We start from the raw sequence: 56,581 nt of genomic DNA, 5'->3' as shown, positions 1-56,581 counted from the left end.
CGGGCGTAGAACTCGTGGTTGGTCGCTTTGTAGGGGTCTGCGAACGGTGATCCCTGCGCAGACTGCAGCTCTGTCGTGGGCTCGGGTCCCGTGGAGAACAAGAAGACGGTGTGAGACAGCCACTGCCGCAGAGGCTTAGGTAACGGGAGCTGGTCGATCGGCGGCGCGGCCTCACCGACGAAACCTCCGTCGGCGAGGCGGTGGACGCTTTGAAACATCGCGTGATGGCCGTGATGCTCAGCCGATCTGGTGCCGCTGACCATCGCAAGATAGTCACCGTTGCCGGAGAAGTTCCTACCCAGAGCCGGGGGCAGCCGCCGCATGCTCCGATGCCTGTCCCGCGCACCGAACAGAAGCCGCAGCGTTCCGATGGTTCCGGCGGCCAGAATGAGTCGCGGCACGACGACGACGTGGTCGGTCCCTGCCGAATGGTCGTGCCACAGCACCTCATAGCGGTGCTCGTCGCCTGCGATGCCGATCACTTCACACAATGCCCGGATCTCTGCGCCGTGCCGCTGCGCCAACGACAGGTAGGTGATGTCCAGTGTCGTCTTGGCCCCGTACTCGCATCCGATCGCACACCCGCCACAAGCACGACAGGTGGGCTGAAGATCGCCCAGCGCGTTCTCTCGTGGCTGCGGATTCCTCGGATCGCCGAACTGGATCGCCATCGTCGCGGCCTCCGCGGGTCCGAGGCCAGCCCGGGCGAGACCTTCGTCGAAGACCTGTCGAGATGGCACCACGTGCGGCACCTGCTGTGGTCGTTGCATCGACTCGACCAGTCCGAAGTACGGGGCCATCTCGTCATCGGACATGTCAGCCGGGAAATACTCGTCGAAGAAGCCTGCCGCGGGTCGGGACTGGTAACCCGCATAGACCAGCGATCCACCCCCGACGCCACTGCCGACGACACTGGTCACACCGGGCCAAAGGTGAACGTCGAACAACCCCCGCGGGGACGACCACAGGACGCGCTCGCCGCGTTGGTCGGTGCGAGTCAACGTGCGCAGGTATCCAGGGGCGCCGACCAGACCACGCGGATACGGTCGCGTGACGTCGTCGCGATCCGGGTCGCCCGCCGGACCCCACCACGGCCCGCGTTCCAGAACCAGCACCTTCATCCCGACCTCGCTCAACCGCGCCGCGGTGACAGCGCCGCCGAAACCCGAGCCCACGACCACGGCATCGAAGCGCCGTTCTGTACGAATTGAACTGGAATTCAAGGGCTTAACACTCCATCGGGGCTGGATCGATTGCCCGTACACGGCCCATGGCCAAGCAGTGATGGTGGACGTTCTCGGTCCTGCCGCGGTTCCTGGAGTATCCGCAACGCTTCTGTTGGCCGAGTCGTTCACCGCCGAGGCGGGTCGGGGTTTCGGGCTGATCGCGATTTGGTTGACTGACCAAACCGTAGACATGTCCGAAGCCAATTGCAACACTAGATCTCGTACGAATTCCGCTCTAAGGCTGCACTACCTTTCGGATATCGAATACGAAGAGCCGCCAGGAGAACCGGGGCCTCTGCATCGCCGCTCCGGTGATGCCTCCATGGTCAGGCGACTATAGCTTCACGCGCGGACGTTCGAATGAACAGCCGAATGCAGTCAGGCCCGGGGGCAGACACACTCGGCGCGGTCAACGGCGGAGTAGCCCATCGCGCGCATGACGGACCGGGTATGAGCGGCGTAGAGGGCATCGGTGTCAGCCCAGAGCAGAGGAAGATTCCCGAACGACTCCGACACGAGAAATCCGAGAATGGAGGCCCAGGCATTGAGGACGACCGCAATCGTCTCGGCAGAGTGGCTGTTTGCTTGGCTCGCGTTGAGAAAGTCACCGAGCGGACCGGTTTGGGGGCGGTCCGGAACGTCGCGTTGATCCAGATCGATGACACCAGCTGCGAGGGCCTCGGCATAGGTGTCGAGCACCATGGCGGCGGCTCGACTCGCGGCCGGACCAGTCACCTCGGCGGGGGCATGGTAGCCGGCGATGGGTGTGCCGAAGATCAGTGCGAACTCGGCCTGGTTGTCCGATGCCCACCTGCGAATCGCCCAGGATGTCACCCACCATTTTCGAGCGGGCGGCTCGGAACTACAGCCACGGCGCGCAGCAGCGATCGCATCGCCCAGCGACGTATAGGCGTCGACACACAGCGCGCCGATGAGACATGACTGGTTGTCGAAGTACCGGTATATCGCCGCGGAGGTCATGCGCATGTCGCGCGCAATAGCACGAAGGGACAGACCGCCGGCGCCGTGATCGGCGAGTTGCCTGCGTGCCAGCGTCTTGATCTCGTCGATCGTCTCCTGGCGCCGCGCCTCTCGCCGCGATGGCTTCCGCGCGTTCTCAGCACCCGCCATCTGAGCTTGCCCTCCACTGTCGCGCCGGCGGCCACGTCTCGGTCCCCGTCTCCCTTGACAGTCTACGGTGCGCACTCATACTTTGTGATCGGCAGATACGTTGTAATCGGTGATAACTTTATGGAGGCTTGCGCCTGATGCCCGAGTCCGTTCATGGGTTCGATTCCAGCTCCTCAGCAATGAAACAAGTGCCGGCGGCGAACCTGCCGAGGCGCGGGTTTCGCAAGCGTATCTACAGCGTGCCCCAGCTGATGGACGACGCACTCGTGCTGGTCGGCCGAGGTCCGAACGTCGCCCGCCCCTGGCGGGAGCACACGATCGACCCAGCGCTGCGGGAACGGGTCATGTTCGCGGTGGCAACCGTCAACGAATGCCGCTTCTGTGCCTACGTCCACAACGAGCTCGCCCTGAAGAACGGGGCGGACCGAGATGAGTTGGCACGGCTGGTGGCTCTGGACTCCGCGGCGGTCACCGACGCCGATCTCGTGGCGGTGGCATGGGCACAGAGCCGCGCCGAGGCCGACCTCGGTCCTGCCGGCAGCCATCTGCAGGACGCCCTGCGCGAGCACTACTCCGCACTGCAACGCGCCGACCTCGACACGGTTGTTCGCGTCATGACTCTGTCCAACCGCGCCGGCAATACGTTGGAGGCGCTGCTTGAGCGGCTCCACGGCCGACCCGCGGCCAACAGCCGACTCGTGGACGAAATGCTGGTGGGCTGCGGCTATTTCGTAGGGGCGCTCCTGGTGGGCATCTCGCTGGCCCTGCAACGACGGACCTCGCCGCTGGGAATCATCAAGGAGTTCCTCAATTTTCGTCGTGAGAAGGGCTTATCACATGCCATCCGCTGAGCACACCTGGGACGCTGTGGTCGTCGGGTCCGGGTTCGGCGGTTCGATCACCGCTGCCCGGCTTGCCCAGAGCGGGCTGCGCGTCCTGATCCTCGAGCGAGGCGGCTGGTGGCACAACATGCCGGGGACCTTGCCCCCGCCAGGCTCGCCTGGCCGCCGTTCCAAGAATGCACTGCGAATGCTGCGCGGAGTGCACTGGGCGACACCACATGTGGCGCGCACGGTCACCGTCGCCCATGGAGGTCTCTACGAGCTGCATCAGTTCGACAAGATCTCCTGCCTGGTCGCCAGCGGGGTCGGCGGTGGCTCACTCGTGTACACCGACATGCAGGTCAGGCCGCCGGACGCCTACTTCGCCGCCTATCCACCGGAGATCACCGCAGCCGAGATGAGCCCGCATTTCGACTCGGTGAAGCGGATGCTGGGCGCAGCACCCATCGCCGACCGGTCACCGCGCCGCGAAGCGTTCGAGAAGGCGCTCGCCATGGCTGATCTCGGCCCGCCCCACCATCCGGATCTGGCGCTGCACTCCGACGCGCCCACCGCCACCGACCCGAAGGCGTTCACGCGGTCCACGCTCGACCGCAACTACCTGCCGCTGGCCACCGGATGTGGCGCGGAACTCCGCGCGCTGAGCGAGGTGACAGCGATCGGCCCCCACGAAGGCGGCTGGCAGATCCGCTACCGCGACCACGCCGCCCGCCGTACCTATGTCGAGTCAACCACGCGGCTGGTGCTCGCGGCCGGCACCCTCGGAACCTTGCGCCTCCTGTTCGCCGGTCGCGACAGGCACCGCACCCTGCCCCGACTGGGTCGCGCGCTGGGATCGCGGTTCAATCCGAACGGCGATATGGCAACGCTGCTGGCCGGCACGCCCAAGGACCGCGGCACCCGGACCGAACCCACAGTGACGGCACTCCTGCATCGAACCCTTGCCGAGCACACGGCGATCACCGGGGCGTTCGGACTCCCGCTCAATCAGTTCGAGCTTCCGAAAGCTGCGGCACGCGCGATCGATCGCGGCACCATCCTTTTCAGCATGGGTTCGGGAACCATGTCCGCACAGGTCGCCTTCGACGGACACCGACTGCACATCCCCGAAGGGCGCGCCGACGACGCACACATCTACCACGAACTCGAGAACGACGTCGTGCGCCTGGCACGCGGATACGGCGCCAAACGCATCTTCGTCAACGCCCCGTTCGGCGCGCGCAGCGACCGGGCGTTCACGGTGCACCCACTCGGCGGAGCATCGATCGGCACCTCGCCGGCCGACGGTGTGGTCGACCACACCGGGGCCGTCTTCGGACATCCGGGCCTCTTCATCGCCGACGGGTCGATTCTGCCCTGTGCACCCGGCACGCCGCCGTCCATGACCATCGCCGCCCTGGCCGAACGCCAAAGCAGCTTCATCGCCGGATACCAACCGACCTCACGCAAGGAGCAATGATCCACATGCATTCCGACACTGCCGCCTACTCCGTGCCCATCGCCTCCGATGGCCTTGACTTTCAAGCTTTGGCAACAGCTTTCGCCTCTGCCGGCGAGCCCGCGGCAGCACTGGGCGATCACACCGGACGCATCGTCGCTGTGATCGGGCTGCAGCGTCTGCCCCTTCGCCCGCGACGACTGTTTACCCGGCTGATGTCGGCCGCTGCGGCCGGGCTGTGGAAAGGAAAGCGTCTTGCCGCCGACAGCGGCACGAACCTCTGGCTCAGTGCCAGGCGGCCCGCAGCTTTCGGCGCCTACTCCCGCCGCAGTACGGCCGCCGGCCACGATCACCTCGACTACGACGTGGCCGTCAACCCCCGCATCTTGCGGCCCATCACCGGCGACCTCCGACGGCTGGGCCCCGGCACTCTCCTCGGGCGCATGCAGATACGCCTCCGCAAACGGACTGTCACGTTGATGTACTTCACGTTGGAGCGTTGATCCGCTGGACCGCCGTGACGTGCATGACGTGGATGCCGTCGCCGGTGTAGGTGGACCCTGGAGTAATCCGCCGCCTGCCGCGGTTGCACCGGCCGGAGGGTCCACCACCGATGGGAGCAGCAGATGTCACGCACCGTGCAGTTCGCAGAATACGGCGACCCCGATGTTTTGAAACTGGTCGAGACGCCGCCTCCGGTGCCCGGGCCGGGTCAGGTCCGCATCGCGGTGCGAGCCGCCGGCGTCAACCCCATCGACTGGAAGATCGTCGCGGGTTTCATGCGTGAGCAGATCCCGCTGGCGCTGCCCGCCGGAGCGGGGTCCGACGTGGCCGGTGTCATCGACGAAATCGGCTCGGGCGTAACGGATTGGGCGGTCGGAGACGAGGTGCTGGGAGCGTCGACGGCGCCGGCGTTCGCCGAGTACACCCTGGCCGGTGCGGCCGACCTGGTCCGCAAACCCGCCGGCATGAGCTGGGAGGTGGCGGGGTCGCTCGCCGGTGCGGGCGGCACGGCCTACGCCGTGTTGCAGGCGCTCGGTGTCGGCTCGGGCGACACGCTGCTCATCCACGCCGCCGCGGGCGGTGTCGGTAGCTTCGCAGTCCAACTGGCCGATGCCCGGGGCGCCCGCGTCGTCGGCACGGCGAGCGAACGCAACCACGGGTATCTGCGGTCGATCGGCGCGACACCGGTCACCTACGGAGACGGGCTCGTCGAACGGGTGCGTGCGGCGGCCCCGCAGGGAGTCGACGCCGTGCTCGACGCCTCCGGCCGCGGCGAGATCTTGATGTCGATCGAACTCACCGGGGACCCCGCTCGCGTTCTCTCACTGGTGGCGTTCGACGCGGCCGACACCGGGATCCGGCTTCACGTCGGCGGTGCGGGAAACCTTCTCTCCGAGGCACTCCGCGAACTGGTGTCGCTGTACGAGCAGGACCGCCTCACCGTCTCGGTCAGCCGCACGTTCCCGCTGGAGGAAGTCGTCGCCGCCCTGGACGAGAGCCGTGCCGGGCATCTCGCCGGAAAGATCGTCATCGTGCTGTAGCCGGCAGTGCTGTTGTGCGGCAATGCCGTTCCCACTCTCACTATAAGGCGCGGGTGGGGGGTTGCGGCAAGACCCCGGTCGTCGGGCACAATCGCCCGGCCAGCGAGACAGCATGGGAACGGATGGGGGTCGTATGTCGGACATGACGGAGCGCTTCGTGGTACACGAGTCGGGGGCCTACCTGCACGGCACGAAAGCGGATCTCCGCGAGGGCGATCTGCTGGTGCCGGGTTGCCCGTCGAACTATGAGGCGGGGCGCGTCTCCAACCACGTCTACGTAACAAGGGCATTGGACGCCGCGGTGCTGGCCGCCGAGCTGGCACTCGGCGAGGGGCCCGGCCGGGTCTACATGGTGGAACCGCTCGGGGCCGTCGAGGACGACCCCAATGTGACGGACAAGAAGTTTCCGGGGAACCCCACCCACTCGTACCGCAGCCGGGAACCGGTCAAGGTCGTCGGGGAGATCACCGACTGGATCGGGCATCCGCCCGAGTACCTTCAGGCGTTCCGGGAGGGGTTGGCGGAGCTGAGGCGCAAAGGGCTGGCCGTCATGTACGACTGATCAGGTGCCCAGCGACGGAATGCGTATGACCGCCGTGCCTTGGCCACCGCCGGACGTCGTCACATACCCGGTCCCGTCGGCGCTGAAGGACGGGGTGGTGACGTTGCCCAGCTGTTGATAGTCGAGGTCGAGAACCTTCTCCGCACCGGAGGGGGTCACCGCATAGACGCCGGCACCGACGGGACCGTAAGTGGTCACGTACGCGGTGCCGTCGGGTGCGAACACCAGGACCCGGGAGTCAGAGGCGCTGGTGTCGTATTCGAGCACCGGGTGGGGTAGACCGCTTGCGCGGGATACGGTTTCGCCCGCCGCATTGAATCCAAGCACCTCGAGGCTCGGGTACGAGCCACCGGGGGCGGAGTTGGTGATGAGGTAGCCGGTGCCGTCCGGCCCGAACCGGACATTGGGCCGGCTCGTGGGTGTGGTGAAGAACGAACGTCCGGGTACCAACGGGGTGTACGTGTCGTTGGACAGCGCGAGGATCTGCTGGGAACTGTACTGGCCCTGCGCATCGCGATACTGAAGCACCACGTACGCCGCGCCGTCGGGGCCGAAGAACACCTCGCTCTGGGTCGCGCCCAGTGGCAGGCCGACAGTGCGCGCGACGGTGCCGTCGGGGTTCAACACTGCCACGTGCTCGGCGCCGTCCGCGGTGTAGATGAAGTAGCCGAAGTTCTCGGCGGCGCTCGCGCCGCCGACGACGACGCCGCTCTCACCCGGCAACACCAGCGTGCCCGGCAGGATCGCGGTGCTCACATCGCCGTCACTGTCGACCACCGCGACGGTCGCGGCGTCCGAGGAAGCCGCGTTGAGCGGCGCGTAGACGGTGCCGCCCGGGGTCACCTGGAATCCCGCGATGCGGCCGTCGATCACATCAGAGGTGGCGATGGCGGTCACGGTGATCCTGGAGATGTACGTCGTCCCGGTCAGGTTGTCGGTGGATCCGTCGTAGGTGAAGGTCTCCAGATAGAGACCGTCGGCTGTCACCACCGTCTCGCCGGGCAGACCGCGGACGGCGCGCACCGTGTGTGAGTCGTCGGTGACCGTGTACACCCGGGTCGACTTGGTGCCGAAGAAGCTTCGGACGCCCGCGGTGACATAGATGTTTCCGTCCTGCGCCAGGATCGGTGCGCTCGGATCGGCGCCGTAGGGCAGCGGGATCGCCCGCGTCACCCCATTGGGGTCGATCGCGCGCAAGGTCGAGAAGCCGAACCAGGACGACACCAGGTAGGCGCTTCCGTCCGGCTCCAGCTGCACATCCGTGTCCGCTGCGAACGACCGCACGGTGTTGGCCGGGGAGATTCGGACATAGCGGTAGTCGATGGTCTCCCCGAACGGACCGAACGGGCGGGGGATCTCGGTGCGGAAGTACAGGGCGCCGTCGGAGCCGACCAGCGGCGTCGATTTCGGCGCACCGGTCACCGCGGCAATCCTGGTCACGTTGCCCTGGTTGTCCACGGCTGAGACGACCGAGCGGTTGCCACGCTCGTCCGTGGTCACCACGATCAGCGTGCCGTCGGGTCGCGCCACGGCTTCAGTGAATGTGGTGCTCGACCCGGGGATCTCGTCGGTGGTGAGGATGATCTGGCCGTCCTCGTCGAGGATGCTGACCCGGGTGACCACCCCGTTGGAGGTGACTTGGTAGCGGGTGCCGTCGACGCCGAACACCACGGGTCCGTCGGGGTTTCCCGGGATCGAACTCGACGGCGCGGCGGCCGCGACATCGTCGGCCGACCCCGCCTGACCGGTGGGCGCGGACACGGCGGGGGTGGCTGTCTCCGTGATCTGCTCGCCGAAATATCGTCGGGCAGAGGACAGTATCGTCCACAGCAGCGGAGCGGCGGCGGGAGTCTCGGGTTCTTCACTGTCGTCGGTGATCTCCTGGGGCGCGGACAACGGCGTCACCACCGTCGCAGGCGGTTCCTCCGCGGCGGCGTCGGCGGCGTCACTCGCGTTCTCGGGGACCGGCGCCGTCTGCGTCTCGACCGGCGGGGCCGGTGCGGCTGTAGCAGGTTCGTCGGTTGTCGGCGGGGTCGCCACCGTGGTGGACTCGGCGTCGTCGCCATCTCCGGATATGCGTCGAGATTCCGAATCAAGATCCTGCTCAGCAGTGTCGACTTGCGCCTCGCCGAGCGTGTCCGGCGCCGCGGCACTCGTGCCGCCGTTGGAGCGCCGCTTGCTCGTCGGCGGCTCCTCGGCATCTGTGGCCGAGGGGCTCTCGCCAGATTCGGCGACAGCATCGTTCGATGCTGCGGAGGCGGACGGTTCGTCGTCGTCCTTGGCCGCTCCGGGCGAACCGCCGGCGGGACTGTCCGACGTACCGGCCGAGCTCGCACCGTCGGGTTGTGCCCACGCCACGCCCGGCACGGCCGCCACCGCGGAGCCGATACCCAGCGCTACGGCCAATGCACCCACGCGGCCGATGTGCTTTTCCCACCCCATCGCGAACCTCCCGCTCGAGTTTCAGCAAACATAATCCTCAGCTGCGATGGGCGTGGGCAATCGGGGAAGACCCTTGCGTTTCGATCCGCAATGTCGGATTCTCCGCAGACCGACGCGAAATTGACGCAGCTGCAACAGAATAATTGCCCGCTATTGCGGTGCGACGTTTCCTCCACCCGACGCTCGGCGTCGCCGGCCACGCTGCGGAGGGCACCGTGGGCAAATGATCGGCCCACGCATCTCCGCGTCGTGACCGCGTTGACGGTCGGCACGACACCCTCCACCGGCGGTGGCGTCCCGGCTCCCTCACCGCCGCGCCGATCGCGACGGCATCACGGGCGCAGGCGACCTCCCTCTACACCGGCGCGGTGGAGAGAAGGCACGATGAGACGCATGGACGTTCTGGTCGTCGGCGGTGGGCCTGCCGGGTTGGCGTTGGCAGGGGCGTGCGGGCGGCTCGGACTGGTCACCGGGCTGCTCGACCGGGCCCCGGAGCGGCCGTGGTTGGCGACCTACGGCATGTGGAGCCGGGAACTTCCGGCCGATCTGCCGGCTTCGGTGATCGCGGCCCGAGCCGCCGGCCGGGCGATCGCGCTGACTGAACACCGGCTGGGATGGGAGTACGCCGTCCTCGACGTGCGCGCGCTTCGTGCCCACCTGGTCCACCAGTTGACCGGGGTGCAAGTCCACACCGGGCGCGCCGTCGGGTCACCGGAGCGGGGCGTGGTCGCCTTGGCCGACGGGGGCGAGCTGCGCGCGGCGGTCGTCGTCGACGCAGCAGGCCTGTGGCGCCCCCTGGACCGCACCTCGCCCGAGGGCACACCTGCGGAACAGACCGCATACGGTCTGATCGTCGACGAAGCCGTGGCCGCGCCGTTGGTCTCCCCCGACGAGGCGCTGTTCATGGACTGGCGCGCCGATCACGGCGAGCCCGGCTGGCCGACGTTCCTCTACGCGGTCCCGCTGGGCGAAGGTCAGGTGCTCCTGGAGGAGACCTCGCTGGCGCGTCGGCCCGGCCTGCCGTTGTCGACGCTGCGGCGAAGGCTTCACGCCCGGCTGACGCGCCACGGCATCGCGGTGCCGAAAGACGCACGCAGCGAAAAGGTCTCGTTTCGGGTCGACCATCCACGGCATCGCGGGCGGGGTGTGCTCGGGTTCGGTGCCGCCGCACCACTGATCCACCCTGCGACGGGTTTCAGTGTGGCGGCCTCGTTGACGCTCGCCCCGCGGGTGGCCGACGCTCTTGCGGCCCGCCTGCCGGACGGTCCGGACAAAGCGCTGGCTGCGGCCCAGGACACGGTCTGGCCGCTCGGCGCGCGTGTGGTCCACCGGCTTCGGCGGATCGGTTTGGAGGCGCTGCTGCGGATGCCTCCGGACGAGGTGCCCGGCTTCTTCGAACAGTTCTTCGCCCTGCCCGATTCCGACCGCTGGACCTACCTGACCGCGCGCGACGATCTGCGCGGCAATGTCGCCACGCATGGTCACCTCTTTCAGGTGTCGAGCGGCCGGTTGCGTCGTCGCCTCGTGCTGCCGGCCGTACTGCCCCCGCTGCGCACCAATGACGAGGAAGCTTCGCAAGGACCGCACCGCTAGTCGCAATGCCGCGCAGTTAAGCGTGTGACTGGTGTGGCAATTGTGACACGCCGTGTGGGATGCCGGTAGGACAGCGGAACTCCCGGTATCGATGGATTGTCCGTCCAAAGACACCATCTCACCAGGGAGTTCCGCTGTCTGTTCAGTCTGTCATCTGTCCTGGGCCACCGGGTCGTCAGGGCCGGTTCGCGCCGGGCCATCTGGGCGAGTTGACCCGGATCGTGTCCGCCGATCTTGTAGATGCCGCCTTGAGAACACCGGCCGCGTACAGCGCCGTGTTCGGGTGCTGCCCTCGCGGGTCGTGGTCTACCTGCTGCTGGCCGGGGCGTTGTTCGCCGAGATCGGATACCAGCAGGTCTGGGCGCGGCTGGTCGCCGGCCTGGATCCGGTCACCGTGGCCGCACCGGGTTCTTCGGCACTGTCACAAGCATTGCGACGTGTCGGAGTTGCCCCGCTGCGCGAATTGTTCACCCTGGTACGCGGCCCGGCTGTCGGCGCGACGCGCTGGCATGGGCTGTTGGTCTGCGCGATCGACGGCACCTCGATGTTCGTGCCCAACAGTGCAGCCAACGCCGCAGCGTTCGGCCGCCAAACCGGCCGCCCCGACGCCGAGTCCGGGTATCCGATGCTGCGCATGCTGACGGTCGTGGCGTGTGGCACCCGCACCGTCGTCGATGCCGTGTTCGGCGCCTACGGAGTAGGCGAAACCACCTATGCACCAACGCTGCTGCGGTGCCTGAAACCAGACATGCTGCTGTTGGCTGACCGCAACTTCGCCGTCACAGCTCTCGTGGAAAAGATCGCCTCGACCCATGCCGAGTTGCTGATCCGCTGCAAAGACGCCCGTGTGCTGCCCCGATCAAGACGCTGGCGGACCGGACGTGGCTGGCACGGATGGGCGCGGTGACCGTGCGGGTGATCGACGCCCGCATCAGCGTGCGGCTCGACGGCGGGGCGACCCGCTACGGTCACTACCGCCTGGTCACCACCCTGCTAGACGAAAAGCAATATCCCGCAGACGAACTGGTCGAGCTCTACCATCAACGGTGGGAGATTGAAACCAGCTACCTGGAATTGAAATCGACCATTCTGGCGGACGAGTGCTGCGCGCGGGTACCCCGCCGGCATCACCCAAGAGGTCTACGCACTGCTGATCACCTACCAGGCCCTGCGCACCGCCCTGGCCGATACCGCACTGGCCCGTCCCGACATCGGCCCCGACCGGCTGAGCCTCACCGTCGCCCTGAACACCGCCCGCGACCAAGTCATTCACGCCGCCGCAACGATCGCCGACGCCACCATCGACCTGATCGGCTGCATCGGAGCCGCCGCCCTCAACCAGCCGCTACCAGCGCGGCGATCACGCTCGAGTCCCCGAGTGGTCAAACGCGCCATTTCCAAGCACCGGGCTAAAGGCGCCATCGACCGCACCAACTACACAACCGCCATCACCATCGAAATCCTCGACGGTTGACAACAGGGCGCGGACCTTAACTGCGCGGCATTGGCGCTAGGGGGTGACGGGTTCGGCGAAGACGGTGGCCGTCGAACGGCCACGCAGGACCGTCGACCCGCGCACCGCCCAGTGCTCGGTCTCGTCCGCGTCGGCACGGGCCAGCGCGCTTCCCGAACACAGCACGGTCGACTCCCGATCCTTGGCGTGGTCGGCCAGCCTCGCGGCTTCGTTGACGGCATCACCGATCACGGTGTACTCGTAGCGGTTCTCGGCACCGAGGTTGCCCGCGAACACCGAGCCGCACGAGATGCCCACGCCGAATTCCACATCCGGCAGTTCGTGCAACCGTGGCACCAGCGCCCGCGCAGTGGCCAGCGCCGAGGAGGCCGGATTGTCCAACCGCAACGGTGCACCGAACACCGCCAACACGGCGTCACCCTGGAACTTGTTGATCAGACCGTGATGGCGTTCGACGGTGTCCACCACGATCTTGAAGAACCCGTTCAGCAGCTGCGCCACCTCTTGCGGCGGCCGCGAGGCGGCCAGTGCGGTCGAACCGACCAGGTCGACATAGAGGACGGCGGCCTCACGGACGTCGCCGGTGACCGCGCCACCCTGCTGTAAGGCAAGGCGGGCCACGTCGACCCCGACGTACCGGCCGAACAGGTCCCGCAACCGGTTCCGCTCGGTCAGGCCGGCCAGCATCCGGTTGAATCCGTATTGCAGCCGGCCGATCTCGGAGGACTCGTACACCTTGACCGACACACCGGACCAACCGCGTTCGACGGCTTTCATGGCCAGCACGACCTCCCCGATCGGATCGGAGACCGAACGGGCGACGAGAACCATGGACCGCAGACCGAAGACCAGCGAGATGACGGCGACCACCAATACGGCGGCCTCGACCGGCGCCGTCTTCTGCACGAACCAGCCGTTGGAGCGGGCCAACACGATCAACGCGATCCCCAGCATGGGCAACCCGCTGAACAGGGTCCAGATCGTGATGAGCCGGGCCAGTACACCGGGCATGCGGCCGATAGTGGCCGAGGAAGCGGTCAGCGACGCCGCGACGATCGGCCGCAACATCCGTTGGGTCACCAGGAATCCCATGCAGGCGGCCGCGATGCCACCGAAGAGGATCGCACCGCCCATGACGTAGGCGACGCCCCCTCCCGCATCGAGGTTCAGCAGCGTGTACACGAGCGCGCTCACCGCCCACGTCGTGAACTGGATGATGGTCTGCCGCGGTGCGATCCGGATGGCAGCGCGCTGCTGTTGTGGTGTCGGACTCTCCCCCGCGGCAAACCATTTGAACGTCGGATGGACGTTGACCCAACCGACGACGGTATCGACGATCGCGGCCGCGACCATCAGCGCGATCAGCGCAACCAGATTCGCCTGGGTGAGCAGCTGACGTGCATCGCCGACGGTATTGCGGCTCAACGCCAGCACCACGAGTGTCACCGCGGCTGCCGCGGTGGTCTGCGCGTAGATCTGTCGGGCCGCGTAGCTGATGCTGAGCCGGATCGCCCCCACGTCGAGAGCCCCAGGCCTACTTGATGTTCTGCTTCATCCCGTCGATGTCCATCAACACCGGCCAGCCGCTGACGCTGAGGGCGTTTCCGTGCCCGGTCTGGTGGATGTCGAACACCGATTGGATGGCCGCGTAGAACCCTTGTACGTCGAGGGTCTGATTCACCGCCCGCTTGGCCTGGCGGAGCGCGAACGCCGGCATCTGTGCGATCTGCGCAGCCAACTCGGCGGTCTGGGCATCGAGTTCGTCACGCGGAACCACCCGGTTGACCATGCCCGTGCGTTCGGCTTCCTCGGCGGTCAGGGCGCGGCCGGTGAACAGGATCTCCTTGGCCTTGCGGGCACCGAGTTCCCAGGTATGGCCGTGGTACTCGACACCGCCGATGCCCATCAGGGCCACCGGATCGGAGAACAGCGCGTCGTCGGCGGCCAGGATCAGATCGCACGGCCAGCAGAGCAGCAGGCCGCCGGAGATGCAGCGTCCCTGGACCGCCGCAATCGACGGCTTGGGCACGTTCCGCCACCGCAGCGTGTACTCCAGATAGCGGCGCGACTCATGCTCGATGAGAAATTCGAGCGTGATCTTGTCGGGCACCGGGCCGCCGCCGCGGAGATCATGGCCCGCGGAGAAATGCTTACCGTTGGCCCGCAGCACGATCACCTTCACCTCGCGATCGTCGGCGGCCCTGGTCCAGGCGGCATCGAGTTCGTCGAGTAGTTCAGGATTCTGCGCGTTGGCGGCTTCCGGCCGGTTCAGAGTGATCGTGGCGATCGAATCGGCGACGTCGTAGTCGATATACACGTGTTTCCTTCTGCTCACCGCTGCCACCCGACAGCCGTCTTCACGACGCGCCACCTACCGGCAAACAGCGCCCCGGCGGCGCCGAATATTTGTACGAAACCCTTCTTCCCAAAGGACTTCTATAATTCCCGCAATGAGAATACTATTCTCACAGTACGAAAGTTACAATCTCCGACACACTGGCCGCGAGGGGGTCTGACAGCACAATGGCAAGGCGTTCTCCGGTACAGTCAGTTCATGTTCTCCCCACTCGACAAGCGTCGGAACCGCCAGTGACTACCGCTGGCGAAGAACCCGCGTGGAAGCAGAGAGCTGTCGAGCGGTCGATCAAAACGGCCAAATTGCGCGCCGCCCAGCGCGTGCAACGGTTCCTTGATGCCGCCCAGGCGATCATCATCGAGAAGGGCAGCACCGACTTCACGGTCCAAGAGGTCGTGGACCGGTCCCGCCAGTCCTTGCGGAGCTTCTACCTGCAGTTCGACGGTAAACACGAACTCCTGCTCGCGCTGTTCGAAGACGCGTTGAGCCGGTCGGCCGACCAGATCCGGGCGGCCACCTCGACACAGGGTGAACCGATCGAGCGACTGAAGATCGCCATTCAGCTGCTGTTCGAATCCTCGCGGCCCGATCCGGCCGCCAAGCGGCCGCTGTTCACCGACTTCGCGCCGCGTTTGCTGGTCTCACATCCGTCGGAGGTCAAGGTCGCGCACGCGCCGCTGCTGGCCCTGCTCACCGAGCTCATGGAGGAAGCCTCCGAGGCCGGTCAACTGCGCTCGGGCATCAACCCGCGGCGGATGGCGGCGATGACCATGCAGACCGTGATGTTCGTCGCGCAATCGAGCGGCGGCAACGACGATGCGTCGATCAACCCGATCTCGGCCGACGAAGTCTGGGACTTCTGCGCCAGCGGATTCGCCGCCAGCTAGTTGAGAATTTCGTTCTCTTAGAGGTAGAACGCTCCTGACACTCAGGCGCGTGCCCGATCTCCGGACTTCCCACTCTCGCGTCGCGCCATGAGCAACCGGCACCGTCGGGATCCCCGCGATGCGCTCGATCGTCGAGCATCCGCACCTGGAACTGACCCCTGTTCATGTCTTCGGTGCCGAAAAGATCGGCGTCGAGGCCGGCGAACTGTGCGGCCTGGGAGCCACCGCGACGTCGATATCCGGATTCCGATTGCGCTCGGCCATGGACCCGTCGCAGATCACGGCCACCATGACGGACCGAGAATTCTGTTCTTCCAAACCGAGAGTGCAAACTGCCCGAAACGTATCTGTCGTTGACACGATAAGCGCCCGGTGAAAGAGTGCTGAGCAGCTGCACAGATTTTCACCGAGTATGTAGCACGTCATCAAACAGAACTGGGGCAATCAATGACTGGACGGATGGAAGGCAAGGTCGCGTTCGTCACCGGCGCGGCCCGTGGCCAGGGACGTAGCCACGCGGTACGGCTGGCGCAGGAGGGCGCCGACATCATCGCAATCGACATCTGTGGACCGATCCGGCCCGGCGTGGAGACCGCCATCCCGGCGTCGACCTCCGATGATCTGGCCGAGACCGCGAATCTCATCAAGGGGCTCAACCGTCGCGTCGTCACCGCCGAGGTAGATGTCCGCGATGCCGATGCGATCAAGGCGGCCGTGGACAGCGGTGTCGAACAGCTCGGCCGCCTCGACGTCATCGTGGCGAACGCCGGTATCGGCAACGGCGGCGACGTCCTGCACGAGACCAGCCAGCTGGACTGGGACGAGATGATCGACATCAACCTTTCGGGCGTCTGGAAGTCGGTCAAAGCCGGTGTGCCGCACCTGATCGAGGGTGGCCGCGGCGGGTCGATCATCCTGACCAGCTCGGTCGGCGGCCTCAAGGCCTACCCGCACTGCGGCAACTACGTCGCCGCCAAGCACGGCGTCGTCGGCCTGATGCGCGGCTTCGCCGTGGAGCTCGGCCAGCACAACATCCGTTGCAACACCGTGCATCCCACCCACGTGGCGACCCCGATGCTGCACAACGACGGCACCTTCAAGATGTTCCGGCCCGACCTGGAGAACCCGGGCCCCGACGACATGGCGCCGATCTGCCAGCTTTTCCACACCCTGCCCATCCCGTGGGTCGAGGCCGTGGACATCAGCAACGCCGTGCTGTTCCTGGCCTCCGACGAGGCCCGCTACATCACCGGTGTGACACTGCCGGTCGACGCGGGAAGCTGCCTCAAGTAGGTCCGGTTCCCTGGCCCGGACCAAGTGTGGCAGCGCCGGTCTGCGGGTGGCGGTACCAGCCACCCGCAGCCCGAGTGCCGCCGTCGACGTGAAGCGTCTGTCCGGTGAGGTAACCGGACAGACCGGAAGCGAGAAAGACTGCCGTTCCTGCGATTTCGTCGACGTGACCGGCCCGGCCCAGCGGGATGCCATCAGCGATACCCGACGGCGGCCCGTCCGGGGACAGCGCCATGAGCCCCTCGGTGAGGGTGAGGTCGGGGGCGATCGCGTTGACCCGGATGTCGTGCGGCGCCAACTCGAACGACGCAGTCTGGGTGTAATTGATGACGCCGGCCTTCGCCGCTGCGTACGCCGCATAGCCGGGAGCCGCACGCACTCCCTCGATCGACGTGAGATTGATGATGCTGCCAGGCAATTCGTCGGCAACCAGCCGGCGCGCAACCCGCTGCGTACACAGCAGAACGTGGCGCAGGTTGCTCCGATACAGTGCGTCCCAACCGTTCTCGCTCGTCTCCAGCAGCGGCGAGGCGAACACACCCCCGGCGTTGTTGACCAGGATGCGCACCGGCCCCAGCTCCGCGGTGGTCTGCGCCAGCGCGGCATCCACCTGTTCGGCGTCCCGCACATCGGTGACGATCCCCAGCACACCGAGCGACGCAGCGGCTTCGGCACAGCTCTCCTGGTTGCGTTCCCAGATCGCCACCGAAGCCCCGAATGCCGCCAGGCCGGCAGCGATACCCCGACCGATGCCGCTGCCACCGCCGGTGACGACGGCCACCTGTCCGGTCAGCAGAATGTCAGAAGGATTGATAGCCATGGGCATTGACGCTACTGGCTCGACCGGCGATGAGGCTAGATGCAACGTTGGGTGACCGGCGACGGCACCGGGCTTGAGTTTCCCGCTGATCCGGACACGCTCCGCGAGGCCGGGCCGGCGTTCCTGACCGAAGCCCTCCGCACTTTCGGCGTTCTCCCGAAGGACAACCGGGTCAGCGCGATCACCCGGTTGGAGGATTGTGCCGGAGGCAGCACCGGACGCAAGGCGCTGCTGGATGTCAGATATGCCCATCCGGTCGAGGGGTTGCCCACGGAACTGTTCGTCAAGTTCTCCCGCGACTTCGACAATCCCCGCCGGGACCGCGGGAAATCGCAGATGGAGCTTGAGGTGGCGTTCGGTACGCTGTCGGCCGGCACCCGTCTTCCCGTCACGGTGCCGCTCTGTCTGTTCGCCGACTACCACCAGGCCTCGTGCACAGGAATCCTTCTGAGCGAACGGATCTCCTTCGGCACCGCCGGGATCGAACCGCACTACGCCAAATGCCTGGACTATCAGATGCCCGATCCCGTCGGGCATTACCGCGCCCTGCTCACGTCGGTCGCACGGTTGGCGGGCGCACATCACGGCGGCGCGCTCCCCGACAGGGTGACCGAGCAATTCCGCTACGACGCAGCGAAAGTGACCGTCGGCAGTCGGGCATTCCACTCCCCTGCCGAGCTCGCCGCCCAAGTCCACCGGTTGACCTCATTCGCGGCCCGGTATCCGGCGTTGCTGCCGCCCGTCGTCGGGCAACCGGAGTTCACCACGCGCATGCTCGCCGACGTCGCCCGCATTGCCGCGGCCGAGGACGCGATCATGACCTGGCTGGCTGCCACCGACGACCAGGTATCGCTGTGCCACTGGAATGCCAACGTCGACAACGCCTGGTTCTGGACCGAACCCGACGGGACACCGGGCTGCGGACTGATGGACTGGGGCTGCGTCAGCGTCATGAATGTCGCGATGGCCCTGTGGGGTTCACTGTGTAGCGCCGAGACGGAGATCTGGGCCCGCCACCTCGACGCGCTGCTGACACATTTCGCCGGCGAGTTCCGGGCCGCAGGTGGACCCGCACTCGATCTGCCCACGCTACGTACTCAACTCATGTTGTATGCCGCACTGATGGGAGTGACCTGGTTGCTCGACGCACCGGCCTACCTGCACACAGCATTGCCGGATGGCCCCATCGATCGCTTCGACCCTCGGATCGCGCACAACGAGCCGGTCCGGGCTCAGCTGTTGATGTTGAGCAACGTCCTGCACCTCTGGGACACCGAGGATTTCGGGACGATGCTCGACGCGTTCGAGCGGGCCTGAGCCCGGATCAGCGGGCCGCCTTGCGACGGCCTCCCACCCCGGGCTCGGTACCGATCACGCCGTCGTCGGCCAGTGCCGCGATTTCCTCCTCGGACAGCCCCAGCTCGGCCAGGAGTGCGTGATTGTGCTCGCCCAGCAGCGGTGCAGCCTGCCGATGCAGCGACCGTGGGCCATCGGCCAGCGAAACGGGCAGGGTGCTGTGTGGTGCCGCGTTGTTCACCGGGTGCCCGACATGCTCGAAGAACCGCCGGAATCGCACCTGCTCCAGTTCCAGCTGCCGGTGCGGCTGCATGACCTTGGCCACTGGAATACCTGCGGGCCACAAGGTTTCGACGATCTCGTCTCCGCTGCGCGGTAGACACCAGGCGGCAAGTTCCCGGTCGATCAGATCGTGCTGCGCCCGGCGCCCGGCGGCGGAATCCAACTCCGGGTCCGTGGCCCAGCCCGGTTGCCCCAGCGCCGCCCGCAGTGCGGCCCACTGAGCATCGGTGCCGACCGCGATCGCCACCCAGCTGTCCGCCCGGCCGAACTCGTCGATATCGGCGCACTTGTAGATGTTCTGCGGCGCGGCGGCCGGACCCCGGTTGCCGTCACGCTGCAGCAGTGCACCGTAGGCCGAGTACTCGATGACCTGCTCGGCGGCTACGTTGAGCGCCGCATCGACCATCGCGGCCTCTACCAGCGTCCCCTGCCCGGTGCGGCGGCGATGCTCGAGCGCGAGCATCAGTCCCGACAGCGCATGCACCCCGGCATTGGGGTCACCGATCGAATACGGTTCGAACGGAGCACGATCCGGATATCCGGTGAGCCAGCTCAGCCCCGACGCATCCTCGATGATGTAGGCAAATGCCGGGTTGTCCCGCCACGGCCCGTCGAGCCCGAAGCCCGGCATGCGCACCATGATGATGTCCTCGCGCAGCTCCCGCAGGGAATCGAAGTCGAGTCCGATCTGTTCGATCACCCTCGGGGTGAAGTTCTCGACAACCACATCGCAGGTCGCGATCAGCCGACGCAGTAGGTCCCGACCCTGCTCGGTCTGAAAATCCAGGGTCAGGCTCTTCTTGTTGGTGTTGAGCGCACTGAAGATCGGCGAGCGTTCCCACCACTGCTCCACGGTGGCCGGGATGCCCGCGATCAGCCGCGTACCGTCCGGGCGTGGGGTCGATTCGAGGTGGATCACCTCAGCGCCGAGCATGCCGAGCGGATGGGTGCACGAGGGGCCGGCCCAGAATGTGGTCATATCGAGCACGCGTAATCCGCTGAACGGCAACCGATCAGTCCCGGGCCTGTCGGTGGGGATGTCGCGCGGAGTCAGCTCCGCTGCCCTGATCTGCGCGGAGTGTTCGCCGAGGCGGGGCGCGGGCGCCGCCTCGCGCAGGGTCACACCGGACAGCCGGTACGGCGCGGCAGGCTGGGTGAACCCGTACTGCGGGTTGCGGACGAATGCCTTCCGCTCCACGAAATGGTCCATGGCGGTGACGTTCTCACCGTTGCCGACCGGTGAGTTCGGGATCCGGAAGGCCGATGCGAGTTCTCGGACGTCGTCCACGTTCTGGTCGCGCAACCACCGGTACAACTCTTCGGCGTGCAGGTTGGCCTGCTCGGTGATGGTGAGCTCGGAGTTCTCGTCGATCCACTCGTCGTGACCCGACATCGCGCACAGATCCCACCACTGCTGGGCGGTTCCACATCCGAGGGCCACCAGGCCGTCGGCCGCCTCGGCCACCCCGGGCACGGTGGGCCTGCGCTCGGTGCGCCACGGCCGGCCCAGCATCTCGAAATAGGTGACCGGATAATAGGTCAGCCCCAGAATCTGCGCCTCCAGCGCCGACAGGTCCACCAGCTCGCCGTGACCGTCACGCAGTGCCCGCTCCCGGAACGCCAGGGTCATCGCCGCTGCGTAGGCACCGGTGAGCCACTCGCCCACCTGCCCGCCGATGGATACCGGCGCCCGGTCCTGCACCCCACGGCCGATCCCGATGGCGCCGCCCGACCAGGCCTGGAGGGTGAATTCGGTGGCCGCCCGGTCACTCCACGGCCCGTCCAACCCGAACGGCGTGATCGTGGTGACGATCAGATGGGGGTATCGCCGGAACAGGTCCTCCGGTGCGAGCGACTGGGCGACAGGCGATTCCGGAGACCAGATGACGGCGTCGGCCGCGGCGACCAACCGGTCCAGGAGTTCACGGTCACCGGACTCCAGGATCACACTGCGTTTCCCGCCCGCCAGGAAGGCGAACAACGCGCCATCCCGGTCCGGACCGATGTCGGCACCCGACGCCGACCACCGGCGCAATGGGTCACCTTCGGCGGCTTCGACTTTGATCACATCGGCGCCGCCGTCGGCGAGAATCTTGGTGGCGTACGCCCCGGCGATCCCGTACGACAGGTCGATGACGGTGTACCCGTCAAGTGGTGAGCTCATGTGCCTATTCGGGTTTCGCCCGGTTCTTCTTGGACAACCGGAAGTCGGGGGGGAACTTGCTGTCGTTGTCGTTGACCGCGGCCGACAGCCCCGAATCGATCGACTCGAACATGTCCAGGTCCTCATCGCTGTCGTTGGCCACCCCGTTGCCCATCGACTCGAAGAACGCGGACAGCAGGCTGCCCATGTACTCGCCCTGTTGCTGTTTGAAGATCTCGAAGAACATCTTCTGCTGAAAGACGGTGTCCACCGGCCGGTTCCGGGTACAGGCCAGCGCATATTTCTGCACCTCGGCCTCCAGCTGGTCTCGCGCCACCACCTTGTTCAGGAAGTTGCAGTCATACATCTCCGCCGCCGTGAACGGCCGGCCGGTGAAGACCATCTCCTGGAACTTGCGCAGGCCCATCATCTGGACCCACGTCCACATGCGTGGCCCCCAGCCGTGATACCGGAATGACGGATGGCCGAACAGCGCGTCGTCGGACGAGATCACCAGATCCGCATCGGCGCACTGATAGAAGTGCCAGCCGTAGCAGTAGCCCTTGGCCTCGACGATGCTGATCTTCTTGAAGTCCTGCAGGGCGCGGTTACCCGCCTGGGAGTTGGCATACCAGGAGCTGATAGTGGCGCCGTTGCGGAAGGTGCCCTTCGGTGGGTAGGTGACCTCACCGACTCCGTCGTCCTCCAGCCGCAACTCGGCCAGCCGCACCGCCGGATTGTCGTTGCCCTCCATGAACTCCGGCAGATCGGCCCCGCTGCCCAGGTTGTCCCCGACACCTCGGATGATCACCACCTTGACGTCGTTGTCGGCGTTGGCCGCCCGCAACACATCGGCGTAGCGCAACCGGGCCATCGACGTCGGCGCGTTGAGGAACTCCGGCCGGTTGAACGTGATGGTGGCGATCTTGGTCTTGGGGTCCTTCTCGTAGAGAATGATCTCTTCGGGGGTGGGACGCTCAGGCATGTGCCGCCTCACTGTCTGTTCGGGCTTGGGTGAGTACTTCGGGTCCATCGGTTCCGACAACTACGGCATCGCGGGTGAATACCGCACCGACGCCCTGTTCCCAGACATAGCCGGTCACGGCAAGGACCATGCCCGGCTCCAGGATGTCGGCCTCGGCGGTCGCCCGCAGGCTCGGGGAGACAACGGGCGGGTCGAATCCCAACCCGAGCCCATGCGCTACCGGCATCGCCGGTACCGGTTCGCCGGCCTGCTCGTACGCATCGAGCAACGCGCTGGTCGGATTACCCGGTCGGCAGGCATCAAGCAGCTTGTCCCACAGGGCATCCCGCCGTCGGTACAGCGATCGAATCGCGTCGGACGGTTCGCCCACGTAGACCGTGCGCGCGACCTCCGCGACATAACCGTCGGCGAGTACACCCGCCGACAGGGCCACCAGGTCACCCTCGCGCACCCGGCCGTCACCTCCGACACGACGCCACGGGTGGTCCTTCGAGGTGACCCATGCGGCGTCCTGGGTGGCCGGGGTGCTCACTCCCCCGGCAGCTTCGGCCTCCAAGATCACCCCGGCAAGGCGCTTCTCGGTAACTCCGGGAGCCACCTCGGCAACACCCTTGGCCAGGGCCGCTTCGGCGACCACCAAGGCGCGTCGCAGTGCCGAGATCTCCTCACCGGTCTTGACTCGGCGCGCTGCCCGCATCGCCTGCTCACCGTCGACCAGTTCCGCGTTCGGGAAGGCCATCGGCAGCAGCTTGGCGAAGGTCGGTGTCAGAGCATCGGTTCCGATGCGCCACGCCGAATCGGAGCCGTTGATGTTCTGCAGTACACCGACGAGGGTCATCGGGTTCCATGCGAAGCCGTAGAGATTTTCGCGTGGAATCTCCTCGGGGATGCCCTCGTCCCAGGTGCTGTTGAGGTGGATCTCACCCGTGTCGCGGACGAAGGTGCAGATCGGCCCAAAAGGCCTGGTACCTACCACCCACAGCTGTGGGACACCGGAGATGTACCGGACATTGGCCTGCCTGCCGAGTACGAGCGCATCGAGGTCGTGGGCCTCCATCTGTGCGATGGCCCGCTCCCGTCGACTGACGCGCAGTGCCCGGCCGTCAGCCTCGATCTCAGTTCCCACGGGACACCTCATAGGGGTCGTACGGATATGCGGTCAGCGGCATCCACCCGTCCTCGGTCACCACCACGATCTCCTCGCCGCGATAGCCACCGGTGCCGTCCTCCCACACCACGGGCTCGAACACCAGCAGCATGCCTTCCGGGAAGACGAAGTTGTCGTCCCACTCCTGGCCGAGATCCGTTCCGATCATCGGCATTTCAGCTGCGCTGGTACCGATACCGTGTCCCAGGTAGAAGTGCGGAAGCCACGGCTTCTTACCGCCGCCGGCCGCAGTCGCCGCCCGGCCCAAGTCACCGCACGTGGCACCCGCCTTGGTCACCGAGAGCACCGCGTCGACGATGCCGCTCCACGTGTCGAATTGCCTCTGTTGAGCCGCCGTCGGGTCCTGACCGACGATCCAGGTGCGCCCGTGGTCGGAACAGTAGCCGTGGTAGGCGATGGACACGTCGGTCCACAGCACATCGCCGCGCTGCAGTTCACGCTCGGTGGTCAGCAGCGGCAGTGCGAGATCGCCGGTGGTGGTCCAGGTGCCCTCTGCCTTCGATGCGGGCATGGCCTGCCAGATCGAGTCGAACATGTTGGTCGTGGCACCGAGTTCGAAGGTCCGGCGCACGAATTCGGCAGACAGGTCGATCTGCCGGATACCGGGCGCCAGGGACTTGTGGATCTCGGCGATGGCCTGTTCGGTGATCTGACAAGCCCGGCGGACGCAGGCGATCTGGTCGATCGTCTTGACGAGTTTCGCCGCGCCGATCACCGGGGCGGCATCCACCGGTGCACTGGGGAACAGGGCACTACCGGCCAGCCGCATCGCCCCGGTCAGCTCGTCGGTCGCAACCGTCGCACCGGCAGGCACCAGCGTGGCCAGGATCTTCGCGAACTCCGCTACGCCCTCGTCGAATTCGAGATAGACCGGCCCGTGCAGGTGGTCCTCGGGCAGACCTGTCTCCATGGCCGCACCCTCACGGAACGGCAGGAACAGGTGCGGGTGTTCGTCGTCGGCCAGCACGACGGCGACGGGCCGCTCGACGTGCGACAGCCCCGCGTCGGCCAGCGGCCAGGCGATGCCGGTGGCGTACATGACGTTGGAGTTGCCGAGCAGCACGAGCGCATCCACGCCCTGGTCGGACATCGCGGCGTGTAGACGCACACCGACCTCTCGACGCATCCTGGCCAGGTCAGGCTCGTCGGGAATGTCGAGCGGGGTGAAGCCGGTTCGGGCGATCTGGGTTACGCCGGCTTGAGTGGCAGTGCTCATACCAATCCCAGGAACCTCTGGATGTTGGTCGACACGATCTTGACGGCGTTCTCGGGCCCGACCGCCTCGACGACGGTGGCCAACGACTTCTCCGAATAGCCGAAGGTGGATTCGTTGTGCGGGTAGTCACTCGACCACATCACGTTGTCGACACCGATCTCGTCGATCAATCGCAGCCCCAGTGGATCGACCATGAACGACGCGCTCATGTGGTGGTCCCAGTAGTGCCGGACCGAGTGCTGCAGTTCATGGTTGAACATGTGCCGGTACGAGGCGAGCATGTGCTCGGCATCCTGCAAAGCCGTGGGCACCCAGGCGATTCCACCTTCGAACCAGCCGACCTTCAGGCTCGGATGCCGATCCAGGATGCCGGAGAAGACGTACTTGGCGAACTGTTCGCGGAACGAGTCGACGTTGACCATCATGCCGACGACGACGCTGTTGTTCTGGCACGGAGTCTTGGGCGGCGTCTCGCCGATGTGGTGGCTGACAGGTAGACCGGCGGCCTCGATCTCGTCCCAGACCGCGTCCATCTCGGTGCTGCCGTAGTCGTAGATGTTGCCCTCGTCGTCCTTGCCCGGATTCAGCGGGAGCAGGAACGTCTTGAGGCCCAGCGACTTCAGCTGTTCCAGGGTGCTACGGCAGCCCTTCGGGTCCCACCAGTTGATCAACCCGACGCCGTAGAAATGGCCGTTGCTGTTCGCCTGCAGTTCCGCCATCACCTCGTTGTAGATGCGAAACACCCGCTCACGGATCCCCTTGTCGGGGTAGTGGAACAGGGCGAGCACGGCGTTGGGGAAGGCGAGCTCCTTGTCGATGCCGTCCTCTTTGAGCTCGCGGATACGGGCGGCGATGTTATTCGTGGCCGCACCGGCGAGGTCGTCGTACTGCATCAGCACGCGCCCGAAATCGCCTCCGGTCCAGGCCTTGCCCTTCATCCCGACCATGTAGGCGCCGTCCTCGTACCAGATGCGCGGCGCGGCACCCTTGAGGTCGTCGGGGAAACGATCGTAGAAGATGTCGTCGGCAACCGAGATGTGGTTGTCGGCCGAGAAGATCGTGGTGCCCTCGGGGAGTCCGGTGAGGCCGCCCTCCGTCGCGTGGCCACGGCGATTCTTCGGTGCACCAAAGCCTTCCGGCGGATAGAGAGTCGTCGAAGCAGTCATCTGTGGTACTCCAATCAGGGCTGTCGGTTACCAGGTCACGGGAAGTTCGTAGACGCCGTAGGCGAGGCGGTCGTGTTTGAACGGCACCTCGTCCAACGGGATGGCCAGCTTCATCGTCGGGATGCGGCGCAGCAGGGTGTGGAACACGATCTGCAGTTCGGCGCGGGCCAGCTGCTGCCCGACACACTGGTGACGGCCGTAGCCGAAACCCAACTGCTGTCCGGCATCTCGGCTGAGGTCCAGCTTGTCGGGCTCCGGGTAGGCCTTGGCGTCCCAGTTGGCCGGAGCCAGATCGATGATCACACCCTCGCCGGCCTTGATGGTCTCGCCGCTGATCTCGATGTCCTCGACGGCGATACGGCGCTGGCCGTTCTGGATGATCGACAGGTAGCGCATCAGCTCTTCGCACGCATTGGCGATGACCTTCGGATCGTCGGCGTTGCGCAGGAAGTCCGCCTGCTCCGGATTCTCCAGCAGCGCCAGGATGCCGATGCCGATCACGTTGGCCGTCGTCTCATGCCCGGCGATCAGCAGACCGGTACCGAGCTGTGCAGCCTCCTTGACACTGATCTCGCCGGCGGTCACGCGCTCGGCCAGATCGGACACCGCGTCCTCGGCGGGATCGGCCTGCTTCTTCTCGATCAGGTCGATCAGGTACTGGTGCAGGCTCATCGCGCCCTTCTGCATGGCGTCCGCTGCGGCGTAGCGGGCCAGGCCGGCGGTGGCGTGCTCCTGGAAGAACTCGTGGTCCTCGTAAGGCACGCCGAGCATTTCGCTGATCACCACCGTGGGCACCGGCAGTGCGAGCTCGGCGACCATGTCGGCCGGCTTCGGGCCGGCCAGGATCTTGTCGATGCATTCGTCGGTGACCTTCTGGATGGCCGGCCGCAGACCCTCGACACGCTTGAACGTGAAGGGCTTGGACAGCATGCGGCGGAACCGGGTGTGCTCCTCGGCGTCGGACGTGAAGACCGACCGCGGCCGCTTGTCGACGGTGGAGAGCATGTGCTCGTTCCAGTGCGGGAAGCCCGACTTACGGTCGTCCACGCTGATCCGCGCGTCGGCGAACAGAGTGCGCGCCTCTTCGTGCCCGGTGATCAGCCACGGCGTGCTGCCGTCCCAGATCTTCACCCGGGACAGGCCTTTGGCATTACCCAGCATCTGTGGCGGAGGCGCGAACGGGCACCGCGCGTCCCGTTCCATCGGGTAGTCGGGGATGTCGGTGGTGGTCACGGAGTCGGCAAGGGTTTCAGACACGTCATTCCTCGATAGTGATGGCTAGGGCTGGGCAGGCTGCTGCGGCGCGACGGGCGCCGTCGATCTGGTCCGGTCCGGGTTCGGGTTCGAGCAGGACGACGACACCGTCTTCGTCGCGCTGGTCGAACACCTCGCTCGCGTTGAGCACGCATTGCCCCGACGAGACACACTTGTCCTGGTCGACAGTGACTTTCATATGAGATCGCTTTCTTGGGTAACCGGCGCCAGCCACAGGCCGACGATCGCATCGATCAGCCCCGAGGCCGCGCCCTGCCAGGATGCCCGGGGCACGTTGCCGCCCCTGTCCATCGCCCGTTCGCGATCAGCGGCGCTGTGCATCAACAGGTTGCGCGCCATGATGTTGCGTTCGGCGCGAACCTCGTCGGGCAGCTCGGGCAGGCAGTTCTTCATCCCCTCGATGACGCGCACCAGCGACTCCGAACTCAGGGCATCGCGGACCACGATGTCGTGGTAGGCCGGATCGGCCATCACCTGGGCTGCGAACCGCGCGTACCAGGTCGGGTTCCCCAGCGCCGCAAGGTGATCGGTCAGCGGCTGCACCAGGCAGGAAACCCAGTCGCGCAATTCGGCCGAATCGCCGGTGTCGGCCACCATCTGCTCGCGCAGGCACTCGATCGGGCCGCGGTGCTTGTGCTCGATCGCGCGGACCAGGTCGGTCTTGGTGCCGAAGTGGTAGCCGACGGCGGCATTGTTGCCCTGTCCGGCCGCCTCGCTCACCTGACGGTTGGACACCGCGAAGACGCCGTGCTCGGCGTAGAGCCGCTCGGCCGCCTTGAGGATCGCCTCCTGGGTACTGCTGGCCCGATCGGCGCGAGCGGTCCGGCTGGCTGCTGTCACCGTTACAGTCAACGCCTCTCCTGTAATTAAGTCAAGCAGTTGATTTAAACTGTTCCGAGCCCGCCCCCGAACCCTTCACACAGGTGCTCGACGGCGGCGTTTGACGGGGTCAGGCCTGGAGCTTGGGCTTGCGGACGATGACCTTGCCGGCGACGGTGCCGCCATCGATCGGCAACACGGTCCCGGTCACGTACCGCGACCGGTCCGTCGCGAAGTAGAGCGCCGCCTCGGCGACGTCCTCGACCGTGCCTTCCCGCTTGAGCGGGCGGTCGTTGCGCATCTGCGCCCGGATCCCCGCCTCGAACTCCTCGATCCGCTCCCGCTCCTCCGGCGAGGCCGACTTGGCCACGATCGCGGTACGGATGTTACCGGGGGCGATCGCGTTGACCCGGATCTCGTAGTGGGCCAACTCGATTGCCGCGCACTTGGTGAACTGGATGACCGCAGCCTTGGACGCACGATACGTCATCACGCCACCGCCGGCCTGAATGCCGCCGATCGAGGTGAGGTTGAGGATCGAACCGCCGCCGTGCTCGGCCATGTACCGCGCGGCATCGCGGGTTCCGGCCATCACCGCACGGACGTTGACCCGCATCACGGTGTCGAAATCGGCGAGATCGTCGTCCAGGAACCGGCGGTGCATACGCCCCGAGACACCGGCGTTGTTGACCATGACGTCCAGGCCACCGAACGTCTCCACCGCGGTCGACACCAGGCGACCCACCTGCTCGACGTCACTGACATCGGTGCGCAGGAACCGGGTGTTCTCGCCGAGTTCGGCGGCCAATGTCGTACCCCGGTCCTCGTCGACGTCGCCGATCATCACCTTGGCGCCCTCGGCGGCGAACCGGCGCACCAACCCTTCGCCGAGACCCGACGACCCCCCGGTGACGACCGCGACTTTTCCGGCCAGCTCGTTCATTGCACCTCTTTCAGGAATTCCAGCAGTACCGCGATGAGCGCGGTGGGCTGTTCGATCTGCGGACAGTGCCCGGCAGCGGCGATCACCGCACTACGGGCACCGGTGATCTGACCGGCGATCTCAGCGGCCCAACCGGACGGCAGCAGCTTGTCACGATCCCCCTCGATCATCATCGTCGGCACACCGATGCGGCCATAGGCCCGTTGCGACGACGGCATCGCCGGCGCTTCCAGACCGGGTCGCCGAAACCGGGCCGCGGCCAAGGTTTCCCAGGCTCCCGGCGCAATGCTCGACTCGTACCGCCGCTGCACATACGCCTCGTCGGCCGGGTAGGCCGGATCGGCGAACAAGGCGGTGACGATGCGCCGCATCCCGGCCAGGGTGGCGTCGTAGTCGTACAACGCCGCCGAATGTTCGTTGCGCTGGATCTCCCCTCCCCCGCAGATCGCGGTGAGCGATCGCACGGGGAGACGCGGGGCATCCGAGGTGGCGTCGACCAGAAGGTTGATCGCCCCCATCGAGTTGCCGACGAAATGCGCCTCAGCGATACCGAGTTCGGTGCAGAACGCAGCGATGTGCCGAATCCGCATCCCTCGGCCGTCGTTGAAATCGATGACCTTGGCACTCTCTCCGAAGCCCAGCATGTCCGGCGCCAGCACCCGGTAGTGCCCGGCCAGGTCGCCGATGACGCGCTCCCAACCCAGTTCGGCGCCGGCACCGAATTCACCGCCGTGCAGCAGGACGACGGGGTCCCCCTGCCCGGCTTCGAGGTAGCTGGTGGTCAGACCGTCGACGACGATCGTCTTACGTGCGAAGTCCACGGTCGTCATCGCGCCGCCCCGCTGGACCGGGCAAACGTCAACAGCTGACTGGCCAGCATGTCGAGTTGGCCACGGACCGGCCCCTCGGTCAAAACCCCTGACTCGTCCCAGATCTTGTCCGCCGAGTTGATCGCCACCCCCAGCGGCGTGGGCCAGGCTCGCAACGAGTGACCGATCGTCCGTAGCTGCCCCAGCGTCCCGACCGCGGCCTGCCAACCGTAGGCGCAGCTGATGCAACCCCACGGGGTGTTGTCGAGGTAGACACGTGGGTCCTCGCGGAGATCCTCGATGTAGTCCAGCGCGTTCTTGACCAGGCCGGAGATCGCACCGTGGTAGCCGGGTGAGCCCACCACCACGGCATCGGCGTCCCGCAGCGCGGAGACGAACTCCAGCGCCGCGGGCGTGCGTTCCAGCGAGTGCGGTGCGTACATCGGCAGTTCCAGATCCGGGCCGGCGAACATCCGGGTCCGGCCCCCTTGCCGTTCCACCGATTCCAGGCAGTACCGCACGGCCCGCTCGGTCGAAGAGTCGGCACGCAAGGTGCCGCCGAGCCCGACCACGAACGGGACTTTCTCAGTTGACGTCATAGTTCCTCATTTGATCGCAATGGGATTCACCGGCGAGCCGACGCCGCCGGTCACCCGCAACGGCGGGGCGATGAGCTGAAACTCGTACACCCCGTCGGCCGCGCAGTCCGCGGCCAGCGCCCCCAGATCCCAGTACTCACCGAGCATCAGTCCCATGTCCCGCAGGCACAGCATGTGCATGGGCAGGAAGGTGCCCTCGACACCGTTGGCCGGATCGGGGTCCTCGACCATCAGATTGTCGGCAGCGACGGCGGCAACCTGATGATCGTGCAGCCACGAGGCGCAGTGCCAGTCCAACCCGGAACCGGGTTCGGTTCCGTCGCCGCTGGCCAAAAACCTAGTCCACCAGCCGGTGTGGACCACCACGATGTCGCCGGGTGTGATGGACACCCCCTGCGCGCGGGCCACGTCGTCGAGTTCGGCCGGGGTGATCGGATTGCCCGGTTCCAGGAACTGCTCGGCGCCGCGGTGCCGCACCACGTCGAGCAGCACGCCGCGTGAGGTGATGCCCTTGCCGTCGACCTTGTCGATACCACAGTGGAAGGCACCGAAGCTGGTGACCGAATCGGCGGGAAACCCGTTGTAGAGCTTGTCCTCGTAGTACACGTGCGACAGCGCGTCCCACTGCGTGGCCGCCTGCAGCGGCATGACGATCATGTCGTCGTTGAAGCGGAACGGATTGTCCACGAAGAACTCACTGACCTGATGGGCCACCGAATTGCGCAGCCACTGTGGCCCGTACTGCGCGAGCGTATTCGCGTCCCCACCGTCGACGGTCATCACATGGGTCGGGTTCTGCCGGAACTGGAACGCCCCCTGCGGGCCGGCCGAGGAGAAGTCACCGCCGAGCGCGAACACCTTGCCCTGCTTGACGAGTGACGCACCCTCGGCGACCTTGCCGGGAGTGATCAGGTTGAGTGTCCCGAGCTCGTCGTCAGAACCCCAGCGTCCCCAGTTGCGCACATCGTCGGCGACCTTGCGAAAGTCGCTCATCGTTCCGGCCAAGCTAGCTCCTCTGCTCAGACTCGTCTACCGCATCGATCACGGTAGCCTCCCGCTGGGCCAGAATGCCGCCGTCGGCCCAGATCACCTGCCCGGTCACGTAACTGGCGGCCGCGCCGCCCAGGAATACCAGCAGCGCCGCCTGTTCGGCAGCCTCCGAGTTGCGGCCCAGCGGGGTGGTGAACGAATCCAGGTACTGCTGACCGTAGGCCGAGCGCAGCTGGTCGAGAATGGGCGTGTCGGTGACGCCCGGCGCCGTGCAGTTGATCCGGATCCCGCGCGCACCGAGTTCGGCGACCCGGGACATCGCGTACAGGATCGCGGCTTCCTTGGACAGTCGATAGCCGCCGTCGGCCAGTGCCTCGGGGTGCTCAGCGCACCATCGTAACCCCTCATCGACCGACCGGGTGCGTATCAAACCCGCTGTGACACCACGATTTTCCCGATACCCAGATGCCGCCAACGAGGACACCGAGGTGATCGATCCACCCGCGGGAATGCGGCCTTCCAGCAGTTCGGTGAACTGCCGGGTGCCCAGGAAGTTGATCCGTACCACCAGAAGCGGGTTGCCGATGCCCGAGGACACACCGGCCACGTTGAACAGGGCGTCCACCGGACCACCGACCGCGCCGGCGGCACGATCGACGGACTCCGGGTCCGCCAGGTCCAGTTCGATGAACTCCTCGGGCAGGTGATCGGGCGGTCGAATGTCCAGACCCGTCACCCGGGCGCCGAGCTCACCCAACGCGCGGGTGACCTCGGCGCCGATACCCGACGCGCAGCCGGTGACCACGACGTGTTTACCGTCGTAGCGCACCAGCTCGTCCAGGGCGGTCACCTCAGCTCGCGTTCCCGCGGGCTTCCTTCTCCGCCTGCGCCGCCTTGACCCGGCCCTCGTTGATCTCGGCCATCGCCTCAGGGATCTCACCGGCGGTGAACTTGTCGCGGCCGGTGGGCAGGCCACCGAAGGCGTAGGTCTCGTCGAACAGCGGGGCGTCGGACGGACGGCGACGCGCCTCGACCTTCTCGATCACCGGTGCCAGACGCTTGGCCTTGTTCGCCACGGCCTTTGCATCGCGCTCGATGAACTCGGGCAGGATCTCCTTGCCCATGATCTCGATGGATTCCATGGTGCCCTCGTGGCTGCGCGGGTTGAGCAACAGGATGATCTCGTCGACCCCGCTCGCCTCGTAGCTGCGCAGGAATTCGCGCACGGTGTCGGGCGAACCGATGGCGCCGCGACCGGGCCCGTAGGCCAGCGTCGGATCCTCCTTGACCGCTTCCTGGTAGCGCTCCCACACCTTGGTGCGCCCGGGGGTGTGCATGCCAGTCAGGTAGTAGTGCATGATCCCGAACGAGAAGAAGCCACCGCCGATGCCCAGCCGCTTGAGTGCCTCGTCGTCGGACTTGGCCACCATCATCGACAGGTCACCGCCGATGGCCAGGATGTTGGGGTTGATCGCCGGGGTGATCGGCGCACCGCGCTCTTCGAATTCCTGGTAGTAACCGTCGACGCGCTCCTTGAGCGCCTCGGGGCCGGTGTAGGCGAAACTCAGTGCACCGATGGCCTTCTGGGCCGCCATCTGCACCGACGACGGGCGGGTGCAAGCCACCCAGACCGGCGGGTGCGGGCTCTGCAGCGGCTTGGGGATCACGTTGCGGGCAGGCATCTCGACGTGCTCGCCCTTGAAGCCGGTGAACGGGGCTTCGGTCATACAGCGGATGGAGACCTCGAGGGCCTCTTCCCACATGGTGCGCTTGTCCGCCGGGTCGATGTCGAAACCGCCCAACTCGGCGACCGAGGAGCCCTCACCGGTGCCGAACTCGACCCGTCCGTTGGACAGGTGATCCAGGGTGGCGACGCGCTCGGCGATGCGGGCCGGGTGGTTGATCGGCGGTGGCAGGTGCATGACACCGAAACCCAACCGAATGTCCTTGGTGCGCTGGCTGGCTGCAGCCAGGAACATTTCCGGCGCGGTCGAGTGGCAGTACTCCTCCAGGAAGTGGTGCTCAGTCAGCCAGACGGTGGAGAAGCCAGCCTTGTCGGCCGCCTCGACCTCGGTCAGTCCGTGCTGGAACAGCTGATGTTCGTCATCCTCCGACCACGGCCGAGGCAGTGGGAACTCGTAGAACAGCGAAATCTTCATCGGTTTCCTCCTGGGGTGTTGCTGACGTTGTCCTGGACTTGATGATTGACGGTGTGTGAAGCAGGTTGTGCGACAAGCTGTTCAGCTTGGAGATCGGCGATGTGTCTGGCTGCCACATACCCGAAGGTCATCGCGGGCCCGATCGTTGCGCCCGCGCCGGCGTAGCTGCGGCCCATGACCGCCGCCGAGACGTTGCCCACCGCATACAACCCGGCCACGGCCGACTCGTCGGCACGCAGGACCCGGGCATACTCGTCGGTGCGCAGCCCGCCGGAGGTGCCCAGGTCGCCGAGGATGATCTGGAATGCGTAGTACGGCGGCTTGCCGAGTGGACGCAGATTGGGGTTCGGCAGGGTCGGGTCCCCGTAGTAGTTGTCGTACGCGCTGTCGCCGCGGTTGAAGTCGTCGTCGTGCCCGCTGTGCGCCAACTGGTTGAACCGCTCGGCGGTTGCCCGCAGATTCTGTTCCGGCACACCGATTTTACCGGCCAACTCCGCCCAGCTGTGCGCTTCGACCACGACGCCGGAGTCCATCCAGGCCTGCGGAACCTTGCGCCCGGTGGGAACCGGGGCGAACGGGATCTTGGGGATGGGCAGGTGCCCGCCCACCACGTAACGGTGAAACGAGTCGATGTCGGTGACGAGCCAGCACGGGATGTGGTCGATACCGGACTGCTGTCCCTCGATCATGGCGTGGGCGAAGTCCATATAGGGCGCAGCCTCGTTGATGAACCGCTCGCCCTCGCCGTTGACCACGAATTGCGACGGCATCATCCGCTCGTTGAGCATGAACTGCAGCCGTCCGTCGGGCCAGCAGATGGCCGGGAACCACCACGCCTCATCGAGCAGTTCGGTCGCGCCGCCGGCCTTCTCACCGGCCCGGATACCGTCACCGGTGGCCGCCGGATTGCCGAAACTCCAATCCTTCTCGAGCAGCGGCAGATGTTCCTTACGCCACGCCATGTCATGGTCGAAGCCGCCGGAGGCCAGGATCACTCCTCCGGTGGCCCGGATTCTGACCGCCCGCCCATCTCTTTCGATGACCGCGCCCAGCACCGCGCCGTCCGCACCGGAGATCAGCGAGGTCATCGGCGCGTCCAGCCACAGCGGGACGTCGTGCTGCTTGAGCGCCAGTCGCATCCGGGCGGCCAGCGACTGGCCGATCGCCGCCATCCGGTCGCCGAACACCCGGGCCCGCACCATCCGCCAGATGAGTTTCAGCAGCACTGCCTTGCCGCGCCAGTTCTGCCTGACCTGGTAGAACATCCGAAGATCCTTGGGGGCAAACCAGATTCCCCTGGGCGCCAGCGCCAGCGGGGCCAGCAACTCCTGCTCGTGCTCGCCGAGCCGGCGCAGATCGATTTCCGGAACATTGATCGTGCTTCCCTGGGCGGAGCCACCCGGCAGCTCCGGGTAGTAATCGGCGTAGCCGGGCTTCCAGACGAACTCGAACCAGTCGCTGTTGTGCTCGAGAAAGTCCATCATCTCGGGCGCGGCCTCGACGTACTTGCGCAGCCTGGCATCGCTGACGGTGCCCTCGGTGATCTGCTTGAGGTAGTCGAACACCCCGTCCGGTGAGGGCACATAACCGGCCCGGCGCTGCGACGGCGCCCCGGGCACCCAGATACCGCCACCGGAAAGTGCGGTGGAACCGCCGAAGTGGGAGGACTTTTCGACCACGAGGGTTTTGAGGCCGGCCGCATCGGCCGCCAGCGCAGCCGTCATGCCGCCGCCCCCGGAACCGACGACGAGCACGTCGACCGTTTCGTCGAAGCCCTCATCGGCCGTCTGTGCAGTGGTGTCTGAAGTCATGCTGCGATCCCTACCGCCGTCCTGATTGCGAATCCTGCGATCAATTCCGGTGCCGCCCGGTAGAAGTGATTTCCGGTCCGGTACGGCCCACTGGCTGCGAGCGCCGCGAATGCGGCTACCCAGGTGCGGATTTCATGCGCCGAGTTACCCCCTTCGCTGGCGATGAAGCCATTGGACCAGCTGTCCAGATCCGTCAGCCGGCCCTCGTCGAAGATCTCCAGCAGGCCGTGGTCCCACTCCGGGTTCAGCGGCCGTAACGCACTGTCACCGTGTGCGAAGTCGTGCGCAGCCTGGCTCACCGCGCTCTGCCGGGCCATCCGCTGTTGGTCGGTCATCGGGGCCCCGTGCACGATCCGGTCCAGCGCGGCCGGCGGTGCGGTGGCCAGCGTGGGCACCGGCGGGTCATGTGACAAGCCACCGGATCCCAGCACCAGCACCCGCTTGTCGAGGGTGCACAGGAACGCGCCGACGGCCGCACCGAGTGCGCGGGAGCGCGACAACGGCCCCAGCGGTGTGGCCACCGAGTTGATGAAGATCGGCACGACGGGATGCGCTGTCGCCTCGCCGAACAACTCCTGCAGCGGCTGCACGGTGCCGTGGTCGACATCCATGCTCGTCGAGATCGCAATGTCGACACCGGACTCCCACACCGCCTCCGCGCATTGCTGCGCGATGTCGCCTGCGACGTCCAGCGCACCCTGGTGCGTTCCGTAGTCCCCGACTCCGGACGCGGCGGTGCCGATACAGAACGGGGGCATCAGCCGGTAGAAGAACCCGTTGTAATGATCCGGGGAGAAGGTCACGACCAGTTCAGGGTCGTAGTCGGTAACAAAGTCACGAGCACGACCGAGCGCCGAGCCGATCTCGTCGAGGAGCTCAGCCGACGGTCCCGGAAGATTCAGCAGTGGGCTGTGGGACATACAGCACAGGGCTACTGGCACCGTTCACTCCTCCCTCCATCAGATGCAGGACGTCGAACAAGGCTGCGCTGAGCTCCGGGGCGCGCTGGGCGATGTCGGCCCCGGCGATACACCGGTCCGGGCGCAGCACCAGCACCGATTCAGCGTGTACGTCGAACCACGATTTCAGCGCGCCCGTACAGTCCCCGACGATCACCACGGACCCGTCATCGTGGTCGGCGTCGTGCCCGGTCCAGAACAGCTGGGTCTGCGGCCGGGCGGCAATGAACCTCGCGCCCAGGGCTTTCCAGCGTTCATAGGCCTCCTCGCCGAGCAGCGCGCGAGGATTGTTGTTCCAGCACAGCACCGCGAAGTTCAGTCCGATCACGTCATCGAGGAGCACGTTCGACTGTTCGCGGGTATCGACCCGAGGTTGGATGAACAAGGTGCCCACGGGCGAGTCGGCCGTCGGCGGCTTCGGGTGGTAGACCGCGCCCTGCTCGTAGCGCGGCATCGGCTTGAACCGCATCTCGAGTACGTAGCGCTTGAGCGCCGGAACCACCGAAGCACCGCGAATGAGCTTGTCCCGCAACACCGCGACCTTGCGGTTGGTGGGCGAGATGACCCGTCCCACCAACGTGGACAGGTCGATCATCGCCCGGGCGTGCTTGCGACGCTCGGTGTCGTAACTGTCCAGCAGCGCATCGCCGGCCTGGCCGTTGACCACCGCGGCCAGCTTCCAGCCCAGGTTGGCCGCGTCGCGGATACCGCTGTTGTAGCCCTGCCCCTGCCACACCGGCATCAGGTGCGCGGCATCGCCGGCCAGCAGGAACCGGCCCTTGCGGAAGTTCCCCGCGATGCGGGAATGGTGGGTGTAGACGCGGCGACGGATCACGTCGACCTTGTCGGGATGTGGGACGTACGGGGCCAGCAGCCGGGCCACGAACTCGGGATCTTCCGCCTGCTCGTCGGTTTCGTCGGCGTGGATCATGAACTCGAACCGGCGGATACCGTGGGCGATCGAAATTGATGCGTACGGCCGGTCCGGATCGGCACCGACCTCGCTGTTGGGGTGCCCCAGTGGATCATTGGCCAGATCCACCACCACCCAGCGAGTCGCCGACGTTGTGCCGTCGAACGACACCCCCGCGATGCGGCGGGTGACACTGCGTCCGCCGTCGCACCCGACCAGGTACCGCGCCTGTACCGCGGGGATCTCCGGACCGAAGTCGACTTTCACCCCGTCGGCGGTCTCGACGGCCGAATCCATCCGACGCCCCCAGGCCACCTGCACGTGGTCGAACCGGTCCAGCCCGGCCAGCAGCTGCGCGTCGACCAGCGGCTGAACGAATCCGTTGCGCTTGGGCCAGCCGAATCGGGCATCCGGGGGAGCCATTTCGGCCAGCAATCTGCGGTTGCCGTCGTAGAACCGCAGGATCTGATTGGGCACCGTGTGCGGAAGAATTCCCTCCACCAGCCCGATGGACTGGAAGGTACGCAGCGATTCGTCATCGAGGCCGACACCACGCGGGTAGTCGATGAGGGTGTCGCGTTCCTCCACCACGAGTGTCCGGACACCCTGGATTCCAAGGACATTCGCCAGGGTCAGGCCAACCGGCCCAGCCCCGACGATGATGACGTCGACCACTTGGTCAGTCACGCGCGGTCCCCAGCAGAAAGTCCAGATGCAGGCGGTTGAAGGTCTCGGGGTCTTCGTACTGCGGCCAGTGCCCACAATCCGGCATCACCTCGAATGCCGCACCCGGGATCATCGAGGCGATGCGCCGACCTTCGCTGACGTCCGCGGTCGGGTCGTCACTGGTCCACAACACCAGGGTCGGCGCGGTGATCGAGCCGTATTCCTTCTCCCCCAGCAGGTTCCGTGCGCGGATCTCCGGATCCTGCAGTGCCATGATGTCGCTCATCGCGCCCACGAAACCGGGCTGGCGGTACACGGCCTGCCGACTGGCCACGATGTCGTCGTAATCCTTTGTCTTGTCGGCCATCAACCATTTGATCCGGGCCTGCACGGTTTCCCACGTCGGGTTCTCGGCGGCCGCCATCGACAGCATGATGATCCGCTTCATCACCTCGGGATCGGCCTGCGATCCACCGGCGGTGTTGAGGACCAACCGGTCGATGCGGTCGGGATGATCGGCAGCGGCCCGCGCCGCCACCCAACCGCCCAGCGATTCACCCGAGATGTGGGCTCGCTGCGCGCCGATGGCGTCGAGGAAGCCGATCAGGTGATCGACGTAGTGCGATACCTCCAGCGGGTGTCCCGGCTTGTCGGTGTAGCCGTGCCCCAGCATGTCGATCGACCAGGTCGAGAAGTGCTCGGCATGAGACGCCAGATTGCGCACATAGGCCTCGGCGTGCCCACCGGACCCGTGTAGCAGGACCAGCACAGGCAGGGTGGGGTCACCGGCATGCAGGTAGCGGGTGCGGACCCCGCCCACATCGAGGTAGCCCTGCGAGAACGCCACGCCTTGGAGATCGGCCCAGACGCTCTCGTGCTCAGTGGCCGAAACGGAACCAGATGCCGGCCCGGCGGCAGTGCTTGTCATGTTCCCCTCTCCGGAACTGAAGAGAATGATATTCTCCGAATTTGTAAGCACTTTGCTCATATAGCGCACATCAGCGTGCATTATTATCAGAGCATCACTCTCGCGGTTTCATCTGTCAAGGAGGGGCGCGATGCCGGCCAAGGCAACCCCGTCACAGGCACAATCGAAGACCGACGGCGCTCCCAACGGGGTGCCAGGCTCGCAGACGCTGGCGCGTGGACTGAGCGCTCTGGCGGCCGTCGCCGCAGCCCCGACCGGCCTCACCGTGCAACAGGTTGCCGATCACGTCGGAGCCCATCGCACGATCGCCTACCGACTGCTCGCCACGCTGAGCCAATTCCGGTATGTGACAAAGGGGGAAGACGGCCGCTACCGGCCCGGCGCCGGGCTGGCGGCACTCGGCTCGTCGTTCGACAACAACATGCGCCAACTCAGCGTCCCGACCCTGCGGGCACTCGCAGACGAGCTCGGCAGCACGGTGTCACTGCTGGTGGCCGAGGGCGATCAACAGGTGGCGGTCGCCGTGATCGTCCCGACGCAGGTGTTCTACCAACTGTCGTTCCACGAAGGCAGCCGCCACCCGCTCGACCGGGGTGCGGCCGGAGCTGCCCTACTCGCGTGCATGCCCCCGCGTCCCGGCGAACGCGAACTGGTCCGCCAGACCCGCGAACAGGGCTGGGTGATCACCCACGGTGAGATCGAACCGGACACGTATGGCCTGGCGGTACCCGTGCGCCGACGCCTGCCGTCGCCGCCCACCTGCATCAATCTGATCTCGCACCGCGAAGACGTCGTGCTGGGCGGCAAGGACGCGGTGGTACGAGCAGCAAACGAACTATCGGCGATCCTGTACTGAGAAGGGAATCACAGTGACCCGTACCGAATTTGAGTGGGATGACGAGGTCGACGTCGTCGTACTGGGCAGCGGTGGCGCCGGGCTCACCGCGGCGCTGACTGCCGCGGTCAGCGGCGCCTCGGTCGCGATCTACGAGAAGGCACCGACGGTCGGCGGCACGACCGCGGTCTCCGGCGGCATCGTGTGGATCCCCGCCCACGACCGCAGCGCCGACGGTGCACTGCCGATTTCGGACGCGGTGGACTACCTGCAGGCCCAGTCACTCGGCTACATGGATACCGATCTGGTGGACACGTTCGTGCGGACCGGGCAGGCGATGCTCGACTTCGTCGAGGAACACAGTGAGCTGCGCTTCGCCGTCGCCGAGGGCTTTCCCGACTACAAGCCCGAACTGCCCGGCGGGCGCCCCGGGGGTGGCCGCTCACTGAGCGCGGGTCCGGTGGATCAGGGCAAGCTCGGTACCTGGCGCGACCGGATCACGTCCTTCCCCGCCGATTTCAGCAATGTGGGCATCGACGCGGAAACCCGGGCCCGAATCCACGCCGTCTACGACGATCCCGACGCCGACCTGTGTGTGGCCGGCACCGCACTGATCGCCGGCCTGCTGCGCGGACTGCTCGATCGGGGCATACAGCCGGTCACCGAAGCCCGTGCCGTCGAGTTGGTAGGCGACATCACCGTCATCGCAGGGGTGCGGATCAGTGTCGACGGAGCAGACGTCAACGTCCGCGCCCGCAGCGGCGTGGTGCTGGCCACCGGCGGCTTCGAATGGGACGCCACCCTGGTCGAGGCCTACCTGCGCGGTCCGATGCGCGGCGCGGTGTCGCCACCGAACAACACCGGCGACGGGCTCCGGATGGCCATGGCGCACGGTGCCGACCTGGCCAACATGGGTGAGGCATGGTGGGTCCCGATCGTGCAGATCCCCGGCGACACCATCGACGGACATCCGCGCAGCCGCAGCGTGCGGCTTGAACGCACCCGGCCGCGCAGCGTGATCGTCAACCGAGCAGGCAAGCGCTTCCTGAACGAGGCGGGCGAATACAACTCCATGGCCGGCGCCTTCCAGTACCTCGACCCCAAGCTCGGCTACGCCAACGATCCGGCCTGGATCGTGTTCGACTCCACGCACCTGCAGCGCTACGGCTTCCTCGGCGTCGAACCCGGCCAGCCGGTGCCGGACTGGTTCTGCGAATCGGCCACCCTCGCCGAACTCGGCGCCAAGACCGGCATCGATCCCGCCGGCCTGGCGGACACGCTGAGCCGCTGGAATGACAGCGTCGCGGCCGAGGTCGACCCCGATTTCGGGCGCGGATCCAGTGCATACGACGGCTACTGGGGCGACAATTCGGCCGCCACCCCGGCCGGGCGGACGCTGGGTCCACTCGACACCGCGCCGTTCTACGCGGTGCCGGTCAAGATCGGCGCGATGGGCACCAAGGGTGGCCCGCGCACCGACCGGGACGGCCGTATCCTGCACGTCAACGGCTCTCCCATCCCCGGCCTGTTCGCCGCGGGCAACGCGATGGGAGGGGTGACCGGCAAGGCCTACGGCGGGGCCGGCGGCACCCTCGGTCCCGCAATGGTGTTCGGCTACCGCAGCGGATACACGGCAGCAACGGGCAAGTCGGCCGGCTGATTTCGGTTAGTGTTCGAGACGTGCTCTCGACCCCGCGCAGCGCCGCGCAGACCCGCATCCTCGATGCGGCGCTCGAGCTGATCTCCGAGCACGGCGTCGGCGGCACGTCGCTGCAGATGATCGCCGACGCCATCGGGGTCACGAAAGCCGCGGTCTACCACCAGTTCAAGACGAAGGAAGCCATCGTCATCGCGCTCACCGAGCGCGAACTCGGCCAGCTCGAAGAGTCACTGGAGGCGGCCGAGGCCGAAGGGTCACCCACCCGGGCCCGCGAAATCCTGCTCACCCGGGTGATCACGATGGCGGTGTCGCGTCGACGTGCCGCCAGCACACTGCAATTCGACCCGGTCGTGGTCCGCCTGTTGGCCGAACACGAACCGTTTCAGCAGTTCATCGACCGGCTCTACGCGGCGATGCTGGGCGACCACTCGGAAGACTCCACGCGGGTCCATGCGGCAGTGCTGTCCGGGGTCATCGGCGCGGCGGTGATGCATCCGCTGGTAGCCGATCTCGACGACGACGCCCTGCAGACCGAACTGCTCGCCACCATGCGGCGGGTGATCGCGCTCCCCGACTCAGCGGGCTGAGTCGGCGATCAATTGCGCTGCCGCCGTGTACGGGTCGGTGGTGCCGTCGGCCACGGCGGCGGCCAGCCCGTCCAGCTCCGCGTGGTTGCGCAGCAAGGTCTGGGCCAGCGACAGGATCTGGGTCCTGGCCCGCGCACTGCGACGTTGCGGTGTGTCGGCGCGGTGATGGGCGTCGATGGCCTCGACCAGCTCGGCCAGCCCTTCACCTTGGGCTGCAACAAGTTTGAGTACCGGAACGTTGGCCTCGGCCCGCAGATCGCGAGCGGTCTGATCGGCACCCTCACGGTCCGCCTTATTCACCACCACCAGATCGGCGACCTCCAGCAGACCGGCCTTGGCGGCCTGCACCGCGTCACCCGCACCGGGATTGAGGATCACCACGGTCGGATCGGCGATCGCGGCGATCTCGATCTCCGACTGCCCCACACCTACGGACTCCAGCACGATCAGGTCGTAGGACAGCGCGGCCAGCAGGCGGATCGCCGCCGGCACGGCGGCGGCCAGCCCGCCCAGATGCCCGCGGGTGGCCACCGAGCGAATCAACACGTCGGGGTCGTTGATGTGGGCCGCCATCCGGATCCGGTCCCCCAGCAGCGCTCCCCCGTTGTACGGGGACGACGGGTCGACCGCGAGCACCGCGACCCGCAGACCGCGCTCCCGGTAGGCGCCGACGAGGACGCCGACGGTCGTCGACTTTCCGGCCCCGGGCGGGCCGGTAATCCCGATGACGCGCGGCGAGGAGGGACCCAGGACCGCGAGAACCTCGTCGCGACGGTCACTTTCGACCAGGCTCAGCAGGCGCCCGACGGCACGCTGAGATCCACCGCGCGCCGCGGTGATGAGCTCGTCGATACTGGGTGGGCTGGTCATCACAGTCGACATTACGGTGCAGGCACCTCGATGACCGTCGCCGAGCCCATCCCGCCGCCGGCACACATCGCGGCCACGCCGATACCGCCACCGCGTCGGCGCAACTCATGAACGAGCGTGGCCAGCATGCGTGCCCCGGTGGCGGCCACCGGATGACCCAGTGAGCATCCGCTGCCGCTGACGTTGACGATCGCCGGATCGATGTCGAGCAGCTTGACCGTGGCTACGCACATCGCCGCGAAGGCCTCGTTGATCTCGAACAGGTCCACGTTGGACAGTGAAAGTCCGGCCCGGTCAAGGGCTTTCGTGATGGCTTCGACCGGCGCCAGGCCAGTGAACGCGGGGTCGACACCCACCGACGCCCAGGACTTGATGGTGGCCAGGGCGGGCAACCCCAGCTTGTCGCTGGCGATGGTGAGCAGTGCGGCGGCATCGTTGGCCCCGCACGCATTGCCCGCCGTGATCGAGAATCCCTCGATCTCGGGATGCAGCGGCTTGAGCGCGGCGAGCTTCTCCAGGGTGGTGTCACGGCGCGGATGCTCGTCGGTGTCGAACAACCCGTACGGAGTCTCGATTGGGACGATCTCTTCCTTGAACCTGCCCTCGTCGATCGCCGCGATGGCCTTGAGGTGCGAGTCCAGCGCCCACTGGTCCATCTCCTCACGGCTCACCCCGGCCTTGACCGCGGCGTTCCAGCCGACCGTGATCGACATGTCCATGTTCGGTGCCTCCGGACGGTCCGGATGGGTGGGCGGGAACCAGTTCACCCACTCGGCGTCCTTGGCGCTGCTCGCCGCACGGATGAAGCGGGGCGACGTCGAGGCCGAGTTGACACCACCGGCCAGGATCAACCGGTCCATCCCGGCGCGAATGCCGGCGGCGGCGGTCTGCACAGCCGCCTGACCGGCGGCGCAGTGCCGATTGATGGATGCACCGGGGACCGTGGTGAGGCCTGCGGTAATGGCGGCATGACGGGCGATGACGCCGCCGCCGTACAAACCCTCGCCCAGAATCACGTCGTCGACCGGTACGGCGAGGTCGGCAGGAATGGTTTCCAACGCCGCCCGCACCACATGGTCGGCCAGCACATACGCGTCGGTATCGCGCAGCGTGCCCTTCTTGGCCGTGCCGATAGGGGTACGCAACGCGGACACGATGACGGCTTCAGGCATAGATCTGCTCCCTGGTTTACCCGATAAGAGAATGTTATTCTCTCAGCCCGAGAGTATTAGTTGCAAGAAGGGGAACCGTATGCAAATCGCCGGTAGTTCTGCGCTCGTCGTCGGCGGTGCGGGTGGCCTTGGTGAAGCGACCGTCCGCCGCCTGCAGGCCGCAGGCGCCAAGGTGGTCGTCGCAGACCTGGCCGACGAGAAGGGCGCCAAGCTGGAGAAGGAGCTCGGTGTTCGCTACGTGCCCACCGACGCCACCTCCGAGGAGTCGGTACTCGCCGCCATCGCTGAGGCCGAGACCCTCGCTCCCCTACGCATCTCGGTCGACACCCACGGTGGGCCCGCCGCCGGTGGCCGTCTGGTCGGCAAGGACGGGTCCCCGCTGGATCTCGACGGGTTCAAGAAGACCGTCGAGTTCTACCTGACTGCGGTGTTCAACGTGATGCGACTGTCGGCCGCGGCGATCGCCAAGACCGAGCCGCTGGAGGAAGGCGGCCGCGGCGTCATCGTCAACACCGCATCCATCGCCGGCTACGAAGGCCAGATCGGCCAGCTGCCCTACTCGGCCGCCAAGGGCGGAGTGCTCGGCATGACGCTCGTCGCCGCGCGCGACCTGTCCCCGCTGGGCATCCGGGTATGCACCATCGCCCCCGGCACCATCAACACCCCCGCCTACGGCAAGGCCGCCGATCAGCTGGAGCAGTACTGGGGCCCGCAGGTGCCGTTCCCCAAGCGCATGGGCCGCTCGACCGAGTACGCCCAGCTGGCTCAGAGCATCATCGAAAACGACTATCTCAACGGTGAGATCATTCGTCTCGATGGGGCACTTCGCTTCCCGCCCAAGTAAGCTCACCTCCTACCCCGCGAGTGTGCGTGTCTGTTGGTGAATACGCTGATACTGCCCAGCATTTCGTGCACACTCGGGACATGACGAACATGCACGAATCGTCGGCCCACCGCGGCGGAACGTCCGGCAACCTGTGCGGAAAGGTCGCCTTCGTCGCCGGCGCGAGCCGCGGGATCGGCGCGACGATCGCTGCCGCGCTGGCTGCCGAGGGCGCCTCGGTGGCCGTGGCCGCGCGCTCAGAGGAACAGGGCAAACTCCCCGGCACCATCGGATCGGTGGCCGAGGCCATCAACGATGCGGGCGGGCAGGCCCTCCCGGTCGCCTGCGACGTCACTGACGAGGGGTCGGTGGCCACAGCTGTCGCCAAGACAGTTTCAGAGTTCGGCGGCATCGACATCCTCGTTGCCAACGCCGGCGTGCTCTGGCTCGGTCCGGTCGAGAGCACACCACTCAAGCGCTGGCAGCTGTGCCTCGACGTCAACCTCACCGGGGTGTTCCTGGTGACCAAGGCCGTCATTCCGCACGTTCGCGAACGAGGTGGCGGGTCACTCATCGCGATCACCACCACCGGTGTCGACATGATCGAGCACGGTGCCAACGCCTACTGGGTGTCCAAAGCCGCCGCCGAACGCCTTTACCTGGGCCTGGCCGCCGATCTGCGCGGCGACAACATCGCCGTCAACTGCCTGAGTCCGTCACGTGTCGTGCTGACCGAGGGCTGGCAGGCCGGTGGCAGCGGGCTGCAGATCCCGCCGGATATGGTCGAACCGCCCGAGGCGATGGGACTCGCCGCCGTACGCCTGGCCGGTCAGAATGCCGGTGGGGTCACCGGCACCGTCCAGCGCTCCGAGGCCCTCACCTTCTAGTTGCAGCGCGAGCGTGCTGTAACACCAGCACCACGAGGGTGTCGACATGCCGTCTCGAAACGTGATACCACCGGCAGTACCACTATTGGCGAGATGATGTGACGTCCCGGCCGCCACCGACCTCCGCGCCGCGCGTAACAGCTTGCGCCCCAACCACGCACGGCGGGTAGCCGGCGCTAACCCTTGGCGATGAGCCCGTCGACGATCCGATTGAAGTCAGCGGTGCCGAACGACACGTACTCGGCCAGGTTGGCGTAGTCCAGCGACGCCATCACCTGCTGCTCCAACTGGATGTTCATCAACCGCTTGGTGGCCTCGACGGCCTGCTTGGGCAGGTCGATGAGCTTCTTGGCGCAGGCAATCGCCTCGGCCAGCGGATCCTCGACCACATGGTTGGCCAGGCCCAGTTCCAACGCCCGCTGGGCCTTGATCCGGACACCGGTGAGCGCAAACTCCTTGGCCTGCAACAGGCTGATCTGCGAACCCCACACCAGCGGACCACCGTCGGCGGCCACCAGTCCGATCTGCACGTGCGGATCGGCGAAGTGCGCGGTCTCGGCCATGTAGACGATGTCCGACAGCGCGGCCAGACTGCAGCCCAGGCCGACGGCCGGGCCGTTCACCGCGGCCACCACCGGAATGCGGCAACGCACCATGCCGATGACGAGGTCGCGGCCGTGCTTGATCGTCTTCTGGCGCAGGGCCTCATCGCGGCGCAGTTCGTCGAGGTAGTTGAAGTCGCCCCCGGCCGAAAAGGCCCGTCCCGCACCGGTGATCACCGCGGCACGCGCCTCGGCATCCTCGTTGAGCGCTTCCCACAGCCGCGCCAGTCCGACATGCAGGTTGTCGTTGACCGCGTTCAGTGCATCGGGGCGGTTCAACGTGATGATGCGCAGGGCACCATCGGCCTGCACATCGATTTCGTCTGGCATTCCGTACATTTAGACCCCTAATCCGAGGATTCGCGACGCGATGATGTTCTTCTGAATCTGCGACGTGCCGCCCATGACGCTCTGGGCGCGGCTGTACAGATACGCACTGAGCAGCTCCGGATCAGTGGTTCCGGTCACCGCGAGAGCGGCATGCCCGACGGACTGCTCGACCCACGTCATCAACAGCTTGTCCAGCGAGCCGTCCGGCCCGTGCTTGATGCCGTCGAGTTGCTCGGACAGCCGTCGGCGGACGTGCAAGCGCAACATCTCGGCCTGCACCCCGGCCCAGGCGAGGTCCTCTGGCGTTTTGCCGGACACGCGAGAAGCCATCTCACGCACCAGCTTTCCGTACCGTGCCGAATACCCCAGGGTCGACGGCTCGCGCTCATGGCTGACCACCGTCATGGCAAGGCGCCAACCGTCGCCCGGCGCACCGACCATATTCGAAGCCGGCACCACCGCACCGTCGAACGCCACCTGGCCGAATTCGGTGGTGACACCGTTGATCATCTGCAACGGGCGCTGTTCGATGCCGTCCTGGTGCATGGACACGATGAAGGCCGAGATGCCTTTATGCCGCGCCACGTCCTTGTCGGTGCGGGCCAGCACCAGGCACCAGTCCGCCACATCGGAGTAGCTGGTCCAGATCTTGTGTCCGTTGATGATGTAGTTGTCGCCGTCGCGCGTCGCCGTGGTGGTCAGCGAGGCCAGATCCGAACCGGCGCCCGGCTCCGAAAAGCCCTGGCACCACCGCTCGGTGCCGTTGATCATGCCCGGCAGGAACCGCTCCTGAAGCTCCTTGCTGCCGTGATGGCCCAGGCCGACCACCAGGTAGCCGAGGCTGGGCCGCGGCGGTGCACCGGCCCGGGCCAGCTCCTCGTCGACGATGACGTCGTAGACCGGCGCGAGATCCTGGCCGCCGAACTCCTTGGGCCACGACGTGCCGAAAAACCCTGCGGCATAGAGGGCCTGATGCCACTCCCCCATCCGGGCCCAGTAATCGTCGCCCGATGCCTTGAAGGATGCGGCGTTGTCCGCCAGCCAGGTCCGCAGCCGGTCCCGGAAGGCAGCTTCCTCAGATGAATCACGAAAGTCCAAGATCAGTGACCTCCAAGTCCTCTAGCTTGACGGGCCACAACTCGGTGGCCACCAGAATCCGACGCAGATACACATGCGCCAGGCATTCCCAAGTGTTTCCGATACCGCCGTGCACCTGGATCGCGGTCTCGCACACGGTCCGTGCGGCGCGGGCGCAGTAGACCTTGGCGATCTTTCCGGCCCGGACGGCGTCCTCCCCGGGCAACTCGTCGACTGCCCATGCCGCGTGGCGCAGCACGCTGATCGAACCCTCGATCAAGGCCAGGCCCTCGGCCAGCAGATGCGCGACAGCCTGGTACGAGCCGATCGTCGAGCCGTACTGCTCACGGACTTTCGCGTAATCGACAGCCAGCGCGTGCACGCCGCGGGCGGCACCGACCAGGTCGGCGCTAGTGGCGGCCAGCGCCAGCGCCTGCCAACGCAGGGCCTCCTCGCTCGACAGTTCACCGAGCTCGGCGGGCGACTCGACCACACCCGCCGTGCTGCGGGTGAGATCCACACCGGCGGTGGCCGCTTCCTCGGACCCCACCGCGACCTCACGATCGAGCCGACGGGCCAGATCGTCGGCCAGTACCGGTCCGAGGAACGGCACGTCGACAAGACCGCGCCCGAACTCCTCGGCGACGATCGCCACTTCCACACCGGAGGCGCCGTCGGAACGCAGGGTGCGCCACTCAGTGGCTGCGACCGTACTTTCCAACCGGGCTATCCGGCCCTCATCCGATAACTCACCGACCGCATCCGGTCCGAGGTCGTCGGCCAGTTTCGCAGCGGCCTCTCGCAGCTGCTGCTGTTCAGACGTCAGACGAACGTCCATGCCGCTCCTTCAGCACTCGTCGCAATACCTTTCCGGAAGGTAACCGGGGTATCTCGGTTACGAACTCCACGCGGCTGGGCCGCTTGTACGAGGCCAGCCGCTCACCGACGAGGTCGATGAGCTCCCCGGCTGACACCGCAGAATGGGTGGCCACGGCGGCGACGATGGCCTCGCCGTCGGCCGAGTCGGTCACACCGAACACCGCGCAGTCGGTGACCGCCGGATGGCCGTGCAGCACGGCCTCGACCTCGGCCGGCGCCACCTGGAAGCCACGGACCTTGACCATCTCCTTGGAACGGTCGGTGATGTGCAGGTATCCGTCGTCGTCGAGGTAACCGATGTCCCCGGTGCGGTACCAGCCATCGCAGAATGCGCCCGCCGTGGCGTCCTTCGGCAGGTAACCGGCCATCACCGAGGCGGATCTCACCTGGATCTCGCCGTCCTCACCGATACGGACGTCGACCCCACTCACCGGGGTGCCGACCGTGTCGATGTGAGTGGCGTCCAGTGGATTACACGCGATCACCGGAAGCTCGGTGGTGCCGTAGGCGGTCAGCCAGCGCACCCCGGTTCGTTCGGTGACGGCTTCGGCGACGCTGCGGGTCACCGGGGTGGCACACCACATCACATACCGCAGCGAAGACAGATCGTAGCGCTCGAGGTCGGGATGAGAAGCCAACGCCAAGGCGATTGGCGCCACTGCCATCTCGATCGTGACCCGGTCGGATTCGATATGGCGCAGCATGGCATCGATGTCGAACCGGCGGTGCAGGCGCATCCAGGCGCCGGTGTCGAGAACCATGGCGATGTTGAGCAGGCCGAGGATGTGCGACGGCGGCGTCATGATCTGCATGCGGTCGGCGTCGGTGAAACCCAGCGCGTCACGCCAGTGCTCGACCGCCGCGGCGAACCCGCGATGGGTGTGCCGGACCGCCTTGGGCAGGCCCGTGGTTCCCGAACTGAATACGAACAGGGCGTCGCCGTCCGGGTCGGGCGGATCGAACTGTCGCCGGCCGGGGGTGATCGGCTCATCCAGATGCAGCATGGGCATCTGCGCGGCCAGCACCTCGTGATCACCCACCGCATGACCGGGCGCTGTCAGGGCAAGGGCATGGGCCACCTCGGCAGCCTTCCAGGCCGGGCTGATCAACACCGCGACCGCGCCCAGGCCCCAGATCGCCCGTAGCGCCACGACAAATTCGGGACGGTTGGACGACATCATGGCGACACGATCACCCGCGCGGACACCGCGGTGTTCCAGGGCGGTGGCCATCCCGCTGGTCAGCGCGTCGAGCTCGGCCAGGGTGTACTCGCGGTCGTCGAATGCGAGCACGGCGGGGCCACTCAAGATCCAACCCCTTTCCCCAGCCAACGCTGGGCACCGAGCACAACGAGAAGATACTATCAGTTAGCGAGAATGGTATTCTCTTCATATCAGAACGTACTTGCACAGGGGAGCAGCATGACCGCAGCAGCGATGGCCGGCAGCGAAGTGGACGGCAAGGTCACGATCGTCTTCGACCGCGAGCAGTTGTCCGTGCCGCGCAGGCAGGGCGAGACACTGCTGGAGAGCGCACGCCGGGCCGGTATGACGCCGCCGTTCTCGTGCGAGGCCGGTAACTGCGGCACCTGCATGGCCAAGCTCCTCGAGGGCACCGCCACCATGCGGGTCAACGACGCACTCGACGACGACGAGGTGGCCGAGGGCTACGTGCTGACCTGCCAGGCCGTCCCGGACTGCGATTCGGTGACGGTCTCCTACGACGAGGACTGAGCCCGCCGGTCACGGCGACCGCCGGTTTCTACCGCAGGGTTGCACAGATCAAGCGGTCACGACCCCGACGCAGAAACCGGCGAACTCTGGCCGTACTCGTCGAACACCGGCGCAGGCCGGTACTCCGGCGTGTACCCGGCGATATGCACCGGGCTGCCGACCAACTGGAAATCCCCCGCGGTGACGAGCACCTCCGGTGTCGCGGTCAGCGCTTCGGGCAACGTGCGCACTGCAGCCACCGGAATTCCGAGCGGCTTGAGCCGTGACTCCCAGCTCGCGGCGGTATCGGTGGCCAGCTCGGCCGTCACCACCTCGAGAACTTCATCGCGCCGGCCGGCCCGCTCAGCCATGGTCTCGAAACCCGCGATGCCAGCTTCACCGGCGAACGACTTCCAGAACCCGTCATGGGTGATGAACAACGCCAGGTAGCCGTCGGCGGTCGGGAACAGTTGCGCCGGAACGTAATACGAATGCGCACCGAAGGGGTGGCGGCGCGGCGCGGCACCGTCGTTGAGGTACGCCGAGGCGCGGTAGTTCAGTTGCGAGAGCATGACGTCACGCAGCGAGACGTCCACCTGGCCACCGTCGCCGGAGACGATCATCGCCAGCAGGCCCAGTGCAGCGGTCAGCCCCGTCGAGTTGTCCGCCGAGGAGTAGCCCGGCAGCGTGGGCGGGCCGTCAGGGTCACCGGTCATCGCGGCCACGCCCGTGGCGGCCTGGATGACGTAGTCGAATGCCGGGTCGTCTCCCCCGTCCAGCCCGAATCCCGTCATCGCGACACAGACGAGCTTGGGATTGAACCGCGACAGCGCTTCATAGGTCAGGCCCAGCCTGCGGATCACCGACGGCTTCATGTTCACCAGTAGCGCATGCGAATCAGCCACCAGCTCACCGAGTTTCGCCTGACCGGACTCCGAGGCGAGATCCAGGCAGATGCTGCGCTTACCCCGGTTGAGGCTGGCGAAATAGCTGTCGCTGACCTGACGGGAGATCTCCCCGCCCGGTGGCTCGACCTTGATCACCTCGGCACCGAGATCGGCCAGCATCATGGTGGCGTACGGGCCGGCCAGCATCACACCGACCTCGATGATGCGGATACCCGCCAGGGGCCCGGCCGACGAATTCACCTGACCGCCTTGGCCAGCTCGGCGATCACCTCACGCGTTCGGTACTTCGACGCGATCAGCTGGTCACGGGTCTCCCCGATCGGCAGCAACCGCACCGACAGATCGGTCACCCCCGCATCGGCGAACTGCTTGAACCGCTTCAGGATTGAATCCTCGTCACCGGCGGCGCATAGGTCGCCGACATTGCGGGCCTCACCCCGGTCCAGCAGCCGCTGGTAATTCGGCGATGTCTCGGCCTCGGCCAGGATCCGGTTGGCCCGGTCCTTGGCAGCCTCGATCTCGGAGTTGGCACACAACGTGACGGGGATGCCCGCGACGATCCGTGGTGCGGGCTTGCCCGCTTCGGCCGCGGCCTTGTTGATCTTCGGCGCGATGTGCTCGCCGATCGCCTTCTCGTCGGCCATCCACAGTGAGGTTCCGTCGGCATGCTCACCGGCGATCTGCAGCATCACCGGGCCCAAGGCCGATACCAGCACGGGCATCGGGGTGTCGGCGGCGAGCACCGTCGGGTTGTGCACGGTGAACGAATCGTTCTCCACATCAACGGGTCCGGGACCGGCGATGGCGGTGTTCAGCACCTGAAGGTAGTCACGCGTGTAGGCAGCGGGCTTCTCGTAGGGCAGACCCAGCATGTCGCGCACGATCCAGTGATGCGAGGGTCCGACACCCAGTGCCAACCGACCCGCGGACATCGCGTGCACCGACAGCGCCTGCCTGGCCAGCGCGACCGGGTGCTGGGCCTGCAGCGGCACCACCGCGGTACCGAGCTCGATGCGGCTGGTGTTGGCCGCCATCAACGCCACCATCGTCAGACAGTCGAAGTCGTTGGGCACCTGCGGCATCCATGCACTGTCCAGCCCGGCTGATTCCGCCCACTGGATGTCGGAGACAAGCTTGGAAACCTTGCGGGCCATATCGCCGCGCTCGGCCCCGATCATCACACCCAGCCTCATGACTCCGAAACCTTTTCTGTCAGCGCACGAACATCGGTCACCAGAGTTTCGAGCGACGTTCCGGTCGGGAACACCGCGGCCGCACCGGCATCGAGGAGTTTCTGGACATCGGACTGTGGGATCGTGCCGCCGACGACGACCGCGATGTCGCCGGCCTCGGCAGCCCGCAGTGCGTCGACGGTCCGGGTGGTCAGCGCGACGTGCGCGCCGGACAGGATCGAAAGTCCCACCAAGGCAACGTCTTCCTGCAGAGCGATCGAGACGATGTCTTCGATGCGCTGCCGGATACCTGTGTAGATGACCTCGAAACCCGCGTCACGCAAGGTACGGGCGACGATCTTGGCCCCGCGGTCGTGACCGTCGAGACCCGGCTTGGCGACCAGAACACGTGTTGCCATCAGAAAACCACCGGCTGCTGGAACTCGCCCCACACGGACTTCAACGTCGTCACCATCTCTCCCACCGTGCAATAGGCGTTGGCGCAGTCGATCAACCGGTGCATCAGGTTGTCGTCACCTTCGGCGCCCCTGGCCAACGCGGCCAATGTCTCTTTGACCGCAACGTCGTCGCGCTCGGCCTTGACCTTCGCCAGCCGCTTCAGCTGTAGATCACGGCCCTCGGCATCGAGCTCGTAGGTGTCGATGTCGGGCGCCGGTTCGTCGGTGACAAACCGATTGACCCCGACCACCGGACGTTCACCCGACTCGGTCTCTTGGTGGATCTTGTACGCCTCGTCGGCGATCAGGCCCTGCAGATAGCCGTCCTCGATGCAGCGGACCATCCCGCCGTGCTTCTCCAAGTCGTCCATGATCTCGATGATCTTGGCCTCGGTGGCATCGGTCAGCGCCTCGACGAAGTAGGACCCGCCGAGCGGATCGGCCACCTTGGTCACGCCGGTCTCGTACGCCAGGATCTGCTGGGTGCGCAGGGCCAGCGTGGCCGACTCCTCACTGGGCAGGGCAAACGGTTCGTCCCAGGCGGCGGTGAACATCGACTGCACACCGCCGAGCACGGCTGCCATCGACTCGTAGGCCACCCGGACCAGGTTGTTCTGTGCCTGCGGGGCATACAGCGAGGCTCCGCCGGCCACACAGCCGAACCGGAACATCGAGGCCTTGTCGGTGGTCGCGCCGTAGCGCTCGCGCACGATCGTGGCCCAACGACGCCGGCCCGCACGGTATTTGGCGATCTCCTCGAAGAAGTCACCGTGGGTGTAGAAGAAGAACGAAATCTGCGGGGCGAACTTGTCGATCGTCATCCGGCCGCGTTCGACGACGGTGTCGCAATAGGTGACACCGTCGGCCAGGGTGAACGACATCTCCTGTACGGCGTTGGCGCCCGCGTCGCGGAAGTGCGCACCGGCTACCGAGATGGCGTTGAACCGGGGCACCTCACCCGCGCAGAACTCGATGGTGTCGGCAATCAGCCGCAGGGACGGCTCGGGCGGCCAGATCCAGGTGCCGCGCGACGCGTATTCCTTGAGGATGTCGTTCTGGATGGTGCCGGTGAGCTTCTCGCGCGGCACACCCTTCTTCTCGGCTGCGGCGACGTAGAAGGCCAGCAGGATGGCCGCGGTGCCGTTGATGGTGAAGCTGGTGCTGATCTTGTCCAGCGGGATGCCGTCGAACAGGATCTCGGCGTCGGCAAGAGTATCGACGGCGACGCCGACGCGGCCGACCTCTTCCCCGTATTCTTCGTCGTCGGAGTCGTAGCCACACTGCGTCGGCAGGTCCAGCGCCACCGACAGGCCCGTCCCACCCTGGTCGAGCAGGTAGCGGTATCGGCGGTTGGATTCCTCGGCGGTACCGAAGCCCGAGTACTGCCGGAAGGTCCAGGTCTTCCCGCGGTAGCCGGAGGCGAAGTTGCCTCGGGTGAAGGGGTAGGTCCCGGGCGCAGGGGGCTCGACCGCACGGTCGTCCGGTCCGTAGACGGGCGCCAGCGGGATGCCAGATGGGGTCTCTACACGAGAGACATCTTGCTCGCTCATCAGTGGATAACGTACTTGCTAAAAATGAGAATGCCAATACCGCATGGTGGAAATGTGGCGCCTGTACTGGCCGGGAGCGCTCCGACCTGCACACCTAGGCCTCGTCGGCGCGGGGGCGAACGGGTCTGGTGGACGCCGATTCGGCAGGCGCCCCATCCGACGATTACGCCACTTGCTAAAAATGAGAATGCCAATACCATTTGAGTACGGTTGATACACGGCGCATAGCGGACGCTGCGCTCGACGAGGAGGACCATGTCCAGCCAGCAAGAGTCATTCACCGATCGCACGCTGGTCGTGTCCGGCGGCAGCCGCGGGATCGGGCTGGCGATCGCGCTCGGCGCGGCCCGCCGCGGGGCGAACGTGGTGCTGCTGGCCAAGACCGCAGAACCCCACCCCAAGCTCTCCGGCACCGTCTACACCGCCGTGGCCGAGGTGGAGGCCGCCGGCGGCAAGGGTGTCGCGGTCGTGGGCGATGTCCGCAAGGAAGAGGACGTGGCCCGCGCGGTCGAGACCGCAGTCGAGCACTTCGGCGGCGTCGACATCGTGATCAACAACGCCAGCGCCATCTCCACCGACGCCACCGAGTCGTTGTCGGCCAAGAAGTTCGACCTGATGATGGACATCAACGTCCGCGGCACTTTCCTGCTCACCAAGGCCGCACTGCCGCACCTGCGCAAGTCGGCCAATCCCCAGGTGCTGACGCTCGCCCCGCCGATGAACATGAACCCCTACTGGCTGGGCGCCCACCCGTCGTACACCCTGTCCAAGTACGGCATGACGCTGCTGTCGTTGGGCTGGGCCGCCGAGTATGCGGACGCCGGAATCGGTTTCAGCTGCCTGTGGCCCGAGACCTACATCGCCACCGCGGCGGTGACGAATCTGGCCGATGGCGACACGATGGCCACGCGCTCCCGCAACCCCGAGATCATGGCGGATGCGGCCGTGGAGATCCTGTCCCGCCCGGCGGCCGAGGTGAGCGGTCAGACCTTCATCGACTCGGAGGTACTCGCCTCCTCCGGTGTCACCGACCTCTCCCGCTACGGCGGCGGGGATAATCCGATCATCGACATCTTCATCGACGCGCCGGGACAGGGCCTATGAGCATCTCGCTACTGCTGGAGATGGCGGTCTCGGGCGGGCCCGACCGCACTGCGGTGGTGTCCGACGACCTCCGCCTGACCACCGAGGAACTCAGCACCCTGGCCGACGGCGGCGCCGGTGTCATCGCGGCCTCCGGGGCCGCTCACGTGGCCTACGTCGGCACCGGCGGCGCGCTGCTGCCGCTGCTGCTGTTCGCCTCGGCCCGTGCCGCCGTCCCATTTACCCCGCTGAACTACCGGCTCAGCCGCGACGGCCTGCACGAGCTCATCGAGCGCCTGCCCGACGCGCTGGTGGTCGCCGACGCCGAATACGCCGACGTTGTCGCCGGGACAGGCAAGCAGGTCATGACCTCCAAGGAGTTCCTGGCCGCCGCCCGGACTGCCGAGCCCGCCGCCGAGTTCGCCGATCCCGACGCGGTCGCGGTCGTGCTGTTCACCTCGGGCACCACCTCGCGTCCCAAGGCCGTCGAGCTCACCCACAACAACCTGACGAGCTACATCACCGGCACCGTCGAATTCGCCTCGGCGGCATCCGAAGACGCGGCCCTGATCTGCGTCCCGCCGTATCACATCGCCGGGGTCAGCGCGGCGATGTCGAACCTGTACGCCGGCCGGAAGATGGTGTATCTGCGGCACTTCGACGCCGACCAGTGGGTCGATCTGGTGCGCACCGAAGGCGTCACGTCCGCCACCGTCGTACCGACCATGCTCGACCGCATCGTCACCGCGCTGGAGAAAGCCGGCCTCGAGCTGCCCACCCTGCGCAACCTCGCCTACGGCGGCTCCAAGGTGGCGCTACCCCTGGTCCGCAAGGCACTGCAGCTGCTGCCGAACGTCGGCTTCGTCAACGCCTACGGCTTGACCGAAACCAGTTCCACCATCGCGGTTCTGGGCCCCGACGATCACCGCGAGGCCTTGGCCGCCGAAGACGCGTCCGCCGCCCGGCGGCTCGGCTCGGTGGGCCAGGTGGTGCCCGGCATCGAGGTACAGATCCGTGCCGACGACGGCACCGTGCTGGGCGCCGGCGAGACCGGCGAGCTGTTCGTGCGCGGTGAGCAGGTGTCGGGACGCTACACCGACATCGGCTCGGTGCTCGACGCCGAAGGCTGGTTCCCCACCAAGGATGTCGCCATGCTCGACGAGGGCGGCTACCTGTTCATCGGCGGACGATCCGACGACACCATCATCCGCGGCGGCGAGAACATCGCCCCGGCCGAGATCGAG

The 56,581-nt window shown here is 66.5% G+C and carries 54 protein-coding genes (2 of these 54 only partly in view); 20 read left to right on the top strand and 34 right to left on the bottom strand.

Translation table 11 applies throughout. The features are described 5' to 3' along the window. Both G6N44_RS25900 and G6N44_RS25895 read right to left on the bottom strand, forming a co-directional pair. Positions 1-1,223, bottom strand: partial view of a GMC oxidoreductase gene (locus G6N44_RS25900; protein WP_163668986.1) — the 5' portion only. Its footprint begins 292 nt before the window's first position; the window shows 1,223 of its 1,515 coding nt (coding positions 1-1,223); its start codon is at positions 1,221-1,223; its stop codon lies off the left edge, out of view. 381 nt (positions 1,224-1,604) lie between these two features. Then, positions 1,605-2,357 carry a TetR/AcrR family transcriptional regulator gene (locus G6N44_RS25895; RefSeq protein ID WP_163668984.1) on the bottom strand — a complete coding sequence of 251 codons (753 nt, stop codon included), beginning with the start codon at positions 2,355-2,357 and terminating at the stop codon, positions 1,605-1,607. Between the two features lie 137 nt (positions 2,358-2,494). Here G6N44_RS25895 and G6N44_RS25890 point away from each other — a divergent pair, with 137 nt between their 5' ends. The 5 genes from G6N44_RS25890 (at position 2,495) to arr (ending at position 6,743) form a co-directional block, all read left to right on the top strand. Beyond that, complete coding sequence (locus tag G6N44_RS25890) at positions 2,495-3,208, top strand: carboxymuconolactone decarboxylase family protein (protein WP_163668982.1); 714 nt, start codon at positions 2,495-2,497, stop codon at positions 3,206-3,208. Further along, positions 3,195-4,658: a GMC oxidoreductase gene (locus G6N44_RS25885; RefSeq protein WP_163668980.1), complete on the top strand. Its 1,464-nt coding sequence runs from the start codon at positions 3,195-3,197 to the stop codon at positions 4,656-4,658. Before G6N44_RS25890 ends, G6N44_RS25885 begins: the two co-directional genes overlap by 14 nt. A 5-nt stretch (positions 4,659-4,663) precedes the next feature. Beyond that, positions 4,664-5,140: a hypothetical protein gene (locus G6N44_RS25880; RefSeq protein WP_163668978.1), complete on the top strand. Its 477-nt coding sequence runs from the start codon at positions 4,664-4,666 to the stop codon at positions 5,138-5,140. A gap of 123 nt (positions 5,141-5,263) precedes the next feature. Further along, positions 5,264-6,181, top strand: a complete 918-nt coding sequence (locus tag G6N44_RS25875) for an NADP-dependent oxidoreductase (protein ID WP_163668976.1) — start codon at positions 5,264-5,266, stop codon at positions 6,179-6,181. Positions 6,182-6,323: 142 nt separating this feature from the next. Next, positions 6,324-6,743 carry an NAD(+)--rifampin ADP-ribosyltransferase gene (gene arr, locus G6N44_RS25870; protein WP_372508149.1) on the top strand — a complete coding sequence of 140 codons (420 nt, stop codon included), beginning with the start codon at positions 6,324-6,326 and terminating at the stop codon, positions 6,741-6,743. Here arr and G6N44_RS25865 read toward each other — a convergent pair whose 3' ends face one another. After that, the gene (locus tag G6N44_RS25865; protein ID WP_163668972.1) at positions 6,744-9,185 is read right to left on the bottom strand and encodes an SMP-30/gluconolactonase/LRE family protein; all 2,442 of its coding nucleotides are present in this window, start codon (positions 9,183-9,185) and stop codon (positions 6,744-6,746) included. It abuts the gene before it with no gap. A 393-nt stretch (positions 9,186-9,578) separates the two neighbouring features. Here G6N44_RS25865 and G6N44_RS25860 point away from each other — a divergent pair, with 393 nt between their 5' ends. The 3 genes from G6N44_RS25860 (at position 9,579) to G6N44_RS29930 (ending at position 12,191) form a co-directional block, all read left to right on the top strand. Then, positions 9,579-10,778 carry a lycopene cyclase family protein gene (locus tag G6N44_RS25860; protein WP_235682878.1) on the top strand — a complete coding sequence of 400 codons (1,200 nt, stop codon included), beginning with the start codon at positions 9,579-9,581 and terminating at the stop codon, positions 10,776-10,778. A gap of 283 nt (positions 10,779-11,061) precedes the next feature. Further along, a complete protein-coding gene (locus G6N44_RS29260; protein ID WP_197907474.1) occupies positions 11,062-11,685 on the top strand; it encodes a transposase domain-containing protein in 624 nt (207 codons plus the stop codon). Further along, complete coding sequence (locus G6N44_RS29930; protein WP_407666112.1) at positions 11,673-12,191, top strand: transposase; 519 nt, start codon at positions 11,673-11,675, stop codon at positions 12,189-12,191. Before G6N44_RS29260 ends, G6N44_RS29930 begins: the two co-directional genes overlap by 13 nt. Before the next feature lie 97 nt (positions 12,192-12,288). Here G6N44_RS29930 and G6N44_RS25850 read toward each other — a convergent pair whose 3' ends face one another. Together G6N44_RS25850 and G6N44_RS25845 are read right to left on the bottom strand one after the other, a co-directional pair. Next, complete coding sequence (locus tag G6N44_RS25850) at positions 12,289-13,770, bottom strand: adenylate/guanylate cyclase domain-containing protein (RefSeq protein ID WP_163668969.1); 1,482 nt, start codon at positions 13,768-13,770, stop codon at positions 12,289-12,291. 16 nt (positions 13,771-13,786) lie between these two features. Further along, complete coding sequence (locus G6N44_RS25845; protein ID WP_163670349.1) at positions 13,787-14,569, bottom strand: enoyl-CoA hydratase; 783 nt, start codon at positions 14,567-14,569, stop codon at positions 13,787-13,789. Positions 14,570-14,775: 206 nt separating this feature from the next. Between G6N44_RS25845 and G6N44_RS25840 the strand changes: the two genes are divergently transcribed. The 3 genes from G6N44_RS25840 (at position 14,776) to G6N44_RS25830 (ending at position 16,788) form a co-directional block, all read left to right on the top strand. After that, positions 14,776-15,495, top strand: coding sequence for a TetR/AcrR family transcriptional regulator (locus G6N44_RS25840; protein ID WP_163668966.1), 720 nt, complete (start codon positions 14,776-14,778; stop codon positions 15,493-15,495). A gap of 118 nt (positions 15,496-15,613) precedes the next feature. Then, positions 15,614-15,871, top strand: a complete 258-nt coding sequence (locus tag G6N44_RS25835) for a hypothetical protein (protein WP_163668964.1) — start codon at positions 15,614-15,616, stop codon at positions 15,869-15,871. 71 nt (positions 15,872-15,942) lie between these two features. Then, complete coding sequence (locus G6N44_RS25830; RefSeq protein WP_163668962.1) at positions 15,943-16,788, top strand: mycofactocin-coupled SDR family oxidoreductase; 846 nt, start codon at positions 15,943-15,945, stop codon at positions 16,786-16,788. Here the strand turns inward: G6N44_RS25830 and G6N44_RS25825 are convergent. Then, positions 16,781-17,605 carry an SDR family NAD(P)-dependent oxidoreductase gene (locus tag G6N44_RS25825; RefSeq protein WP_163668959.1) on the bottom strand — a complete coding sequence of 275 codons (825 nt, stop codon included), beginning with the start codon at positions 17,603-17,605 and terminating at the stop codon, positions 16,781-16,783. The two genes, G6N44_RS25830 and G6N44_RS25825, sit on opposite strands and share 8 nt — an antisense overlap. Before the next feature lie 39 nt (positions 17,606-17,644). Here G6N44_RS25825 and G6N44_RS25820 point away from each other — a divergent pair, with 39 nt between their 5' ends. Continuing rightward, the gene (locus tag G6N44_RS25820; RefSeq protein WP_163668957.1) at positions 17,645-18,922 is read left to right on the top strand and encodes a phosphotransferase; all 1,278 of its coding nucleotides are present in this window, start codon (positions 17,645-17,647) and stop codon (positions 18,920-18,922) included. 7 nt (positions 18,923-18,929) lie between these two features. Here G6N44_RS25820 and G6N44_RS25815 read toward each other — a convergent pair whose 3' ends face one another. The 18 genes from G6N44_RS25815 to G6N44_RS25730 form a co-directional block, all read right to left on the bottom strand. After that, entirely contained in the window at positions 18,930-21,347 is a 2,418-nt protein-coding gene (locus G6N44_RS25815; RefSeq protein ID WP_163668955.1) for a CaiB/BaiF CoA transferase family protein, read from the bottom strand. A gap of 4 nt (positions 21,348-21,351) precedes the next feature. Next, a complete protein-coding gene (locus G6N44_RS25810) occupies positions 21,352-22,311 on the bottom strand; it encodes an enoyl-CoA hydratase/isomerase family protein (RefSeq protein WP_163668952.1) in 960 nt (319 codons plus the stop codon). After that, positions 22,304-23,437 (bottom strand): M24 family metallopeptidase, encoded by a 1,134-nt coding sequence (locus G6N44_RS25805; RefSeq protein ID WP_163668950.1) that lies wholly within the window; start codon positions 23,435-23,437, stop codon positions 22,304-22,306. Before G6N44_RS25805 ends, G6N44_RS25810 begins: the two co-directional genes overlap by 8 nt. Then, a complete protein-coding gene (locus tag G6N44_RS25800) occupies positions 23,427-24,695 on the bottom strand; it encodes a M24 family metallopeptidase (RefSeq protein ID WP_163668948.1) in 1,269 nt (422 codons plus the stop codon). Before G6N44_RS25800 ends, G6N44_RS25805 begins: the two co-directional genes overlap by 11 nt. Further along, the gene (locus tag G6N44_RS25795) at positions 24,692-25,861 is read right to left on the bottom strand and encodes an amidohydrolase family protein (RefSeq protein WP_163668946.1); all 1,170 of its coding nucleotides are present in this window, start codon (positions 25,859-25,861) and stop codon (positions 24,692-24,694) included. Before G6N44_RS25795 ends, G6N44_RS25800 begins: the two co-directional genes overlap by 4 nt. Before the next feature lie 27 nt (positions 25,862-25,888). Beyond that, on the bottom strand, positions 25,889-27,118 hold the full coding sequence (locus tag G6N44_RS25790) for a cytochrome P450 (protein ID WP_163668944.1): 1,230 nt from the start codon (positions 27,116-27,118) through the stop codon (positions 25,889-25,891). Position 27,119: 1 nt separating this feature from the next. Then, the gene (locus G6N44_RS25785; protein WP_163668942.1) at positions 27,120-27,314 is read right to left on the bottom strand and encodes a ferredoxin; all 195 of its coding nucleotides are present in this window, start codon (positions 27,312-27,314) and stop codon (positions 27,120-27,122) included. Then, the gene (locus tag G6N44_RS25780; RefSeq protein WP_235682877.1) at positions 27,311-27,976 is read right to left on the bottom strand and encodes a TetR/AcrR family transcriptional regulator; all 666 of its coding nucleotides are present in this window, start codon (positions 27,974-27,976) and stop codon (positions 27,311-27,313) included. Before G6N44_RS25780 ends, G6N44_RS25785 begins: the two co-directional genes overlap by 4 nt. A 109-nt stretch (positions 27,977-28,085) precedes the next feature. Further along, entirely contained in the window at positions 28,086-28,898 is an 813-nt protein-coding gene (locus G6N44_RS25775) for an SDR family NAD(P)-dependent oxidoreductase (RefSeq protein ID WP_163668940.1), read from the bottom strand. After that, a complete protein-coding gene (locus tag G6N44_RS25770; protein WP_163668938.1) occupies positions 28,895-29,728 on the bottom strand; it encodes an alpha/beta fold hydrolase in 834 nt (277 codons plus the stop codon). Before G6N44_RS25770 ends, G6N44_RS25775 begins: the two co-directional genes overlap by 4 nt. Continuing rightward, positions 29,725-30,306, bottom strand: a complete 582-nt coding sequence (locus G6N44_RS25765) for an NADPH-dependent FMN reductase (RefSeq protein WP_163668936.1) — start codon at positions 30,304-30,306, stop codon at positions 29,725-29,727. Before G6N44_RS25765 ends, G6N44_RS25770 begins: the two co-directional genes overlap by 4 nt. Positions 30,307-30,312: 6 nt before the next feature. Further along, positions 30,313-31,299, bottom strand: coding sequence for a cyclase family protein (locus G6N44_RS25760; RefSeq protein ID WP_235682876.1), 987 nt, complete (start codon positions 31,297-31,299; stop codon positions 30,313-30,315). 13 nt (positions 31,300-31,312) lie between these two features. After that, positions 31,313-32,146, bottom strand: coding sequence for a coniferyl-alcohol dehydrogenase (locus tag G6N44_RS25755; RefSeq protein ID WP_163668932.1), 834 nt, complete (start codon positions 32,144-32,146; stop codon positions 31,313-31,315). A gap of 1 nt (position 32,147) precedes the next feature. Continuing rightward, the gene (locus G6N44_RS25750; protein WP_163668930.1) at positions 32,148-33,455 is read right to left on the bottom strand and encodes an LLM class flavin-dependent oxidoreductase; all 1,308 of its coding nucleotides are present in this window, start codon (positions 33,453-33,455) and stop codon (positions 32,148-32,150) included. After that, positions 33,452-35,266 (bottom strand): FAD-binding protein, encoded by a 1,815-nt coding sequence (locus G6N44_RS25745; RefSeq protein WP_163668928.1) that lies wholly within the window; start codon positions 35,264-35,266, stop codon positions 33,452-33,454. The genes G6N44_RS25750 and G6N44_RS25745 overlap by 4 nt, the downstream gene beginning before the upstream one ends. Continuing rightward, positions 35,263-36,186: a 3-carboxyethylcatechol 2,3-dioxygenase gene (locus tag G6N44_RS25740; protein ID WP_235683131.1), complete on the bottom strand. Its 924-nt coding sequence runs from the start codon at positions 36,184-36,186 to the stop codon at positions 35,263-35,265. The genes G6N44_RS25745 and G6N44_RS25740 overlap by 4 nt, the downstream gene beginning before the upstream one ends. Beyond that, the gene (locus tag G6N44_RS25735; protein ID WP_372508139.1) at positions 36,143-37,852 is read right to left on the bottom strand and encodes a bifunctional 3-(3-hydroxy-phenyl)propionate/3-hydroxycinnamic acid hydroxylase; all 1,710 of its coding nucleotides are present in this window, start codon (positions 37,850-37,852) and stop codon (positions 36,143-36,145) included. Before G6N44_RS25735 ends, G6N44_RS25740 begins: the two co-directional genes overlap by 44 nt. Further along, a complete protein-coding gene (locus G6N44_RS25730; protein WP_163668920.1) occupies positions 37,818-38,732 on the bottom strand; it encodes an alpha/beta fold hydrolase in 915 nt (304 codons plus the stop codon). The genes G6N44_RS25735 and G6N44_RS25730 overlap by 35 nt, the downstream gene beginning before the upstream one ends. Before the next feature lie 130 nt (positions 38,733-38,862). Here G6N44_RS25730 and G6N44_RS25725 point away from each other — a divergent pair, with 130 nt between their 5' ends. From G6N44_RS25725 to G6N44_RS25715, 3 genes are read left to right on the top strand one after another with little or no spacing between them, the layout of a single operon-like run. Continuing rightward, positions 38,863-39,588 carry an IclR family transcriptional regulator gene (locus tag G6N44_RS25725; RefSeq protein ID WP_163668918.1) on the top strand — a complete coding sequence of 242 codons (726 nt, stop codon included), beginning with the start codon at positions 38,863-38,865 and terminating at the stop codon, positions 39,586-39,588. Positions 39,589-39,595: 7 nt separating this feature from the next. Further along, positions 39,596-41,227, top strand: coding sequence for an FAD-dependent oxidoreductase (locus G6N44_RS25720; RefSeq protein WP_163670345.1), 1,632 nt, complete (start codon positions 39,596-39,598; stop codon positions 41,225-41,227). Positions 41,228-41,247: 20 nt separating this feature from the next. Continuing rightward, a complete protein-coding gene (locus tag G6N44_RS25715) occupies positions 41,248-41,814 on the top strand; it encodes a TetR/AcrR family transcriptional regulator (RefSeq protein WP_163668916.1) in 567 nt (188 codons plus the stop codon). On the opposite strand, the gene meaB is transcribed toward G6N44_RS25715, so the two are convergent. After that, positions 41,803-42,684, bottom strand: coding sequence for a methylmalonyl Co-A mutase-associated GTPase MeaB (gene meaB, locus G6N44_RS25710; protein WP_163668914.1), 882 nt, complete (start codon positions 42,682-42,684; stop codon positions 41,803-41,805). The genes G6N44_RS25715 and meaB overlap by 12 nt on opposite strands. Before the next feature lie 11 nt (positions 42,685-42,695). Then, positions 42,696-43,856 (bottom strand): thiolase family protein, encoded by a 1,161-nt coding sequence (locus G6N44_RS25705; protein ID WP_163668912.1) that lies wholly within the window; start codon positions 43,854-43,856, stop codon positions 42,696-42,698. Positions 43,857-43,935: 79 nt separating this feature from the next. On the opposite strand from G6N44_RS25705, the gene G6N44_RS25700 reads away from it, so the two are divergent. Together G6N44_RS25700 and G6N44_RS25695 are read left to right on the top strand one after the other, a co-directional pair. After that, complete coding sequence (locus tag G6N44_RS25700; protein ID WP_163668910.1) at positions 43,936-44,700, top strand: SDR family NAD(P)-dependent oxidoreductase; 765 nt, start codon at positions 43,936-43,938, stop codon at positions 44,698-44,700. 89 nt (positions 44,701-44,789) lie between these two features. Next, positions 44,790-45,566: an SDR family NAD(P)-dependent oxidoreductase gene (locus G6N44_RS25695; protein WP_163670343.1), complete on the top strand. Its 777-nt coding sequence runs from the start codon at positions 44,790-44,792 to the stop codon at positions 45,564-45,566. A 176-nt stretch (positions 45,567-45,742) separates the two neighbouring features. Here G6N44_RS25695 and G6N44_RS25690 read toward each other — a convergent pair whose 3' ends face one another. Genes G6N44_RS25690 through G6N44_RS25675 form a run of 4 tightly spaced genes read right to left on the bottom strand, consistent with a single transcriptional unit; the run spans position 45,743 to position 49,761 of the window. Further along, positions 45,743-46,507: an enoyl-CoA hydratase/isomerase family protein gene (locus tag G6N44_RS25690; RefSeq protein WP_163668909.1), complete on the bottom strand. Its 765-nt coding sequence runs from the start codon at positions 46,505-46,507 to the stop codon at positions 45,743-45,745. Further along, positions 46,508-47,596 (bottom strand): acyl-CoA dehydrogenase family protein, encoded by a 1,089-nt coding sequence (locus G6N44_RS25685; protein ID WP_163668908.1) that lies wholly within the window; start codon positions 47,594-47,596, stop codon positions 46,508-46,510. Next, positions 47,583-48,413, bottom strand: a complete 831-nt coding sequence (locus G6N44_RS25680) for an acyl-CoA dehydrogenase family protein (RefSeq protein WP_163668907.1) — start codon at positions 48,411-48,413, stop codon at positions 47,583-47,585. Before G6N44_RS25680 ends, G6N44_RS25685 begins: the two co-directional genes overlap by 14 nt. Beyond that, positions 48,391-49,761, bottom strand: coding sequence for a class I adenylate-forming enzyme family protein (locus G6N44_RS25675; RefSeq protein WP_163668906.1), 1,371 nt, complete (start codon positions 49,759-49,761; stop codon positions 48,391-48,393). The genes G6N44_RS25680 and G6N44_RS25675 overlap by 23 nt, the downstream gene beginning before the upstream one ends. Positions 49,762-49,875: 114 nt before the next feature. Between G6N44_RS25675 and G6N44_RS25670 the strand changes: the two genes are divergently transcribed. After that, positions 49,876-50,187, top strand: coding sequence for a 2Fe-2S iron-sulfur cluster-binding protein (locus tag G6N44_RS25670; RefSeq protein ID WP_163668905.1), 312 nt, complete (start codon positions 49,876-49,878; stop codon positions 50,185-50,187). Between the two features lie 56 nt (positions 50,188-50,243). On the opposite strand, the gene G6N44_RS25665 is transcribed toward G6N44_RS25670, so the two are convergent. From G6N44_RS25665 to G6N44_RS25650, 4 genes are read right to left on the bottom strand one after another with little or no spacing between them, the layout of a single operon-like run. Beyond that, positions 50,244-51,260, bottom strand: a complete 1,017-nt coding sequence (locus G6N44_RS25665; RefSeq protein ID WP_235683130.1) for a CaiB/BaiF CoA transferase family protein — start codon at positions 51,258-51,260, stop codon at positions 50,244-50,246. A 50-nt stretch (positions 51,261-51,310) separates the two neighbouring features. Then, positions 51,311-52,267 (bottom strand): LLM class F420-dependent oxidoreductase, encoded by a 957-nt coding sequence (locus G6N44_RS25660; protein ID WP_163668903.1) that lies wholly within the window; start codon positions 52,265-52,267, stop codon positions 51,311-51,313. Beyond that, positions 52,264-52,665, bottom strand: a complete 402-nt coding sequence (locus tag G6N44_RS25655; RefSeq protein WP_163668901.1) for a cobalamin B12-binding domain-containing protein — start codon at positions 52,663-52,665, stop codon at positions 52,264-52,266. The genes G6N44_RS25660 and G6N44_RS25655 overlap by 4 nt, the downstream gene beginning before the upstream one ends. Beyond that, positions 52,665-54,254, bottom strand: a complete 1,590-nt coding sequence (locus G6N44_RS25650) for a methylmalonyl-CoA mutase family protein (protein WP_163668899.1) — start codon at positions 54,252-54,254, stop codon at positions 52,665-52,667. Before G6N44_RS25650 ends, G6N44_RS25655 begins: the two co-directional genes overlap by 1 nt. Positions 54,255-54,509: 255 nt before the next feature. Here G6N44_RS25650 and G6N44_RS25645 point away from each other — a divergent pair, with 255 nt between their 5' ends. Together G6N44_RS25645 and G6N44_RS25640 are read left to right on the top strand one after the other, a co-directional pair. Further along, the gene (locus tag G6N44_RS25645; protein ID WP_163668897.1) at positions 54,510-55,358 is read left to right on the top strand and encodes an SDR family oxidoreductase; all 849 of its coding nucleotides are present in this window, start codon (positions 54,510-54,512) and stop codon (positions 55,356-55,358) included. Continuing rightward, a protein-coding gene (locus G6N44_RS25640; protein WP_163668895.1) for a class I adenylate-forming enzyme family protein crosses the window boundary here: on the top strand, positions 55,355-56,581 show its 5' portion. Its footprint extends 276 nt past the window's final position; 1,227 of the gene's 1,503 nt are visible here — the first part of the coding sequence; its start codon is at positions 55,355-55,357; its stop codon lies off the right edge, out of view. The genes G6N44_RS25645 and G6N44_RS25640 overlap by 4 nt, the downstream gene beginning before the upstream one ends.

It is taken from the genome of Mycolicibacterium alvei, assembly GCF_010727325.1.
In the GTDB taxonomy this organism is placed as follows: domain Bacteria; phylum Actinomycetota; class Actinomycetes; order Mycobacteriales; family Mycobacteriaceae; genus Mycobacterium; species Mycobacterium alvei.
This window is presented reverse-complemented; position numbering and strand designations above follow the sequence as displayed.

What these genes read in the sequence shown, in the direction of transcription:
- G6N44_RS25670 (WP_163668905.1), top strand. Translation starts at nt 49,876, where the DNA reads ATGACCGCAGCAGCGATGGCCGGCAGCGAAGTGGACGGCAAGGTCACG.
- G6N44_RS25645 (WP_163668897.1), top strand. Translation starts at nt 54,510, where the DNA reads ATGTCCAGCCAGCAAGAGTCATTCACCGATCGCACGCTGGTCGTGTCC.
- G6N44_RS25840 (WP_163668966.1), top strand. Translation starts at nt 14,776, where the DNA reads ATGGCAAGGCGTTCTCCGGTACAGTCAGTTCATGTTCTCCCCACTCGA.
- G6N44_RS25835 (WP_163668964.1), top strand. Translation starts at nt 15,614, where the DNA reads ATGCGCTCGATCGTCGAGCATCCGCACCTGGAACTGACCCCTGTTCAT.
- G6N44_RS25880 (WP_163668978.1), top strand. Translation starts at nt 4,664, where the DNA reads ATGCATTCCGACACTGCCGCCTACTCCGTGCCCATCGCCTCCGATGGC.
- G6N44_RS25730 (WP_163668920.1), bottom strand. Translation starts at nt 38,732, where the DNA reads ATGACAAGCACTGCCGCCGGGCCGGCATCTGGTTCCGTTTCGGCCACT.
- G6N44_RS25770 (WP_163668938.1), bottom strand. Translation starts at nt 29,728, where the DNA reads ATGACGACCGTGGACTTCGCACGTAAGACGATCGTCGTCGACGGTCTG.
- G6N44_RS25740 (WP_235683131.1), bottom strand. Translation starts at nt 36,186, where the DNA reads ATGTCCCACAGCCCACTGCTGAATCTTCCGGGACCGTCGGCTGAGCTC.
- G6N44_RS25825 (WP_163668959.1), bottom strand. Translation starts at nt 17,605, where the DNA reads ATGGCTATCAATCCTTCTGACATTCTGCTGACCGGACAGGTGGCCGTC.
- G6N44_RS25705 (WP_163668912.1), bottom strand. Translation starts at nt 43,856, where the DNA reads ATGCCTGAAGCCGTCATCGTGTCCGCGTTGCGTACCCCTATCGGCACG.
- G6N44_RS25660 (WP_163668903.1), bottom strand. Translation starts at nt 52,267, where the DNA reads ATGAGGCTGGGTGTGATGATCGGGGCCGAGCGCGGCGATATGGCCCGC.
- G6N44_RS25775 (WP_163668940.1), bottom strand. Translation starts at nt 28,898, where the DNA reads ATGAACGAGCTGGCCGGAAAAGTCGCGGTCGTCACCGGGGGGTCGTCG.
- G6N44_RS25680 (WP_163668907.1), bottom strand. Translation starts at nt 48,413, where the DNA reads ATGGACGTTCGTCTGACGTCTGAACAGCAGCAGCTGCGAGAGGCCGCT.
- G6N44_RS25765 (WP_163668936.1), bottom strand. Translation starts at nt 30,306, where the DNA reads ATGACGTCAACTGAGAAAGTCCCGTTCGTGGTCGGGCTCGGCGGCACC.
- G6N44_RS25860 (WP_235682878.1), top strand. Translation starts at nt 9,579, where the DNA reads ATGGACGTTCTGGTCGTCGGCGGTGGGCCTGCCGGGTTGGCGTTGGCA.
- G6N44_RS25750 (WP_163668930.1), bottom strand. Translation starts at nt 33,455, where the DNA reads ATGAAGATTTCGCTGTTCTACGAGTTCCCACTGCCTCGGCCGTGGTCG.
- arr (WP_372508149.1), top strand. Translation starts at nt 6,324, where the DNA reads ATGACGGAGCGCTTCGTGGTACACGAGTCGGGGGCCTACCTGCACGGC.
- G6N44_RS25800 (WP_163668948.1), bottom strand. Translation starts at nt 24,695, where the DNA reads ATGAGCACTGCCACTCAAGCCGGCGTAACCCAGATCGCCCGAACCGGC.
- G6N44_RS25865 (WP_163668972.1), bottom strand. Translation starts at nt 9,185, where the DNA reads ATGGGGTGGGAAAAGCACATCGGCCGCGTGGGTGCATTGGCCGTAGCG.
- G6N44_RS25695 (WP_163670343.1), top strand. Translation starts at nt 44,790, where the DNA reads ATGCACGAATCGTCGGCCCACCGCGGCGGAACGTCCGGCAACCTGTGC.
- G6N44_RS25690 (WP_163668909.1), bottom strand. Translation starts at nt 46,507, where the DNA reads ATGTACGGAATGCCAGACGAAATCGATGTGCAGGCCGATGGTGCCCTG.
- G6N44_RS25700 (WP_163668910.1), top strand. Translation starts at nt 43,936, where the DNA reads ATGCAAATCGCCGGTAGTTCTGCGCTCGTCGTCGGCGGTGCGGGTGGC.
- G6N44_RS25830 (WP_163668962.1), top strand. Translation starts at nt 15,943, where the DNA reads ATGACTGGACGGATGGAAGGCAAGGTCGCGTTCGTCACCGGCGCGGCC.
- meaB (WP_163668914.1), bottom strand. Translation starts at nt 42,684, where the DNA reads ATGACCAGCCCACCCAGTATCGACGAGCTCATCACCGCGGCGCGCGGT.
- G6N44_RS25795 (WP_163668946.1), bottom strand. Translation starts at nt 25,861, where the DNA reads ATGACTGCTTCGACGACTCTCTATCCGCCGGAAGGCTTTGGTGCACCG.
- G6N44_RS25820 (WP_163668957.1), top strand. Translation starts at nt 17,645, where the DNA reads ATGCAACGTTGGGTGACCGGCGACGGCACCGGGCTTGAGTTTCCCGCT.
- G6N44_RS25785 (WP_163668942.1), bottom strand. Translation starts at nt 27,314, where the DNA reads ATGAAAGTCACTGTCGACCAGGACAAGTGTGTCTCGTCGGGGCAATGC.
- G6N44_RS25875 (WP_163668976.1), top strand. Translation starts at nt 5,264, where the DNA reads ATGTCACGCACCGTGCAGTTCGCAGAATACGGCGACCCCGATGTTTTG.
- G6N44_RS25815 (WP_163668955.1), bottom strand. Translation starts at nt 21,347, where the DNA reads ATGAGCTCACCACTTGACGGGTACACCGTCATCGACCTGTCGTACGGG.
- G6N44_RS25745 (WP_163668928.1), bottom strand. Translation starts at nt 35,266, where the DNA reads ATGACTTCAGACACCACTGCACAGACGGCCGATGAGGGCTTCGACGAA.
- G6N44_RS25650 (WP_163668899.1), bottom strand. Translation starts at nt 54,254, where the DNA reads ATGAGCGAGCAAGATGTCTCTCGTGTAGAGACCCCATCTGGCATCCCG.
- G6N44_RS25725 (WP_163668918.1), top strand. Translation starts at nt 38,863, where the DNA reads ATGCCGGCCAAGGCAACCCCGTCACAGGCACAATCGAAGACCGACGGC.
- G6N44_RS29930 (WP_407666112.1), top strand. Translation starts at nt 11,673, where the DNA reads ATGGGCGCGGTGACCGTGCGGGTGATCGACGCCCGCATCAGCGTGCGG.
- G6N44_RS25665 (WP_235683130.1), bottom strand. Translation starts at nt 51,260, where the DNA reads ATGCTGGCCGGCCCGTACGCCACCATGATGCTGGCCGATCTCGGTGCC.
- G6N44_RS25890 (WP_163668982.1), top strand. Translation starts at nt 2,495, where the DNA reads ATGCCCGAGTCCGTTCATGGGTTCGATTCCAGCTCCTCAGCAATGAAA.
- G6N44_RS25655 (WP_163668901.1), bottom strand. Translation starts at nt 52,665, where the DNA reads ATGGCAACACGTGTTCTGGTCGCCAAGCCGGGTCTCGACGGTCACGAC.
- G6N44_RS25810 (WP_163668952.1), bottom strand. Translation starts at nt 22,311, where the DNA reads ATGCCTGAGCGTCCCACCCCCGAAGAGATCATTCTCTACGAGAAGGAC.
- G6N44_RS25760 (WP_235682876.1), bottom strand. Translation starts at nt 31,299, where the DNA reads ATGAGCGACTTTCGCAAGGTCGCCGACGATGTGCGCAACTGGGGACGC.
- G6N44_RS25885 (WP_163668980.1), top strand. Translation starts at nt 3,195, where the DNA reads ATGCCATCCGCTGAGCACACCTGGGACGCTGTGGTCGTCGGGTCCGGG.
- G6N44_RS25895 (WP_163668984.1), bottom strand. Translation starts at nt 2,357, where the DNA reads ATGGCGGGTGCTGAGAACGCGCGGAAGCCATCGCGGCGAGAGGCGCGG.